The organism is Rhodanobacter ginsengisoli, from assembly GCF_042657065.1.
Lineage (GTDB): Bacteria > Pseudomonadota > Gammaproteobacteria > Xanthomonadales > Rhodanobacteraceae > Rhodanobacter > Rhodanobacter ginsengisoli.
Genome location: NZ_JBHSNF010000002.1, coordinates 313,853 through 369,230, shown reverse-complemented (window position 1 = coordinate 369,230; position 55,378 = coordinate 313,853). Strand labels below are relative to the sequence as shown.

General features: G+C 67.5%; 49 protein-coding genes and 1 pseudogene (1 of these 50 only partly in view). 23 read left to right on the top strand and 27 right to left on the bottom strand.

What is annotated here, in order from left to right; genetic code table 11:
- The 4 genes from ACFPPA_RS10850 to ACFPPA_RS10835 all read left to right on the top strand — a co-directional run.
- Positions 1-239: the final stretch of a DJ-1/PfpI family protein gene (locus ACFPPA_RS10850; protein ID WP_377319781.1), read on the top strand. The gene continues 742 nt to the left of window position 1, outside the view; the window shows 239 of its 981 coding nt (coding positions 743-981); the start codon falls outside the window, past its left edge; the stop codon is at positions 237-239.
- Positions 236-1,270: a GlxA family transcriptional regulator gene (locus ACFPPA_RS10845; protein WP_377319780.1), complete on the top strand. Its 1,035-nt coding sequence runs from the start codon at positions 236-238 to the stop codon at positions 1,268-1,270. Before ACFPPA_RS10850 ends, ACFPPA_RS10845 begins: the two co-directional genes overlap by 4 nt.
- A gap of 124 nt (positions 1,271-1,394) precedes the next feature.
- A complete protein-coding gene (locus ACFPPA_RS10840; protein WP_377319779.1) occupies positions 1,395-1,829 on the top strand; it encodes a response regulator transcription factor in 435 nt (144 codons plus the stop codon).
- Positions 1,830-1,937: 108 nt separating this feature from the next.
- Positions 1,938-2,474, top strand: a complete 537-nt coding sequence (locus tag ACFPPA_RS10835) for a DUF4199 domain-containing protein (protein ID WP_377319778.1) — start codon at positions 1,938-1,940, stop codon at positions 2,472-2,474.
- A 188-nt stretch (positions 2,475-2,662) separates the two neighbouring features.
- Here the strand turns inward: ACFPPA_RS10835 and ACFPPA_RS10830 are convergent, their stop codons facing one another.
- Positions 2,663-3,274, bottom strand: a complete 612-nt coding sequence (locus ACFPPA_RS10830) for a DUF998 domain-containing protein (protein ID WP_377319777.1) — start codon at positions 3,272-3,274, stop codon at positions 2,663-2,665.
- Positions 3,275-3,466: 192 nt separating this feature from the next.
- On the opposite strand from ACFPPA_RS10830, the gene ACFPPA_RS10825 reads away from it, so the two are divergent.
- From ACFPPA_RS10825 to ACFPPA_RS10815, 3 genes are all read left to right on the top strand, one after another.
- Positions 3,467-3,823: a hypothetical protein gene (locus ACFPPA_RS10825; protein ID WP_377319776.1), complete on the top strand. Its 357-nt coding sequence runs from the start codon at positions 3,467-3,469 to the stop codon at positions 3,821-3,823.
- 395 nt (positions 3,824-4,218) lie between these two features.
- Positions 4,219-5,265, top strand: a complete 1,047-nt coding sequence (locus ACFPPA_RS10820; protein ID WP_377319775.1) for a hypothetical protein — start codon at positions 4,219-4,221, stop codon at positions 5,263-5,265.
- 219 nt (positions 5,266-5,484) lie between these two features.
- Positions 5,485-6,678, top strand: coding sequence for a serine hydrolase domain-containing protein (locus tag ACFPPA_RS10815; protein ID WP_377319774.1), 1,194 nt, complete (start codon positions 5,485-5,487; stop codon positions 6,676-6,678).
- A gap of 172 nt (positions 6,679-6,850) precedes the next feature.
- Here ACFPPA_RS10815 and ACFPPA_RS10810 read toward each other — a convergent pair whose 3' ends face one another.
- Positions 6,851-7,354, bottom strand: a complete 504-nt coding sequence (locus tag ACFPPA_RS10810; protein ID WP_377319773.1) for a PepSY domain-containing protein — start codon at positions 7,352-7,354, stop codon at positions 6,851-6,853.
- A 258-nt stretch (positions 7,355-7,612) separates the two neighbouring features.
- Between ACFPPA_RS10810 and ACFPPA_RS10805 the strand changes: the two genes are divergently transcribed.
- Both ACFPPA_RS10805 and rox read left to right on the top strand, forming a co-directional pair.
- On the top strand, positions 7,613-8,278 hold the full coding sequence (locus ACFPPA_RS10805) for a glutathione S-transferase (protein WP_377319772.1): 666 nt from the start codon (positions 7,613-7,615) through the stop codon (positions 8,276-8,278).
- Positions 8,279-8,534: 256 nt separating this feature from the next.
- Positions 8,535-9,962: a rifampin monooxygenase gene (gene rox / locus ACFPPA_RS10800; protein WP_377319771.1), complete on the top strand. Its 1,428-nt coding sequence runs from the start codon at positions 8,535-8,537 to the stop codon at positions 9,960-9,962.
- Between the two features lie 72 nt (positions 9,963-10,034).
- On the opposite strand, the gene ACFPPA_RS10795 is transcribed toward rox, so the two are convergent.
- The gene (locus ACFPPA_RS10795; protein ID WP_377319770.1) at positions 10,035-10,757 is read right to left on the bottom strand and encodes a LysR substrate-binding domain-containing protein; all 723 of its coding nucleotides are present in this window, start codon (positions 10,755-10,757) and stop codon (positions 10,035-10,037) included.
- Here ACFPPA_RS10795 and ACFPPA_RS10790 point away from each other — a divergent pair.
- A pseudogene (locus tag ACFPPA_RS10790) lies at positions 10,692-11,303 on the top strand (aldo/keto reductase); the annotation flags it as partial. The gene ACFPPA_RS10795 and the pseudogene ACFPPA_RS10790 overlap by 66 nt on opposite strands.
- Before the next feature lie 42 nt (positions 11,304-11,345).
- Here ACFPPA_RS10790 and ACFPPA_RS10785 read toward each other — a convergent pair.
- Both ACFPPA_RS10785 and ACFPPA_RS10780 read right to left on the bottom strand, forming a co-directional pair.
- Positions 11,346-11,798: a hypothetical protein gene (locus ACFPPA_RS10785; RefSeq protein ID WP_377319769.1), complete on the bottom strand. Its 453-nt coding sequence runs from the start codon at positions 11,796-11,798 to the stop codon at positions 11,346-11,348.
- Positions 11,799-11,834: 36 nt separating this feature from the next.
- Positions 11,835-12,314, bottom strand: a complete 480-nt coding sequence (locus ACFPPA_RS10780; protein ID WP_377319768.1) for a hypothetical protein — start codon at positions 12,312-12,314, stop codon at positions 11,835-11,837.
- Between the two features lie 437 nt (positions 12,315-12,751).
- Here ACFPPA_RS10780 and ACFPPA_RS10775 point away from each other — a divergent pair, with 437 nt between their 5' ends.
- Together ACFPPA_RS10775 and ACFPPA_RS10770 are read left to right on the top strand one after the other, a co-directional pair.
- Complete coding sequence (locus ACFPPA_RS10775; RefSeq protein ID WP_377319767.1) at positions 12,752-13,447, top strand: PEP-CTERM sorting domain-containing protein; 696 nt, start codon at positions 12,752-12,754, stop codon at positions 13,445-13,447.
- A gap of 92 nt (positions 13,448-13,539) precedes the next feature.
- Positions 13,540-13,740: a hypothetical protein gene (locus tag ACFPPA_RS10770; RefSeq protein ID WP_377319766.1), complete on the top strand. Its 201-nt coding sequence runs from the start codon at positions 13,540-13,542 to the stop codon at positions 13,738-13,740.
- 144 nt (positions 13,741-13,884) lie between these two features.
- On the opposite strand, the gene ACFPPA_RS10765 is transcribed toward ACFPPA_RS10770, so the two are convergent.
- Positions 13,885-14,769, bottom strand: coding sequence for an EamA family transporter (locus ACFPPA_RS10765; protein WP_377319765.1), 885 nt, complete (start codon positions 14,767-14,769; stop codon positions 13,885-13,887).
- A 433-nt stretch (positions 14,770-15,202) separates the two neighbouring features.
- Between ACFPPA_RS10765 and ACFPPA_RS10760 the strand changes: the two genes are divergently transcribed.
- The 4 genes from ACFPPA_RS10760 to ACFPPA_RS10745 are packed head-to-tail and all read left to right on the top strand — an operon-like array spanning position 15,203 to position 17,822.
- The gene (locus tag ACFPPA_RS10760) at positions 15,203-16,066 is read left to right on the top strand and encodes a metallophosphoesterase family protein (protein WP_377319764.1); all 864 of its coding nucleotides are present in this window, start codon (positions 15,203-15,205) and stop codon (positions 16,064-16,066) included.
- Positions 16,067-16,100: 34 nt separating this feature from the next.
- A complete protein-coding gene (locus tag ACFPPA_RS10755; protein WP_377319763.1) occupies positions 16,101-16,463 on the top strand; it encodes a cupredoxin domain-containing protein in 363 nt (120 codons plus the stop codon).
- Between the two features lie 31 nt (positions 16,464-16,494).
- Positions 16,495-17,061 (top strand): sigma-70 family RNA polymerase sigma factor, encoded by a 567-nt coding sequence (locus ACFPPA_RS10750; protein ID WP_377319762.1) that lies wholly within the window; start codon positions 16,495-16,497, stop codon positions 17,059-17,061.
- Positions 17,058-17,822, top strand: a complete 765-nt coding sequence (locus ACFPPA_RS10745) for an anti-sigma factor family protein (protein ID WP_377319761.1) — start codon at positions 17,058-17,060, stop codon at positions 17,820-17,822. The genes ACFPPA_RS10750 and ACFPPA_RS10745 overlap by 4 nt, the downstream gene beginning before the upstream one ends.
- Positions 17,823-17,936: 114 nt before the next feature.
- On the opposite strand, the gene ACFPPA_RS10740 is transcribed toward ACFPPA_RS10745, so the two are convergent.
- The 5 genes from ACFPPA_RS10740 to ACFPPA_RS10720 all read right to left on the bottom strand — a co-directional run bounded on the left by ACFPPA_RS10740 (position 17,937) and on the right by ACFPPA_RS10720 (position 23,891).
- Positions 17,937-19,709 (bottom strand): ABC transporter transmembrane domain-containing protein, encoded by a 1,773-nt coding sequence (locus tag ACFPPA_RS10740; RefSeq protein ID WP_377319760.1) that lies wholly within the window; start codon positions 19,707-19,709, stop codon positions 17,937-17,939.
- Positions 19,710-19,821: 112 nt separating this feature from the next.
- Positions 19,822-20,418: an IMPACT family protein gene (locus tag ACFPPA_RS10735; RefSeq protein WP_377319759.1), complete on the bottom strand. Its 597-nt coding sequence runs from the start codon at positions 20,416-20,418 to the stop codon at positions 19,822-19,824.
- Positions 20,415-21,359 (bottom strand): hypothetical protein, encoded by a 945-nt coding sequence (locus tag ACFPPA_RS10730; RefSeq protein ID WP_377319758.1) that lies wholly within the window; start codon positions 21,357-21,359, stop codon positions 20,415-20,417. Before ACFPPA_RS10730 ends, ACFPPA_RS10735 begins: the two co-directional genes overlap by 4 nt.
- Positions 21,356-21,910: an RNA polymerase sigma factor gene (locus ACFPPA_RS10725; RefSeq protein ID WP_377319757.1), complete on the bottom strand. Its 555-nt coding sequence runs from the start codon at positions 21,908-21,910 to the stop codon at positions 21,356-21,358. The genes ACFPPA_RS10730 and ACFPPA_RS10725 overlap by 4 nt, the downstream gene beginning before the upstream one ends.
- A 199-nt stretch (positions 21,911-22,109) precedes the next feature.
- The gene (locus ACFPPA_RS10720; RefSeq protein WP_377319756.1) at positions 22,110-23,891 is read right to left on the bottom strand and encodes a vWA domain-containing protein; all 1,782 of its coding nucleotides are present in this window, start codon (positions 23,889-23,891) and stop codon (positions 22,110-22,112) included.
- 116 nt (positions 23,892-24,007) lie between these two features.
- Between ACFPPA_RS10720 and ACFPPA_RS10715 the strand changes: the two genes are divergently transcribed.
- A complete protein-coding gene (locus ACFPPA_RS10715) occupies positions 24,008-24,481 on the top strand; it encodes a YehS family protein (RefSeq protein ID WP_377319755.1) in 474 nt (157 codons plus the stop codon).
- A gap of 239 nt (positions 24,482-24,720) precedes the next feature.
- A complete protein-coding gene (locus ACFPPA_RS10710) occupies positions 24,721-28,173 on the top strand; it encodes an EAL domain-containing protein (protein ID WP_377319754.1) in 3,453 nt (1,150 codons plus the stop codon).
- A gap of 124 nt (positions 28,174-28,297) precedes the next feature.
- On the opposite strand, the gene ACFPPA_RS10705 is transcribed toward ACFPPA_RS10710, so the two are convergent.
- A complete protein-coding gene (locus ACFPPA_RS10705) occupies positions 28,298-31,714 on the bottom strand; it encodes a trifunctional glycoside hydrolase family 18/polysaccharide deacetylase/glycosyltransferase family 2 protein (RefSeq protein ID WP_377319753.1) in 3,417 nt (1,138 codons plus the stop codon).
- A gap of 106 nt (positions 31,715-31,820) precedes the next feature.
- Complete coding sequence (locus ACFPPA_RS10700; protein WP_377319752.1) at positions 31,821-33,260, bottom strand: lipase family protein; 1,440 nt, start codon at positions 33,258-33,260, stop codon at positions 31,821-31,823.
- 120 nt (positions 33,261-33,380) lie between these two features.
- Here ACFPPA_RS10700 and ACFPPA_RS10695 point away from each other — a divergent pair, with 120 nt between their 5' ends.
- Positions 33,381-34,142 (top strand): YdcF family protein, encoded by a 762-nt coding sequence (locus ACFPPA_RS10695; RefSeq protein WP_377319751.1) that lies wholly within the window; start codon positions 33,381-33,383, stop codon positions 34,140-34,142.
- A 36-nt stretch (positions 34,143-34,178) separates the two neighbouring features.
- Here ACFPPA_RS10695 and ACFPPA_RS10690 read toward each other — a convergent pair whose 3' ends face one another.
- A complete protein-coding gene (locus tag ACFPPA_RS10690) occupies positions 34,179-35,240 on the bottom strand; it encodes an NAD(P)-dependent alcohol dehydrogenase (protein ID WP_377319750.1) in 1,062 nt (353 codons plus the stop codon).
- 177 nt (positions 35,241-35,417) lie between these two features.
- Here ACFPPA_RS10690 and ACFPPA_RS10685 point away from each other — a divergent pair, with 177 nt between their 5' ends.
- Entirely contained in the window at positions 35,418-36,359 is a 942-nt protein-coding gene (locus ACFPPA_RS10685; protein ID WP_377319749.1) for an AraC family transcriptional regulator, read from the top strand.
- A gap of 22 nt (positions 36,360-36,381) precedes the next feature.
- On the opposite strand, the gene ACFPPA_RS10680 is transcribed toward ACFPPA_RS10685, so the two are convergent.
- Positions 36,382-37,812, bottom strand: a complete 1,431-nt coding sequence (locus ACFPPA_RS10680; RefSeq protein WP_377319748.1) for an aldehyde dehydrogenase family protein — start codon at positions 37,810-37,812, stop codon at positions 36,382-36,384.
- Between the two features lie 188 nt (positions 37,813-38,000).
- On the bottom strand, positions 38,001-38,609 hold the full coding sequence (locus ACFPPA_RS10675; RefSeq protein WP_377319747.1) for a TetR/AcrR family transcriptional regulator: 609 nt from the start codon (positions 38,607-38,609) through the stop codon (positions 38,001-38,003).
- A gap of 59 nt (positions 38,610-38,668) precedes the next feature.
- On the opposite strand from ACFPPA_RS10675, the gene ACFPPA_RS10670 reads away from it, so the two are divergent.
- A complete protein-coding gene (locus ACFPPA_RS10670; protein ID WP_377319746.1) occupies positions 38,669-39,880 on the top strand; it encodes a glycosyltransferase in 1,212 nt (403 codons plus the stop codon).
- A gap of 29 nt (positions 39,881-39,909) precedes the next feature.
- On the opposite strand, the gene xseA is transcribed toward ACFPPA_RS10670, so the two are convergent.
- Complete coding sequence (gene xseA / locus ACFPPA_RS10665) at positions 39,910-41,274, bottom strand: exodeoxyribonuclease VII large subunit (protein ID WP_377319745.1); 1,365 nt, start codon at positions 41,272-41,274, stop codon at positions 39,910-39,912.
- Positions 41,275-41,372: 98 nt separating this feature from the next.
- Positions 41,373-42,827, bottom strand: a complete 1,455-nt coding sequence (locus tag ACFPPA_RS10660; RefSeq protein WP_377319744.1) for a phospholipase D-like domain-containing protein — start codon at positions 42,825-42,827, stop codon at positions 41,373-41,375.
- 54 nt (positions 42,828-42,881) lie between these two features.
- Here ACFPPA_RS10660 and ACFPPA_RS10655 point away from each other — a divergent pair, with 54 nt between their 5' ends.
- Positions 42,882-44,846 (top strand): acetyl-CoA hydrolase/transferase C-terminal domain-containing protein, encoded by a 1,965-nt coding sequence (locus ACFPPA_RS10655; RefSeq protein WP_377319743.1) that lies wholly within the window; start codon positions 42,882-42,884, stop codon positions 44,844-44,846.
- Here the strand turns inward: ACFPPA_RS10655 and ccoS are convergent.
- From ccoS to ccoN, 7 genes are read right to left on the bottom strand one after another with little or no spacing between them, the layout of a single operon-like run.
- Complete coding sequence (ccoS, locus tag ACFPPA_RS10650) at positions 44,843-45,049, bottom strand: cbb3-type cytochrome oxidase assembly protein CcoS (RefSeq protein ID WP_377319742.1); 207 nt, start codon at positions 45,047-45,049, stop codon at positions 44,843-44,845. The two genes, ACFPPA_RS10655 and ccoS, sit on opposite strands and share 4 nt — an antisense overlap.
- Positions 45,046-47,307 (bottom strand): heavy metal translocating P-type ATPase, encoded by a 2,262-nt coding sequence (locus ACFPPA_RS10645; RefSeq protein WP_377319741.1) that lies wholly within the window; start codon positions 47,305-47,307, stop codon positions 45,046-45,048. Before ACFPPA_RS10645 ends, ccoS begins: the two co-directional genes overlap by 4 nt.
- Positions 47,304-47,528: a hypothetical protein gene (locus tag ACFPPA_RS10640; RefSeq protein WP_377319740.1), complete on the bottom strand. Its 225-nt coding sequence runs from the start codon at positions 47,526-47,528 to the stop codon at positions 47,304-47,306. Before ACFPPA_RS10640 ends, ACFPPA_RS10645 begins: the two co-directional genes overlap by 4 nt.
- Positions 47,512-48,420 carry a cytochrome-c oxidase, cbb3-type subunit III gene (gene ccoP, locus ACFPPA_RS10635; RefSeq protein WP_377319739.1) on the bottom strand — a complete coding sequence of 303 codons (909 nt, stop codon included), beginning with the start codon at positions 48,418-48,420 and terminating at the stop codon, positions 47,512-47,514. The genes ACFPPA_RS10640 and ccoP overlap by 17 nt, the downstream gene beginning before the upstream one ends.
- On the bottom strand, positions 48,417-48,590 hold the full coding sequence (locus ACFPPA_RS10630; RefSeq protein WP_377319738.1) for a cbb3-type cytochrome oxidase subunit 3: 174 nt from the start codon (positions 48,588-48,590) through the stop codon (positions 48,417-48,419). The genes ccoP and ACFPPA_RS10630 overlap by 4 nt, the downstream gene beginning before the upstream one ends.
- On the bottom strand, positions 48,587-49,249 hold the full coding sequence (gene ccoO / locus ACFPPA_RS10625) for a cytochrome-c oxidase, cbb3-type subunit II (RefSeq protein ID WP_377320683.1): 663 nt from the start codon (positions 49,247-49,249) through the stop codon (positions 48,587-48,589). The genes ACFPPA_RS10630 and ccoO overlap by 4 nt, the downstream gene beginning before the upstream one ends.
- A gap of 16 nt (positions 49,250-49,265) precedes the next feature.
- Positions 49,266-50,732 carry a cytochrome-c oxidase, cbb3-type subunit I gene (gene ccoN, locus ACFPPA_RS10620; RefSeq protein WP_377319737.1) on the bottom strand — a complete coding sequence of 489 codons (1,467 nt, stop codon included), beginning with the start codon at positions 50,730-50,732 and terminating at the stop codon, positions 49,266-49,268.
- Between the two features lie 201 nt (positions 50,733-50,933).
- Between ccoN and ispG the strand changes: the two genes are divergently transcribed.
- Positions 50,934-52,193, top strand: a complete 1,260-nt coding sequence (gene ispG / locus ACFPPA_RS10615; protein ID WP_377319736.1) for a flavodoxin-dependent (E)-4-hydroxy-3-methylbut-2-enyl-diphosphate synthase — start codon at positions 50,934-50,936, stop codon at positions 52,191-52,193.
- 16 nt (positions 52,194-52,209) lie between these two features.
- Here the strand turns inward: ispG and aat are convergent, their stop codons facing one another.
- On the bottom strand, positions 52,210-52,950 hold the full coding sequence (gene aat / locus ACFPPA_RS10610; RefSeq protein ID WP_377319735.1) for a leucyl/phenylalanyl-tRNA--protein transferase: 741 nt from the start codon (positions 52,948-52,950) through the stop codon (positions 52,210-52,212).
- Positions 52,951-53,180: 230 nt separating this feature from the next.
- A partial coding sequence (locus ACFPPA_RS10605) for an autotransporter outer membrane beta-barrel domain-containing protein (RefSeq protein ID WP_377319734.1) occupies positions 53,181-55,378 on the bottom strand: 2,198 nt, incomplete at its 5' end.

The window sequence follows — 55,378 nt, the reverse complement described above, 5'->3', positions numbered from 1 at the left end:
GCCATGCCTATGCGTTGTCCGCCTCGGACGCGCCGCTGCCCACGCGGCACGGACTGATGCTGTTGCCGGACCGCATCGTCGGCGGCGCGGATCCGGTCGATCGGGTGCTGCCCCCGTTCGACGCCACGCCCTCGGCGCGCATGCTCGACAAGGCGCTGGCCGGCATCGCGGAACGCTATGGTCGCTCGACCGCCTATGGCGTCACGCTGGATTTCGAATACCCGGGTTTCAGGAAATGACCCCGGTCGCCACCCGTAAAACGCGCCGGGTCGTGCTGCTGGCGCATGAGCAGATGAACCTGCTCGACCTGGCCGGCCCGCTGCAGGCGTTGTCCACCGCGAGCAAGCTCTTTTCCCGCCACGAGCCGGCCTTGTACGAAACGATCGTCGCCTCCGTCGATGGCGGGCTGGTCGGCACCAGCGCGGGACTGCCGATCATGACGGTACCGCTGTCCGCGCTGCACGACATGCCGATCGACACGCTCATCGCGCCGGGCGGCTGCAAGGGCGACGAGATGTGCGCGCCGCCGCGGCTGGTGGCGTGGATCGCGCTTCGCGCACCGCACGTGCGCCGGCTGTGCTCGGTGTGTACCGGTGCGTTTCTGCTCGCCGCGGCCGGCATGCTGGACGGGCGACGCGTGGCCACGCATTGGGACTGGGTCGCGCGACTGGAAAAGCTGCATCCCGCCATCCAGGTCGATGGCGACCGGATCTTCATCCAGGACGGCCCGGTGTGGACGTCGGCGGGCGTCAGTGCGGGCATCGACCTCACGCTGGCGCTGATCGAGGAAGACTACGGTCACCGCGTCGCCATCGAAACCGCGCGGCAACTCGTGATGTTCATCAAACGCTCGGGCGGGCAGTCGCAATTCAGCGTTCCGCTGGCGGCGCAGTCGGACGCGACCGGCAAGTTCGCCGACCTGCATGTGTGGATCGCCGCGCACCTCGCCGACGACCTCAGCATCGGACGCCTTGCCGAACAGGCCGGCATGTCGCCGCGCACGTTCGCCCGCGCCTACGCCGACGCGCACGGCCGCACTCCGGCCCGGACGGTGGAAGCGATGCGCATGGAAGTCGCCTGCCGCGCACTGGAGGAGACCGCGCTACCGCTGAAGACCCTCGCTACCCGCGCCGGCTACGCGAACGAGCAGAGCCTGCGCCGCGCGTTTCAACGCCGGCTCGGCATCGGTCCGATGCAGTACCGGGAGCGCTTCTCGGCGCAGGGCCATGCACCGAGCGATGGATCAAAGACGACGATCGGCAGCCGGTGATGGCTCCTCTCGGGTGAAAAGAAGAAAGGGTGTCGGGAACAAATTCCGGCCCCTGTTCTCGCGGCCTCCGGGATGAGCAAACTGTTCCCGTTGCCGCCCTCGGAGCAGCGCTAAGATGACGCGCATGGGACGAGCGGAGGCGGCGATGTGGAAGCGGGTGGTCGGCTACGGGGCGCTGCTGGCGGCGGGCACGCTGGCGCTGCAGTGGCTCGACTACCAGCGCCTGGCGCGGACGCATTCGGGCGACATCTACCTGTTCCTGGTGGCGGCTGCCTTCCTGGTGCTGGGCATCGTGCTGGGCGTGCGGGTCTTCGCCGCGCCGCCACCGGTCGCGTTCGACGGCAACCCGAAGGCGCAGGCGGCACTGGGCCTGAGCAAGCGGGAGCTGCAGGTACTGCACGAGCTGGTCGCCGGCCGCTCCAACAAGGAGATCGCCGCGCACCTCCACGTTTCGCCGAACACGGTCAAGACGCACGTGGCGCGGCTGTTCGAGAAGCTGGGCGCGAAGCGGCGCACCGAGGCGATCCGGCGGGCGCGCGAGCTGGGGATCGTGCCCTGAGGCGGCCGTATTCGGGGTGAAAGCAGCAGAATCACCCGTTCGGGCGATTGCCGGACGGAACCGGATCGCGGTCAATGGCGACCCTGCCTTCCATTGAGGAGTCACACCATGTTGCGGACCATCCTGAAGTACGGCGTGATCGCGGGCCTGGTCGTCGGCGGCTTCGAGCTCGTCACCTTCGTCGCCTTCTCCGGCATGCCTCCGTTGAAGTACGGCATGCTGATCGGCTACACGACCATGCTGATCGCGCTGAGCGCGGTGTTCGTGGGAATCAAGCGGCACCGGGACGTCGACCGGGGCGGGGTGATCGGCTTCTGGCCGGCGCTCGGCGTCGGGCTGGGCGTGAGCTTCATCGCCGGGATCTTCTATGTGGCCGCATGGGAAGCGGTGCAGGCGATGACCCACATGGATTTCGCCAGCTCCTATGCGCAGGCGATCATCGCGAGCGAGAAGGCGAAGGGCGCCAGCGCCGAGGCGCTGGCGAAGCTGAGCGCCGACATGGATGCATTCAAGGTCCAGTACGCGAACCCGATGTACCGCCTGCCGATGACGTTCGTGGAGATCTTCCCGGTCGGCGTGCTGGTGTCGCTGATCTCGGCGGGACTGCTGCGCAACAGCCGCTTCCTGCCCGCGCGGCGGGGGTGAAGGGTTTGTGACCACAGGTGCGTCGGGCGGCCGGTGGCGTGGGTTTCAGATTGACTGGCCTGAGATGAACCTGTGGGTGACGCGGCAACCCTGACCGCGGAAGCCAAGACGAAGGGACGTGAGCCGAAGGGGCTGTCTCCTCTCTCCCCTGCGTGGGAATCACGCTGCTGCGGGGCGCTGCGAGACGGTCAGCCGAGCCGCCGTATCCGCATCAGCAGCACGGCATATCCCGCGCACCAGCAGAACCAGGCCGCGAACAGCAGCCGCTGCACCACGCCGTAGACGGGCTGGATGTGAAGCCAGAGATCGCCGTGCCGGTGCAGGGTCGTCATGTTGGCGGCGAGGGCGAGCAGGACGAGCGCGTACATGACGAACGAAAACGTCCGTATCGGCCGGGTGCGTGGCACGGATCGGCCGACCAGCGCGGCCGCCAGCGGCGCCTGGTAGCCCACCAGTTCGGACAGGCCGAAGACGTTGTGCAGCGGCTGCGGGAACGCAAAAACGCCCACCCCCGCGGCGGAAATCGCCATGGCCCCCACGAGGCCGGCGGGCAGGGTGGAACAGCCGGCCGCCCGCAGCGTGGCGGCGGCGCCGGTGGCGAACACGATCAGGCAGGCCGCGACGAGCAGAAGCAGGACGCTGAAGGCGAGCCTTCCCGGGGAACCGACTTCTCCCAGTTCGCTGACCGTCTGGCGGACGTGGCTGTAGCCGGGAATCATCAGGCCGACCGCGAACATCCCCGTGAAAAGCAGCACCGCGGCGAGCGGACCGAGCCAGAGGCGGACTTGCGCGTCAGTCATGTGTGGTTCCCCCTGTGTCGGCCCATGGTAATCGAGGTCGTCGGAAAAGAGCCTTCCCCAAGCGTAAGCATGCCGCCGGATCGGCGCCGTTCCGCTACGCTTCGGATCGGGTCCGCCGCCCCGAGCGGCCATGGTTCACTTTTCCATGGCATGGCGGCATCTGCCAAGCCGTACAGCGGCGGGATGAAGACGATGGCCGACATATCGCCGCAGGATTTCGTATCGCAGCTGCACGCCGCCGTCGTGGAGGTGAGCACGGCGACCTACCGTGACCTGCTTTTCAATACGCGCGCCGACCAGGCGTCGGATCCCTACTGGAAGCGCGTGCTGACACTTTTCGGCGAGCTGACCCCGGAGCAGCGGGAAGTGTTGCTGGAGCTGACCCGTCAGGTGGCCATCGATGCCACCGCCAACGTACTGGGCATCATCGACGGCGCCTGTTCCATGAATGACGCGAACTCCCGTTTTCGCCTGACTTACGGTGGCCGGGATCTTGCCGGCGAGCTGCAGAGCCTGTTTCTCGAGCAGGCCGAGCAATCCTCGCCCTGAGATCTGCCCGGGCGTGGCCGACCGGTAGCTGAACGTGCATCTGCCGCTGTTGCCTGGCTGGTGGCGGCGCACGTTCGGCGGCGTTGTCGCCCGGCGGGTATGCCCACCCCCGGATCAGCCGGGGCCGGCGCGAGCCGGAGCCGCAAATTCGTTGTGCCGCCGTGGAGCTGGTCGCACTGCCACGTGAAATCGGCGCCCGCCGCCGGCGGAAACGCCCGATGGCGACCGCCCACGCTCACGCCACCGTCGCGCGAGTAATTGATGATGATCAAGTCGGCCGCTCCGGCGGCGGTTCACGCTGGCTGTGCCCTGTCCCTGCCGAAACGGCAGCCACAGGCAAATGCGGTGGTTGTGAGGTGACGGCGGCAACGACTGATCCAATGGGAGTTAAGACGATGCGTTACTTGATTCTTTTCATGGTGATACTCATCGGTCCGGCGATCTCCAGCCAGGCTCAGGCCCAGTCCCAGCTGAGCATCAGCATCGGAAACCGCGGCGTCAGCCTCGGGTTCGTGATGTCGACATATCCGACGCTGGTGCGCATTCCGGGCTATCCGGTTTATTACGACCCGCGAGTGGATGCGAACTACTTCTTCTACGATGGCCTGTACTGGGTCTTCTGGGACGACAACTGGTATTCGAGCACCTGGTACGACGGTCCGTGGGATCTGGTTCCGCCCGCCTATGTACCGTTGTTCGTGCTGCGCGTACCGGTGCGCTACTACCGCCGCCCACCGGTCTACTTCCGCGGCTGGCGTTACGATGCCGCCCCGCGCTGGGGCGATCACTGGGGTCGCGACTGGGAACGGCAGCGCAGCGGATGGGATCGCTGGGACCGTCGCTCCGTGCCCAGGGCCGCGCCGTTGCCCGCCTATCAACGGCATTACAGCGGCAACCGTTATCCCCGCCAGCTCGACCAGCAGCGCTCGATCGAGTCCCGCAGCTATCGCTACCGGCCACGCGAATCGGTGAGCCGGCAGATTCTCGATCAGCGTCGCCGTGGCGCGGAATCGCATGGCCGGCAGCAGCAGCGGCAACAACAGGACGATCGGCAGCAGCGGCAACAACAGGACGATCGGCAGCAGCAACAGCAACTGCGAGGCCGGCAGCAGCAGGATGTTCAGCAGCGGCAAGAGCGGAATGCCCGGCAGCAGCAGGATGTTCGGCAGCAACAGCAACTGCGAGGCCGGCAGCAGCAGGATGTCCAGCTGCAACAGCAGCAGAAGGCTCGGCAGCAGCAGAGTGTCGAGCAGCAACAGCAGCTGCGAGGCCGCCAGCAGCAGGATGTTCAGCGGCAACAGCAGCGGAGAGCCCAGCAGCAACGTTCGCAGCCCGCACGGAACGCCCGCGGTGCCGACAACAAGGACAGGAAGGGCCGGACTGACAAGGACAAGGACAAGGGCCAGAAAGACGACCATCGGGACGGCAGCGGGCATCCCTAGCCCGTGACCTGTCGCACGGGCTCCGGGCACCGATGCTGAAACGATCGATGCTCCACTGACAGGCGCGGCCTCGTCCACTCGACGAGGCCGCGTTTTCTTTGTGCGCGTCCGGCGGCCGCCAGTGGCGTTCGGGATCGACCCATCCGGCTCGGCGCCGAAGGCATCGGGGCCTCCCGGACGGTACCATCGGGATCCCGCCACTACCCGACGCGCAACGCCATGTATCCAGGAATCCGCAGCCGCCTGCTGGTCGCCGTACTGTGCCTCGCGGTCGCGCTGCCATCGACAGCCCGCGAGCCGCATGCGCCGACCATCGGCCAGCAACGCGAGGCGGTGCTGTTCTGGCCGCAGGCGCAGCGCGAGGCGCAGTTCCGGCGGATGTACCGGCGGTTCCCCAGTGACCGTGCCGCGCACGGCACACATGTCCATGCATTGCCGCCGGGCCGGCCGCTGACGCTGGGTGAGGGTGTGCTGGCCCGCTACATGGGCCCGCGCCACATCGCCGGGGTGATGGTGCTGCAGCACGGTCGTGTCCGCCTGCAGCGTTATGCGCTGGGCTTCGGGCCGGCGCAGCGCTGGGAGTCGTTCTCGGTGGCCAAGTCGGTCACCTCCACCTTGCTGGGGATCGCGCTGCAGCGGGGCGACATCCACGGCATGGACGACACGCTGGGTACCTACATCCCGGAATTGCGCGACAGCGCCTATGCCGACGTCACGGTGCAGCAGCTGCTGACGATGACGTCGGGCGTGCACTGGAACGAGGACTATGCCGACGCGAAGTCGGATGTGGCGCAGATGTATCTCGGCGCCTGCGTCGATGGCCAGGCGCACGTGCTGTCGTACCTGGCGAAACAGCCGCGGCAATGGCCGGCCGGCACGCACTGGAACTACAACACCGCGGAAACCGATCTGCTCGGCATCCTGGTGCAACGGGCCACGCACCGCTCATTGGTGGCCTACCTGTCGCAGACGATCTGGAAGCCGTACGGCATGGCGTCCGATGCGTACTGGATCAAGGACGAATGCGATGGCAGCGACACCGGCGGCAGCGGCCTGTCGGCCACGCTGGGCGACTACGCGCGGCTGGGGCAATTCATGCTCGATGGCGGTCGCATCGCGGGCAGGCCGGTGGTCGCCAGGGCGTGGCTCGACGGTGCACTGCGCCGCCAGGAAAATGTCGATGAGCCCGGCCGTGGCTACGGCTATCTGTGGTGGACTGACAGCGACGGCAGCTATGCCGCGATCGGCATCTTCGGCCAGCTGGTCTACGTCGATCCTTCGCGCCAGCTGGTGATCGCCCAGGTGGGTGCGTGGCCGCATGCGACGTCCGATGCGTTGATGGCCGCGCGGCGCGAGTTCGTGGCCGCGGTGAAGCACGCGGTGGATGCGCAGCCGGAGAAGTCGACGCGCTGACCCGGGTGGCGTGGCGGAGAAAAAGCGCGAGCAATGGAAGCCACCCGGATCGCTTTGCGTCCATCCCGAAAGCGCGACCGGCTCCGTCGCCCTTCCGCGCGTGGCCCAACGAAGAAGCCCGACGCGATGGACGCGCCGGGCTTCTTCGTAACCTCATCGCCCATCCGATGGGTCAATCGTGCGATTTGGCCACGACGCTGCCATCGTCCGGATCGACCAACAGCTCGACGTCGGTTCCCTGCGCCGTCTTGGCCTCGGCGGCCCACAGGCCCTCTTTGAACTCCACGTCATCGACGTTCAGGTAGCCGGCGGCGGCGAGCTTGGCGCTGACCTCGTCCTTGTTGAGCCTGGATGGCGCATCGGCGGGATAGACCTTGCCGTTGACCGGTCCGACCGAGAGCTTCACCCAGTTCTTGTTGCCGCCGCGGGCCTTGCTGCGCCATACGCCGTCCTCGAACTCCAGGCCTTTGACTTCCTTGTAGCCGGCACTGGCGATCGCTCCCTTGATGGTTTCCTCGCTCAACGCGCCCGTGGGTGGCTGGGTCTTCCACGAGGTCACCGTGGTGGTGGTCTGGGTGGTGCTGGTCGCCGACTGCGTGGTAGCCGGCATTTCCTGCGCGAGGGCGACGCCGCCAATCGACAGGCCAATCAACAGGGGAAGAATGCGCTTGATCATGTGAACTCCATTTGGCACGAGTGATGTCGCCTGCTTGCGCTGGCGTCGTTCAAACCGGTGTGAACCTGCAGTGGACGCTCAACGCCGAGTTCTGCAGTACGCATGGAACCACGGTGTCCCGGACGCTGGCGTGAAGGCGCTCGTTTTCGATCAAGGGACGCAGACGATCGATGCGTCCCCCTTGCCGGATAATGGCTTGCGTCCGCTTTACCCTGGCCGGGCGCATCGGTCCCGCAACGCAAGAGTCACTTCCATTTCATGCGCGTCGCCAATCTCCCTCCCATGCCGTTGCTCTACAGCTACCGCCGCTGTCCTTATGCGATGCGCGCTCGCATGGCCCTGCTTCGGGCGGGGCGGGCGTTCCATGCGTTCGAGGTCGACCTGCGCGACAAGCCCGCCGCGATGCTCGCGCTGTCGCCCAAGGGCACGGTGCCGGTACTGCAGTTGCCCGATGGACGGGTGCTGCAGGAGAGCTGGGACATCATGCAATGGGCATGGGCCGGGAACGATCGCGACGGCTGGTGGAGCAGGGCGCAATCCGCGCGGAACCTCGAGCTGCTGCAGTGTAACGACGGCGACTTCAAGCATCAGCTGGACCGCTACAAGTATCCCGGGCGCTACCCGGACGAAACGCGTTCGCGCGAGACGCACCGCGCGCATGCCGTGGCGACCTTGCTGGTGCCGCTGGAGGATCGGTTGCAACAGCAGCCGTATCTCGGTGGCGTTGCGCCCTGCGCGACGGACCTGGCGATCTTTCCGTTCGTGCGCCAGTTCGCCGCGGTGGAACCGCCGTGGTTTGCCGGGCAGGCGTTGCCCGCGCTGCGAGCGTGGCTGGCGGTGTGGTTGGGCAGTCGCCTGTTCGAGGTCTGCATGAGCAAGTTGCCGGCGCAGAGCGTGGTGGTTTTCCCCGGGCTTCCCGACTGAATTGCGCGCCGGGGTGGAACCCGATCGCTCCGTCGTCGGCAGGGAACAAGGCGGACTCACTCATCCCGTTTTCAATATATAGCCCGCCACGGGGCTTGCGGCAAGACCCGGATCCTGCGGCAGGATCGCCGGCCGAGGCTGGAACCAGCGGACACGGGAGCGGGGAGATGCGTGTGATGTATTCAACGGGCGGCGCGTGCGGTGAGCTCGAATGGGTGGTGGAACGGTCGGGGCTTTCGACGCACCGGGGGTGGCGATGATCGATGTGATCATTGCCGGTGGCGGACCGACCGGCTTGATGCTGGCCTGCGAGCTACGACTGCATGGTGTGCACGCGCTGGTGCTGGAGAAAGCGGCGCAGCCGACCAGGGTGGTCCGCGCGCTTGGCCTGCACGCACGCAGCATCGAGTTGATGGACCAGCGCGGCCTGCTGGAGCGATTCCTCGCGCTCGGTACGAAGTACCCCGTCGGTGGTTTCTTCGCCGGCATTGCAAAGCCGCCGCCCGAGCGGCTCGACACCGCACATCCGTACGTCCTGGGCATCCCGCAGACCCTCACCGAGCGCCTGCTGACCGAGCATGCCGCCGAACTCGGCGTCGAGATGCGGCGTGGCTGCGAACTGGTCGGGCTGCGCCAGGACGAGCAAGGGGTCACTGCCGAGCTGGCCGACCGCACGCGGCTGCGCGCGCGCTACCTGGTTGGCTGCGACGGCGGCCGCAGCACGGTGCGCAAGCTCCTCGGCGTCGCCTTTCCCGGCGAGCCCACCCGGGTCGACACGCTGTTGGGCGAGGTGGAGCTGACCGCGTCGACGGAGACGATCAACGCCGTGAATGCCGAAGTCCGCAAGACCCAGAAGCGGTTCGGCGCCATGCCGCTCGGGGACGGGGTCTACCGCGTCGTCGTGCCCGCCGCCGGGGTGGCCAGGGACCGCAGGGTCCCGCCGACCCTGGACGAGCTGAAGCAGCAGCTGCGGGAGATCGCCGGCAGCGACTTCGGCGCCCACTCGCCGCGCTGGCTTTCCCGCTTCGGCGACGCCACCCGGCAGGCCGAGTGCTACCGGATCGGCCGGGTGCTGCTGGCCGGCGACGCGGCGCACATCCACCCGCCGATCGGTGGGCAGGGACTGAATCTCGGCATCCAGGACGCGTTCAACCTGGGCTGGAAACTGGCCGCCGAGGTCAACGGCTGGGCGCCGGAGGGGTTGCTGGACAGCTACCACAGCGAACGGCACCCGGTAGCCGCCGACGTGCTGGACAACACCCGCGCGCAGATGGCGTTGACGTCCCTCGACCCCGGTTCCCGGGCAGTACGGCGGCTGGTCTCGGACCTGATGGATTTCGAGGAGGTGAACCGCTTCCTGATCGAGAAGATCACCGCGATCGGCATCCGCTACGACTTCGGCGAGGGCCATGAACTGCTCGGTCGGCGGCTGCGGGACGTGACGTTGAAGCGGGGTCGGCTCTACGCGCTGATGCATGGTGGCCGCGGGCTGCTGCTCGATCCGACCGGCCGGCTTGCGGTGGACGGCTGGTCGGATCGGGTCGACCACGTCGTCGACGCCAGCGCGGAACTGGATGTCCCCGCCGTGCTGTTGCGGCCGGACGGTCACGTGGCGTGGGTCGGCGAAGATCGGCAGGATCTGCTCGGGCAGTTGCCACGGTGGTTCGGCGCGGCCATCGGCTGAGCGTGGTCATGGCTCGAACAGGCCCGAGTCGGCCGTCGATCCGCAATGCGAGGGTTTGCGTGATCGGCGGCCTCAGCCTCCGCGACGCAGTGCCTCCACCAGCAGCGAGAACGCGGGTGACGGCTGGCGTCGGCTGGGGTAGTAGAGGTGGTAGCCGGGGAAGGGCGGGCACCAGTTCGCCAGCAGGCGTTTCAAGCGGCCCTCGGCGATGTACGAGAGCACCCGGTCCTCGGGCAGGTAGGCCAGGCCGAAGCCGTCGAGCGCGGCGGTGAGGATCTGGCGCACGTCGTTGAAGGCCAGCCGCCCTTCCACGCGCACGTTGAGCGCGTGGCCGTTCTTTTCGAACTCCCACGAATACAGGCCGCCGTGGGTGAGGAAGCGGATGTTGATGCAGTCGTGGCCGGTGAGGTCGCGCGGCGTCTTCACCGCGGGGCGCGAGGCCAGGTAGTCCGGCGCGCCGACCACCGCCATGCGCATCGGCGGACCGATCGGCACGGCGATCATGTCCTGCGCCACCTGCTCGCCCAGGCGGATGCCCGCGTCGAAACGGCCCGCCACGATATCGGTCAGGGTGGAGTCGCTGATCACCTCGACCCGGATGTCCGGATACTCCGGCAGCAGTTTGCGCAACGCCGGCCACAGGATCGTGGTGGCGGCATGTTCGCCGGTGTTGATGCGGATGGTGCCGCCGGGTTTGTCGCGTAGGTCGCCGAGGCTGGCGAGCGCGGCATCGATGTCCTCGAAGTTCGGCGTCAGCGAGTCGAACAGGCGTTCGCCCGCCTCGGTGGGCGCCACGTTGCGCGTGGTGCGGGTCAGCTTGCCAACGAGGAGCTGGTGGGCGAGGCGCTGGCGCCGGTGCGCGAGCGGACCGTGATCGCGACCAAGTTCGGCTTCGACATCGACCTGCAGACCGGTGAACGGCGCGGCGGCGTCAACAGCCGTTCCGAGTACATCAAGGCGGTGGCCGAGGCAGCGCTGAACCGGCTCAGGACCGAACGCATCGATCTGTTCTATCAGCATCGCGTCGACCCCGGCGTGCCGACGGAGGACGTGGCCGGCGCGGTCAGGGACCTGATCGCCGCGGGCAAGGTCGGCCACTTCGGTCTCTCCGAGGCGGGCGTCGGCAGCATCCGCCGGGCTCATGCGGTGCAGCCGGTGGCCGCGGTGCAGAGTGAGTACTCGTTGTGGTGGCGCAGACCGGAGCAGGAGATCCTGCCGACGCTGGAAGAACTCGGCATCGGCTTCGTCTGCTTCAGCCCGCTGGGCGCCGGCTTCCTCACCGGCAAGATCGACCAGAACACCACGTTCGACAGCACGGACTTCCGCACCGCGGTGCCGCGTTAGTCGCCTCCGCCGAGGCACGATGGTCAGGCCTGGTTCTCCTCAACTCCCGCCGCCAAGATAGGGCTTGATGAAATCGTTGGCTTTGTCGAACAGCTTTTCGCCGACCGCCTTGGCGCCACGTTTCAGGGACTCCATGCTCCACCAGCGCTTTTTATCCTCGCGCTTCATTCGCTCGAGGGCAGCGCGTACCTCCTCGGCGGAACTTGCCCTTTCGATCTCTTCCTCCGCTTCGCGAAGGAAGGCGGAAACATGGATTTCCGAAGCAAAGAACTCGACCAGCGCTTCTCGACCCCTCGGGCTCTCGATCAGGCGGTCATTGGCGCGCGTCTGTGCTTCCAGTCGACCGATGCGCGCCCGGTCGGAGGGGCGGAGCGCGTGGTTCAAGTCGCGTCTCATCGCAGCGAGCAGCACCACACCGGTCAGCGCGCTCGCCGCGACGACAATGGCACAGATGAAAATAATCAGCTGGACGGAACTGGCTGTCAGGTTCATTCGATGTCTCCTTGATCGGGGGGCGCGCGTGCCGCGTCAGAGTTTCGCGAGGGCTTCCTTCGCCAGGGTCAGCTCCATCGCTTCCTTCTGCTCGAGCGGAATCGTCGCGTACACCGTGACCTTGAACGAGGCGCTGCCTTTCTTGACCAGCAGTCCGACCTGGTTCCCCGCAACGAAGTAGTACGCGTCGTCGCCGCCGGAGGCAGGCTTCACCCCCGCGCCCGCGACGGCCATCTCGGCGGCCATCCGCTTGCCGCCGTCGTACGCCGCGGCAGTCTGCAGGTAGAGCGTCACGAATTTCACGCTCGAGCTGCCGGATGCATTCCAGGTGCAGGTCCTCACGAAGGTCGGTGTGACGTGCGTTCCGGCGGTAACGGAACCGCCAATGGCCGAGCCGACCTGGGCCGCCGTCAACACCGTGCAGGCGTCGGTATCGGCGCGAGCGGCCGAAGGCATGACCGTGGCATACAACAGCAACGAGGCAATACACAGCGTGCCTGGGTAGCGGGTGCTCATATCCGGATCCTCCTCTGACGGGTGTGAGTCAACTCACGATCAGGTCGGCTTGGTCCGAGGCAGCAAGTCTGACGTTTGCCGACATGCCGGCGCGAGTATAGATCCGGGTGATGACAGGTGATCCAAACGCAATAGCGACGGATCGACCGGTCGTAAGTCGCGTGGTATCGCCGTGTTGCCGGTAGATGTCTTCGAAAGGGCGCGTTTTGCGATATCAGGAAAGTGTCGGGAAATTTTACACTCCTCACGGTTTTAGCCAAATTTCAACCAAATCGAAAATTAATTATTTAATAAAAACATAGTCTTGGTGAGTTGGCGCAATATTTGCTTTCTTTAAAGGGTACCGAGTTGAGTTACGGATCAAGACCAAAGACGCGGGGCAAAACACGGATGTCCGCCTCCACCCGCATGAAGCAAACGGCACAAGAGTAATCCTCATGAAAAGATTACTGGTTCTGAGTGGTTTGGCGCTGGCGGCCATCGTGTCGATGCCCGCGCTCGCCGTTCCTTCGATAAGCGCCACCATAGACCTCGACACGGTTTTTGCTGGCAACATTCCAGACGGTGCGGCCCCATGGCTGACAGCCACGTTCACGTCGGAGCAGGGTTCTCATTCGGGAACGCTGACATTGATTTCGAACACGTATGGCTCGGATTTTCTGCAGGGTTTGAACAGCAAGAAATCCACCATTGGTTGGACCTTCTATCTCAGCCAGACGATCACCGGAATCGATTGCACGTCGGGGACCTGTGCGGATAACGGTGCAGCTTGGAACGCGGGCGGTTTCAACTCCGGTCCTGTACCCGGCGTATTCAATCTTGCCTTCGGCTGGTCATCGGGCAACCGGTTCGAGAGCGGCGATTCGGTGGTCTATGACCTTACGTTCGCGAGTGCTTTGACCGGGGACCCGTTTGTACTCAACGAAAGCGACTGGCTATCGGCAGCGCACGTACAGGGGATTATCGGTGGCTGCAGTGGCTGGATCGTGTCGGGTACGGGAAGGGCACAAGGTGGCACGCCCTGTACTACCACGTTTACGGAGGTCGTGCCGGAACCGGCCGAGTTGGGCATGTTCGGACTCGGCCTGTTGCTGACGGGATTGTTCGTGGGTCTGCGCCGGCGCTACAGCTGAGTGATCTCTCCGGTTCAGCATGGCGATCCCCTCGCAAGGGGATCGCCTTTTCATGGCGCGCCCGACAGGCGTACCCGGTTTCCTGCACCTCGATGATCCATATCGCCATGCAGGAAGCGCTCAACGGCAGGATCGTCGACTGGCTGGTCGACTGGCTGGAGAAAGCCACCGACGGGGCATGCCTCGTTGCGCCGATCTCCCGAGCTTTGCCGAAAAGCAGGCTGTGGACGGTCTGCGTCAGTGAGTTGGCGCGTCGGTCGGTCGTGTTGTTCTCATCAGAAAATCGACTCTGACCCTGAGGTTTCCCTGATTCCCGCGGCTGGATCCAATGAGGGTCTCCTGCTGAGAACGCCTGGGTCAGAGGCGGGAACGAGGGAAGTCAATCCGAATTGACTTCCTTCATCCTCTTTCCAGGGGCATCGCTTTGATGGCTTCGCTCAGTTTGCCAGCGGTTCGGTCAGCGCGGGACGGTTCACGCTCAAGGCGGTACCGGCTGCTGCCACGATGATCGCCGCGATGGCCGTCCACTGCAGCGGGCTCAGCCGCTCACCCAGCAACGCCATGCCGGCCAGCGCCGCGATGGCCGGCTCCAGGCTCAACAGGGTGCCGAATGTGCGCGCAGGTAGCCGCGTCAGTGCGACCATTTCCAGCGAATACGGCAGCGCCGAGCTGAGCACGGCTACACCCACCGCATACGGCAGCAGTGCCGGCGACAGCAGCGCACTACCCGCATGCGCGACGCCGAACGGGATCGCCAGCAAGGCACCGATCGACGTGCCCAGCGTGACCGCATCCCCGCCGTACGCCATCCCCGCCTTCTTCCCCAGCACGATGTACAGCGCCCAGCCCACGCCGGCGGCCAGCGCATACATCACCCCGACCGGATCGAGCGCATGCACCTGCTCGCGCAGCGGCAGCAGCAGGCATAGCCCGGCCACCACCAGCGCAATCCAGACGAAGTCGACCGGCCGGCGTGAACCGCACAGCGCGAGCGCCAGCGGGCCGGTGAATTCCAGCGCCACCGCGATGCCCAGGGGAATCGTGCGCAACGACAGGTAGAACACCATGTTCATTGCCCCCATCGACAGGCCGTATCCCCACAGCGCGCGCCGGTCGCGTCCGCTGCCCGAGCGGCGCCACGGCCGGCGCCACAGCAGCAGGATCAGCGCGCTGATCCCCAGCCGATAGGCGGTTGCGCCCTGGGCGCCGACCTGCGGGAACAGGTGCACGGCCAGCGATGCGCCGCATTGATACGAGACCATGCTGATCAACAGCACGCCGACCGCGAGCGCGACCGGAGCAACGGTGGGACGTGATGACATGAGCGCAGTCGTGGCGGGGGTGGGGAAGCCAATGATGCCCGCAGCCCGGACGAAGTCCACTATGCGGTCCCTCTCTCTGCGACCACTGCTGACAGGGGATGACAGCAATGAACGGCGCGGCTCGCGGCGCGATGCATGGCGGCCTGTATTCCGCCGGGGGACCGGCGATCGGGCCCGCGCCTGGCCGGCTTGCCAGGTCCTCTTTCGACTCGCAGCGGTCGGTCGCAGCGGGTTGGATCCGCCGCCCGATCCGGCGGAGGTCCGGACACGTTGTCGGGAATAAAAGCCTGCCCCGGGTGATTAAGTACCTGAGTCCATCATCAGGAAGGCAGTCATGAGCGAGTTCAATCCCGACGATCCCGGGCACGATGGGAGTCGCCGAAAGGCGCTGGGCTGTCTGGCCGCCTGGACGGGAGCCGCGATTCTGTGGAACGTGGCGGGCGGCGTCCCCCGTGCCTTGGGGATGACATCCAACGGCACCCTCCAGTCCGCGCCTGCCCATTCCCTGACCTTTGTCCAGATCAGCGATACGCACCTGGGCTTCAACAAGCAAGCCAACCCCGACGTCATCGGCAGCTTGCGACGCGCGATAGCGGACATCAATGCCCTGCCGCAACGCCCCGCCTTCGTCGTGCATACCGGTGACATCAGTCATCTGTCGCGTGCGCAGCAATTTGGCCAGGCGCGCGAGATATTCAAGGAAATCAACGTTGACCGCACGCACACCGTTCCCGGAGAACATGATGCGATCGATGACGGAGTGAATGGCTATCTGAAATTCTTCGATACGGACGGACACGGTCGCGCCTGGTACAGCTACAACCAGGGCGGCGTGCACTTCATCGGCCTGAACAACGTCCAGAATTTCAAGATGGGCACGATGGCCGCGCTGGGTGACGAGCAGCTGGCGTGGCTGAAGGCCGATCTCGCCAACGTTTCGCATTCCACCCCGATCGTGGTCTTTGCGCACATTCCGATGTGGACCATCTGGGCCCCCTGGGGCTGGGGCACATCCGATGCCGGTACGGCGCTCGCCCTGCTGCGTCCATTCGGTTCGGTGACCGTGCTCAACGGCCACATTCACCAGGTGATGCAGAAAGTGGAAGGCCATGTCGCGCTGCATACCGCGGCGTCGCTGGCCTATCCGCTACCCACCCCGGGGCAGGCCGGATTTGGCGAGCCGAGTCCGCTGATCGTACCCCCCGGGGAGCTGGGCAAACTGCTGGGCACGCGTCAGGTCTCGGTCATTCGTGGGCAACAACGTCTCGCGCTCATCGACACCCCGATCGACCACTGACCGCATCCGGCTTCACCCATTCAACGAGACAGACATGACCAAGAACAGCATCCTGGCGAACGCAAAGCGATACGGCATCTGGTGGGTGACTGCCTGGTTGCTGTCATTCACCATCGTGTGTCCGACCGAGGCGTCGACGCCCCCGCAGGTGGTCGAGATCATCCGGATGGCTTTCAGTCCCGGCGACATGACGGTGAGGCTGGGCACCAGGGTGACATGGATCAACCGCGACCAGATTCCTCATACTGTGACGAGCAGAGACAAGGGCGGCGTACTCTCGTCCCAGGGCCTCGATACCGGGGACAGCTATTCCTACACATTTACCCGTCCGGGGGACTACGCCTACTTCTGTGCCGTTCATCCCTTCATGAAGGGGGTGGTACATGTCCGCAAGTAGTCATCTGGTGCCGCGCGAAAGACCGTGATCCATGGCCACCTCGAACCAACAAAGCGTCATTGGCGACCTGGCGGTGAGTCATCTTGACGCCGCCTACAATCTTGCGCGCTGGCTTCTCGGCAATGAATCCGATGCCACCGACGCCGTGCAAGATGCTTTTGTGCGCGCGTTGCGCTTCGCGGACACGTTTGTGGACGGCAACGCCAAGGCTTGGTGGCTCACCATCGTCCGCAATTGTTGCCTCGCTCGCCTCAAAGTTCGACGCCGCGACATCCGCCTTGTGGACATCGATCGAATGACAGCGGATCACGGAGACGGTGCCGAACTACGCCGGTTGCAGCAAACCGACAGCGACGATGTCGAGAGTCGGGCATCTTTCGCGCAGGAGAGCCTGAATCTCCGGAAGCATTTGCGGAGGCTGCCGAGCGAATTTCGTGAAGTCCTGATATTGCGGGAAATCGAAGAGCTTTCCTATCGTGAGATTTCCGACACGCTGCATATACCCATTGGCACGGTCATGTCCCGACTGGCAAGGGGGCGCGAGAAGCTCGTGAAGGCCATCACCCTGAGCCAGGGACGTAACGGAGGTCGAGCATGAGCTGCGAGATGACCCATGGTCTTCTTCCGCTGTACTTCGACGGGGAATTGGACCCGGACACGAGTCGTGAATTCGAACTGCACCTCGATACTTGTCGGGAATGCCAGGAAGCCATGTCCCGACTGGATGCAGTGAGAGCGCAGTTGCGTGACGGCGCGATTCGGCTCAAGGCACCCGATGCGCTGCGCGAGAAAATACGCGACGGCCTGGTGTCTGCTTCCCGGCCGGTGCGCCGGGGAGCGGCCATGCGTACGTGGCTGGCGGTGGCCGCATCGTGGCTGATCGTCTTTCTCATCGGCGGGGGAATGAGTAGCCTGTGGTATCGGCACGAGGGGAAAATGCAGGCACAGGACCAGTTCGCCCGGGATCTGTTCGCCAGCCATTGGCGCGCCCTGGCGGCCACTTCGCCGGTGGATGTCATCTCCACGGACAGCCACACGGTCAAACCCTGGTTCGAGGGAAAGATCTCGGAGTCGCCCACCGTCAACGACTATGCGTCACAAGGCTTTCCCCTGGTCGGCGGGCGCATCGACTACGTCGGCGATACACGGATACCGACCCTGGTCTATCGACACGGCAAGCATCTCATCGATGTCTTTGTTTTTCCGCAACCGTTGCCGGTGGGCATGCGAAGCGAGATGCGGATGCGAGGCTATGAGATCCGGACCGCAAGACTCGATGGCGAGTACGCCGCGGTAGTAACGGATATGGACGACGCGGAATTCGGGAAATTCATGCAATTGCTTGCAAGCAAGCCCTAGCCATCGCGATCAGTCCCGCCGGACCGGGTTCGTCGATGCGCTGACGATGAGCGGCTGGACTCGCCCGGCTTCCTGCCGCGCGAGTGACCGGCAACTGACGCCTCGCACCAGCCCTCACGCCACGAACTGCAACCGTGCCAGCTCCGCGTACAGGCCACCTTCGGCCAGCAGGCTTTCGTGCGTGCCTTGCGCCACGATGCGACCGCCGTCCAGCACGACGATGCGGTCGGCGCGTTGCACGGTGGCGAGGCGGTGGGCGATGACGAGGGTGGTGCGGCCTTTTTCGAGGCGTTCCAGCGCCTGCTGGATCGCCGCTTCGGATTGCGCGTCGAGCGCCGAGGTGGCTTCGTCGAGCAGCAGCAGCGGGGCGTCGCGCAGGATCGCGCGAGCGATCGCGATGCGCTGGCGCTGGCCGCCGGAGAGGCGCACGCCACGCTCGCCCATCTCGGCGTCGTAGCCGTTGTCCAGCGCGCTGATGAAGTCGTGGGCTTCGGCGGCACGGGCTGCTTCGCGCACTTCCTCGTCGCTGGCGCCTTCGCGGCCGAAGCGGATGTTGTCGGCGGCGCTGCCGCTGAAGATCACCGTCTCCTGCGGCACCAGCGCGATCGCGCCGCGCAGGTCGGCCAGGGTCACCGCGCGCAGGTCGATGCCGTCGAGGCTGATGCTGCCGCTTTGCGGATCGTAGAAGCGCAGCAGCAGCGAGAACACCGTGCTCTTGCCCGCACCCGAGGGGCCGACCAGGGCCACGGTTTCGCCCGGGCGCACTTCCAGCGTGAAGTCGTGCAGCGCGGCGGTGTTGGGTCGGGTCGGATAGTGGAAGCTGACCCCGTCGAAGCGCAGCGCGCCGCTGACCGGCCGGGGCAGGGCCAGCGGCCGGGCCGGGTCGACGATCTCGGCGCGCTCGTCCAGCAGTTCGCCCAGGCGCTCCATCGCGCCGGCCGCGCGCAACACGTCGCCCCACACTTCGGACAGGCCGGCCACCGAGCCGGCGGCGAACACCGCGTACAGCACGAACTGGCCCAGCACGCCGGCGTCCAGCGTGCCGGCCAGCACGTGGCGGGCGCCGGCCCACAGCACCAGGGTGATCGCGCCGAACACCAGCACGATCACCGCCATGGTCAGCAGCGCGCGCATGCCGATGCGCCGGCGCGCGGTGGCCAGGGCGCGCAGGATCGCGCTGCCGTAGCGGGTGCTCTCGATGTCCTCGCGCGCATACGCCTTCACCGCGGTGGAGGCGTTGAGCGTCTCGTTGGCGATTGCCGCGGCGTCGGCCAGGCGGTCCTGGCTGGCACGCGAGAGTTTCTGCACGCGCCGGCCGAATACCAGGATCGGCAACATCACCGCGGGAATCACCAGTGCGGTGAGGGCGGCCAGCGACGGTGCGGTCCACACCATCGCCACCGCCGCGCCGATCAGCATCACGGCGCTGCGCAGCGCGACCGACACGCCCGAGCCGATCAGCGCCTGCACCACTTCGGTATCGGCGCTCAGGCGCGACAGCAGTTCGCCGACGCGGCTGCGTTCGAAGAAGCCCACGTCGAGCCGGATCACCTGCGCGTAAAGCGTCTGTCGCAGCGAGGCGAGCGCGCGCTCGCTGAGCAGGGTGATGCAGAAGTAGCGTGCCGCCGTAGCCACCGCCAGCACCAGGGCCACGCCGAACAGCGCGATGAACGTGCTGTTGATCACCGTCTGGCTGGAATGCCCGAAGCCCTGGTCGATGATGTGGCGGAACGCCAGCGGCAGCACCAGCGACGCGCCCGAGGACAGGCCCAGGAACACCAGCCAGCCGATGGCCAGTGCACGATGCGGTTTCAGGAAGGGCCACAGTCCGCGCAGGGCGCCGATGCGACGGGAAGGGCGGGGCGTGTCGGTGCTGGCAGCGCTCATGGGCTCTCGCAGGCGGATCGGGAAGGGCGCGGGTCCGCGCGGGCGCGGGCAATCCCATGCAAGGTGGGGCGTGCGCCGGCCGATTCAATCCTTGCCGTTGCCGAGTGTGGCTTCAGTCGAGGCGTCGGGCCACGCTGCGGCCGCGGCTGATGTCGGCGATCAGCGCGTGGACCTCGTCGACCCGGTGGTCCGGCAGGCGCAGCTGCAGCTCGACGCCGTCGGCAGCGAAGTCCTCCTGCTCGACCTCGGCCTGCAACTCTTTCAGCCGTGCCTTGAGCAACGCCAGCTCGGCGAATTCGCAGTGCAGGCCAAGCCGTGCCATCGCCACGATCGGGACGCGGTCCGCCTGGCGCAGGCATTCCGCCGCGGTGCCGCCGTAGGCGCGCACCAGTCCGCCGGCACCGAGCTTGATGCCGCCGTACCAGCGCGTCACCACGACCACCACGCCATCCATCTGCTGCCCTTCGATCGCCTGCAGGATCGGCCGTCCGGCGGTGCCGCCGGGTTCGCCGTCGTCGTTGAAGCGGTAGTCCTGGCCGATGCAGTAGGCCCAGCAATTGTGCGTGGCGGCGGGGTCGCTCACCTCGCGCAGGAACGCCAGCGCCTGTTCGCCGGAGCTCACCGGCGCGGCCTGGGCGAGGAAGCGGCTCTTCTTTATTTCTTCCTGATGGCGGCAGCGCTGGACCAGCGTGAACAGCGTCCCGCTCATGGCTGGCGCAGTTGCGCTTGCAGCTCCGGCGGCAGCGTCCAGCGCGGATGGGCCTGCCGGAACGCGCGCAGTCGCTGGCGCGCCTCGTCGTCGTGGCCTTGCGCGAACAGCTGCCGGATCTTGTCCAGCTCCTGCGCCGGCGTGTCGCCGGGGCGGGCCGCGGTGACGACACCGGTATCCGCTTCGGCCGCGGGTGGCGCCGGTGCCGCCTGCATCGTCATCGGCGCGGCGGCCCCGGCGCTGGCCCGGTCCGCGGTGGCCATGGCATCGCGCGGCGCCCGCGACGCGACCTGCGCGGGCGGCGGCGGCGCGGGGGCCTCGGCGACGACCGGCGGAGCCACGACCTTCATTGCGTTGCCGGCCACGGGTTTGTTCTCGCCGCCCCGCGATTTCGCCATCGGTGCGGCAGCGGGGGCATAGGCCATACGCTCGGCCGGCGGCGGCGTGCGCTGGCGCATCGGCGCTGGTGGCGGCATCGGTTCGTTGCGAGTCGCCGAGGGCGCGGGGGGCATCGCGGTCGTCGGGGCGCCCGCGGTCTGCTCGACCGGCGCGGGGCTCGACGGCGGCACCTGACGCATGCGCCAGGCCAGTCCGGCCACCAGCACCAGGCTGGCCGCACTGCCCAGGCCGATCAGCCAGCGCGGTGCGCCCCGGCGTCCGGCAGCTGCGGGTTCGCGCGGCCGGATCGGGGTGACCGTGGCGACGGCTTCCGCTTTCGGATGTACCCAGTCGCCGCGTTCGCGCGGCGCCTTGCGACGCTCGAGCGCGGCTGCGGCGTCCTGTGCGGCCAGTGCCTGCGCCGCGGCGCGCAGCACGGCGGCATCCAGCGCGGGACCGGGTTCGTGCTGCGGCAGCTGCCGATACAGCGCGGCCAGTTCGGCTTCGCCGGGCAGCTTCCCGTCCGGGGTCGGCGGATCCGTCGGTGGCATTGGGGTGGTCATTCGGACAGCACTTCGCGTAGTCGGTTCATGGCATAGCGCAGGCGCGACTTCACCGTCTCGCGGCCGGCGCCGGTGATCGCGGCAATCTCCTCCAGGCTGAGTTCCTGTTCCAGCCGCAGCAGCACCGCGGTGCGCTGCTTGTGCGGCAGTTGTTCGATCGCCCGCTGCAGGCTGCGCCGGCGCTCGAATTCGGACAGCGCATGATCGGGCTGCTCGCGTTCCGGGGTGGCGACGTTCGCCAGCGCGACCTCGGCTTCCTCGCCACCGGTCATCGGGCGCTGGCGGCGGACGTTGTCGATCATCAGGTTGTGCGCGATCTGCAGCAGCCAGGTGCTGAACTTCGCCTGTGGCTGGTAGCGTGCCCGCGCGCTGATCACCCGGCTCCAGGTTTCCTGGAACAGCTCGTCGGTGCGATGCGGGTCGCGCACGCTGCGCAGCAGGAAGCGGTACAGCATGCCGCGGTGCCGCGCGTACAGCGTCTCGAACGCAGCCAGGTCGCCCCGCGCATAGGCCAGCATCAGCATCGCATCGGGATCGACCGCAGCATCCATGGGGAGCGAGGGTAAGCGAAATCGAGCATGGCCGGGTAGGACTCCATGTGGCGGAGGGATGGCGGCGGCGATCGCCGCATCCGTCCGCTCGCATGGGCTGCCCGGGTCCGACCCGGTCGGACGGCAGCGGCGGGGGAAGACGGCAGCGGGGATGCTGGCTGCCGTCATCGCTGCTGCCCGTCCGGCCGGGCCGGAAAACTCAACGCGCGGCGGTGTCTTCAGTGCCATGAGTCGGTGTGGCCAGCCCTCCGGCCAGTTTCACCAGCTGCACGAAGCCGGCGCGGTAGCCGTCGGCATCGTCGCCGCGTGCGCCCTGGGCGAGCTGGGCGATCTGCGGGTAACCGAAACCCTCCAGGTACTTGCCGCCGCGCAGGGCGTCGGCGAACGCGGCCACCGCGGCGGCGTAGCGCAGGCGCTCGCCGGGTCGCGCCTCGGCCTGCGCCGCGATCGGCCGTTCGATCAGCTTGCTGGCGGAGTGTCCCGGCAACTTGTAGCGCAGACGCAGGAAGGCCAGTTCGCGACCGCCTTGGGAAGGCGCGGCATGTGCACCGTAGCGCAGCGGATCGATGCGCGCGCCGGCGGATCCCTTCGGAGTGATCTCGTAGATCGCGGTGACGTTGGCGCCGGCACCGATCTCGCCGGCATCGACCTTGTCGTTGTTGAAATCCTCGCGCTTCAGCATGCGCTTCTCATAGCCGATCAGGCGGTATTCCTGCACCTGGGCCGGGTTGAACTCGATCTGGATCTTCACGTCCTTCGCGATCGTCAGCAGGGTGGCGGACATCTCGTCGACCAGCACGCGGCGCCCCTCCTGCAGGCTGTCGATGTAGTGGTGGCTGCCGTTGCCGACATCGGCCAGCATCACCGCCATCGCATCGTTGTAGTTGCCTTCGCCGAAGCCCAGCGTGGTCAGCGCCACGCCGCTCTTGCGGTGATCCTCGACCAGCGTCTTCAGCGCTTCCTGGTTCACCGTGCCGACGTTGAAGTCGCCGTCGGTGGCCAGGATCACCCGGTTCACGCCACCCTTGATGAAGCCCTGTTCGGCCTGCGCGTAGGCCAGCTCGATGCCCGCGCCGCCGTTGGTGGAACCGCCCGCGCCGAGGCCGTCGATCGCCGCGTCGATGGCGGCCTGCCGGTCGCCGGCGGTGGACGGCAGGGCGACCCCGGCATCACCCGCGTAGGTGACGATCGCCACGTGATCCTGCGGGCGCAACTCGCGCACAAGCTGTTTCAGCGAGGCCTGCAGCAACGGCAGCTTGTCCGGTTCGTTCATCGAGCCGGAGGTGTCGATCAGGAACACCAGGTTCGAGGCGGGAATCTCCGCCTTCGGCACGCGATAGCCCTGGATGCCGACCAGCAGCAGCTGGCGCTGTGCATTCCATGGCGCCGGGGCCAGCTCGGTGGTGACGCTGAACGGCTGCGTGCGGTCGGCCGGCGGGGTGTAGCCGTAGTCGAAATAGTTGATGAACTCCTCCGCGCGCACCGCATCGGCCGGTGGCAGCTGGCCTTCGTTCAACATGCGCCGCACGTTGGTGTACGAGCCGGTGTCCACGTCGATGCTGAAGGTGGATACCGGCTGCTCGCTGACCAGCTGCACCGGGTTGCTGTCGCGGTGGATGTAGTGCTCGCGGTCGATCTCGCCCGGCATCGGCTGGAATGCCCGCAGCATCGGCGGCGCGGCTAGCGGGGCGCGCGACGGCATGCCCTGGCTCATCGCCAGGCGCTGCATCACGGCCGGTGGTGGCGGTGGCGGCAGTCCGGCCGGCATCGCCGCGACCTCGTTCACGGCCTTGTCGGCGACGGCACCGGGCCGGGGCACCCCGGTCTGGCGCGATACGACGGTGGCCACCGGCGGCGCTTTGCCAGTCGCTTTCGCGCGCTGTGCCGGCGCGGCGTCGGAGGAGGGTTTCGAGGTGCTGCAGCCCGTCAGGATCACCAGCAGGGCAAGCAGCAGGGTGCGCAACAGCGCGATGAGGTTCATGGGGCGGTTCTCCTGCGGGTAGTGCAAGGTGAAACGCCGGCATCACGTCGATGGGGTTAATCGGGAAGGGCGCGGCGCGGTAGCATGGCGTCCTCGGCAAGACTCATCGGAACGACATGATCAACAACGACGTACTGCGCGCGATCCGCTACATGCTCGATCTCAGCGACGGCAAGGTGGTGGAGCTGATCCATCTGGCCGACGCGGCCTATCCGATCGAAAAGGAGGACGTGCAGGCGTTCCTGAAGAAGGACGAGGAGCCCGGCTACGCCGAGTGCAGCAACAAGGTGCTGGCGCTGTTCCTCGACGGCCTGGTGTTCTACCGGCGCGGCAAGGACGAAAGCCGCCCGCCGCGCCCGCCGGAGAAGCGCGTCACCAACAACGTGGTGCTGAAGAAGCTGCGCGTGGCGTTCGAGCTGAAGGACGTCGACATGCACGAGATCCTGGAGGCGGCCAACTTCCCTGCCACCAAGCCCGAACTCAGCGCGCTGTTCCGCCAGCCCGACCACAAGAATTTCCGTCTGTGCGGCGACCAGCTGCTGCGGAATTTCCTGAAGGGCCTGACGATGCGGGTGCGCGGGAACGGCTGAGCGCGGAGCGGGCGGGCACGCCGCGCCGCCCCCTACGGGGCCGGCAGTCGATACCCGCCACCCGAGACCGGCAGGCGGGCATTCGAGCTTGCAGCGGCGCGAGGACGCCTCGTCACGCGATCTTCAAGTCGGTCTCGCCATCGTGCCACGCACGATGGCGAGACCATCGGCGTGCCATCGGTTCAGGTTGGGCGTAGAGTGGTTTCGGTAGGGAAGCCCCATGCACAGAGCAACGAGACTTGGACAAGCACTCGCCCGTTCATCCGCAACCCCATCTCGGCGAATCGCACTTCCGGCAGCTGTGGGAGGCCGCCGCCGATGCCGTGATCGTCATCGATGGGCAGAGCAGGATCCGCTACGCCAATCCGTCATTTCTTGAAGTCTTCGGTTATCCGCTGGACCAGGCCCTCGGGCAGCCGCTGGCCATGCTGCAGCCGGAGCGCTTCGGCGAGGGGCACCCGGGCGTACTGGACCCTCAGCCGTCCCGTGGCGACGAACGCCACGATTGGCGGGTCGTGCAGACCATCGGACTGCATCGGGACGGCCGCGAGTTTCCACTGGAGATTTCCGGCGGCGAGATCGAGATCGACGGCAGCCGGATGTTCGCGGCCTTCCTTCGCGACATCAGCGATCGCGTCCGTGCCGAAAGGGTGCAGACGGCGCTGCATCGGATATCGGAGGCCGCCCATTCGGCGATCGACCTGCAGGGGTTGTTCCAGGCCATCCACGGCATCATCAGCGAGCTGCTGCCCGCCCGGAATTTTTATGTGGCGCTGTACGACAGCGTCTCCGATGTCCTGAGTTTTCCGTATTGGATCGATGAGTCGAATCCGCGGCCGGAGCCGCGCAGGCTGAAGGATTTTCGCGGGCTCACCGGCCTGGTGCTGCAGTCGGGCGAGCCCCTGATGCTGTCGCCGGAAACGATCGGTGCGATGGCGGCGTACCCCGATGTGGCGATCATCGGCGGCGAAGACATCAACTGGCTGGGCATTCCACTCAGGACCAGCCACGGCAACATCGGCGTGCTGACCGTGCAGAGCTACTCGGGGAGCGGGCGCTATACCGAGAAGGACAAGGAATTGTTGCGGTTCGTCTCCGACCAGATCGCCTCGGCGATCGAGCTGAAGCAGGTTCAGCAAGACGTTCGGGAAAGCGAGGAGCAATTCAAGAGCGCGTTCGAGCATTCCGCCATCGGCATGGCCCTGATCGGCCTGGACCGGGGCCATTACCTCAAGGTCAACGCCAGTCACTGCGCGATCGTCGGGTACACGGAAGCCGAGCTGTTGCAGATGACGTTCCAGGACATCACCCATCCCGACGACATCGAGCCCGACCTCAGCCAGTTGCGCCGGCTGGTCGCCGGCGACATCACCAGTTACAAGATGGAGAAGCGCTACTTCCACAAGAACGGCAGCATCGTGCAGGTCCGTCTCGTGGTGTCCCTGGTCAGGGACAACCTTGGCCGGCCGAAGCACCACATCGCGCAAATCGAGGACATCACCGAGCACAAGCGCGCCGAGCGGTGGCAGCGGCACTACATCGATACGCTCGGCCTGATCACGGCGGAGGCGGCGATCGAGGTCATCCTGTCGTCGCTGGCTGCGTTCGCCGAGCAGCAAGCCGATGGCCTGCTGTGTTCGATCCTGATCTTGTCTGCCGACGGCAAGCGCCTGCGGCTCGCTGCGGCGCCCAGCCTGCCGGCCTGGTTCAACGAGGCCATCGACGGTGCCGCCATCGGCCCGGGCGAGGGCTCCTGCGGGGTGGCAGCATTCACCGGGCGCATGGTGGTCACCGAAGACGTGATGACCAGTCCGGACTGGCTGCCGTGGCGCGAGCTGGCGGCAAGGGCCGGCATCCGGGCGTGCTGGTCGCATCCGATCCTTTCGGCGGACAACAAGGTATTGGGGACATTCGCGATCTACCGGCGCGAGCCCCTGGCGCCGACCCCGGAGGAGATCCAGCTGATCCGGCAGTCGGCAGGGCTGGCAGCGATCGCGATCGAACGCGCCCGCCACCACGAAGACCAGCGCCTGGCCAAGGTGGTGTTCGAGCAGGGCATCGAAGGCATCATGGTCACCGACCTCGACAATCGCGTGCTCATGGTCAACGAGAGCTTCGAAACCCTGACCGGTTTTTCGGCAGAGGAAATCGTCGGTCGCGAGCCGGACTTCCTCTATCCGGATCGTACCGGCCCGGGACATCCCGGGGGGAGGCAGGGCAGCGTGGTCGGCGACGGCCGCTGGCGCGGCGAAGTGCTGGGGATGAAGAAATCCGGCGAGTCGTATCCGATGGCCATGTCGGTGGCGACGGTGCATGACGCACTGGGCGTTCCCAGTCACTTCGTGATGACCATCGCCGACGTCAGCGGCCAGAAAGTCCAGGCGGCGCGGATCGAGCAACTGGCGTTCTACGATGTGCTCACCGGACTGCCGAATCGCGCGCTGTTCATCGATCGGCTCGAGCAGACGCTGGTGGCCTCGAAACGCCATGAAAGCCACGGCGCGATCCTGTTCCTCGACCTGGACCGCTTCAAGGAGATCAACGACAGCCAGGGGCACGCCGTGGGCGACATGGCACTGGCCGAAGTCGCGCGGCGTTTGCGCAGCGTATCCCGACAGGAAGGAACCCTCGCGCGGATGGGCGGCGACGAATTCGTCCTGATCGCCGAGAACATCGATGCCGAGGCGGCCGTTCTCATCGCGGCGCAGTTTTGCCAGGCGCTGGTCGAGCCGCTGGATCTGCACGGGCATGCCTATGTGGTCGGCGCCAGCATCGGCATCGCGCTCTATCCCGCCGATGGCGAGACCTCGGAGGATCTGATCAAGCACGCGGACATCGCCATGTACCAGGCCAAGTCCGCCGGCGGTGGCTATCGCCTGTATCAGGCGGCGATGGGTACCGATCTGGCGAAGCGATTGACGCTTGCCAAGCGATTGCGGCAGGCACTGGACGGCGGCAAGCTGCAGCTTTACTACCAGCCGCAGTTCGACCTGGGCCGCGGCTGCGTGATCGGGGCGGAAGCTCTGTTGCGCTGGAACGATCCCGAGCTCGGCTGGGTCAGCCCGGCCGAGTTCATTCCCGTCGCCGAAGAGCGCGGCATGATGAACGAGCTCGGCGACTGGGTGTTGCGCGAAGCCTGTCGTCAGTTGAACGCCTGGGAGGCCGCTGGCATGCGCTTCGAGGGCAGGCTCGCGATCAACGTTTCGGCCATCCAGATGGAAGATCCGGGTGTCGTCGATCGCCTGCTCGGGATCGTGCAGCAGGCGCGGCTCAGTCCCGCTCGATTCGACCTGGAGCTGACCGAAAGCAGCATGATGCGCGACCCGGAGCGCGCCGTGCAGGTGCTGGAGTCGCTCGGCGCCGCCGGCTTCGGCCTGTCCATCGACGATTTCGGCACCGGCTACTCATCGTTGTCCTACCTGAAACGATTCGCCGCGGACCAGATCAAGATAGATATCTCGTTCGTGCAGAACATGCTCGTCGACGTCAATGACCATACGATCGTCACCACCATCATCGTCATGGCGCGCAGCCTCGGCCTGAAGACGACGGCCGAAGGCGTCGAGCACGAAGACCAGGCCGCGGCGCTGCGTGCGCTGGGGTGCGACAACGCCCAGGGCTATCACTTCGGCCGACCGGTGGCGGCGCAGGTGTTCGGGGAACATTGGCTCACGCCATCGCCCACGGCTTGAACGGCGCGCGCCGGAATGCCCGGGGCGGAACGGCGGTCCGGACCATGCGAAGTGCCAGGGACCCAGCCGCGGTGAAGCGCCCGGGCATGGCGCATTCCTGAAAGGTCGGTCCAGCCGGCGCCGTCTACAGCTTGACTTCCTCGGCGGTGTTCACGGTCGCCTTGCGCTCCTGCTTGCCCCAGCCCACCGAGGGGCCACGGATGGCCGTCCATACCGAGCGCACCACCACGTAGTACATCAGCTGGCGGTAGCCGAAGCGCTGCAGCACCAGCCACCACATCAGGCTCCACTTCTCCTTCTTCTCCATCGCGAAGGCGAGCGCGGCCGCGGCGAGGTCGACCGCCATGAACGCGGCGTAGAAGACCAGCATCTTCAGCAGGTTCTCGTCGTTGAACTGGCCGCGGTGCTGCAGGTAGTCGAGGCCGGTGGCGACGATCTGCCAGACCAGCACCAGGTCGACCAGCGGCGACACCACCGAGAACAGGATCTGGAACAGCCACACCTGCGGCAGCGCGATCATGCCGAGCGCGCCATAGCGCGGCCGGAAGGTGGCGTCGCGGTGCTTCCACAGGCATTGCAGGGTGCCATAGGCCCAGCGGAAGCGTTGGCGGGCGAGTCCCCTTGCCGTATCCGGCGCTTCGGTCCAGGCGATCGCCTCGCTGTCGAACAGGGTGTGGTAACCGGCTTTCTGCACGGCGAGGGTGAGGTCCTGATCCTCGGCCAGGGTATCGGCGGGGAAGCCGCCGAGCCGTTCCAGCGCCTCGCGCCGCCAGGCGCCGACGGCGCCGGGCACCACGGTGATGGCGCCGAGTGCGGCCAGCGCGCGCCGCTCCAGGTTCTGCGCGGTGATGTATTCCAGCGCCTGCCACACGGTGATCAGGTTGATCCGGTTGCCGACCTTGGCGTTGCCGGCCACCGCACCGACCTTCGGGTCGGTGAACCAGCGCACCAGCCGCGGAATCGTGTTCGGTTCGAACTGGGTGTCGGCGTCCAGCGCCACCACCACCTCGCCGTGTGACTGGTGCAGTGCCGTGTTGACGGCGTGGGCCTTGCCGCCATTGGGGATGGTGATCAGCCGCACGCGCGGTTCGTTCGCGTAGTGCTGGCGGACCACCGCGGAGGTGGCATCGGCCGAGCCGTCGTCGACGACGATGACCTCGAGGTTCGCGTAGCGGCTCCTGAGGATCTGGCGGATCGAGCTGGCGATCACCTTCTCCTCGTTGTAGGCGGGGATCAGCACCGACACCAGCGGCGGGTTGTCGCCCAGCACGGGCAGGGTGCGGCGCCGCTCGCGCACGCGGTTGAGCAGGGCCAGCCCGCCGAGCAGCAGCAGGCGGGCCACGCCCAGGGTGATCGCGGTGACCAGCAGCCAGCGCAGGAAATGGCCGAACAGGCCCACGGTCAGGAAAACCGAGCGATCCGCCCAGCGCGCCAGCGAACCGGGCGGCAGCGGTGGCATGGTCTGGTCGCGGGTCAGCCCGGCCAGAGTCGACACGGTGACGAACTCGTAGCCTTCCGCGCGCAGGCCGTCGATGATGCGCGGCAGCGCGGCCACCGTCTGCGAGCGGTCGCCACCGCCATCGTGCAGCAGCACCACCTGACCCTTGCGATCCGGGTTGGCGGTGGCAATCTCGGTCAGCACGCTGTTGACGATCTGGTCGGTACCGGGGCGCTGCCAGTCATCCGGGTCGATGTGCAGGCCGACCGAGATGTAGCCCATCTTCTGCGCGATCTCGATCGGCACCAGTTCGTCGGCGGTGGTCGGTTCGGCGTCGCCGAAGTAGGGTGCGCGGAACAGTCGCATCGAGCGGCCGGTGAGCGCCTCGAACAGCCGCTGGGTGGCGTTGAGTTCCAGCGACACGATGCCCGGCGGGCTCTCGCCCAGGTTGGGGTGGGTGAAGGTGTGGTTGCCCACGTCATCGCCTTCGTCGACCTCGCGCTGGACCAGTCGCGGCGACATCTCGGCGCTCGAGCCGATGATGAAGAAGGTCGCCGGCACATGCTTCGCCTTGAGGATGTCGAGGATCTGCGGGGTCCATTCCGCATCGGGGCCGTCGTCGAAGGTCAGCGCGATCTTGTGCGGCAGGGTGCCGGCGCGCTGGATCACATACGAGGTGGGCAGGCTGCCGTAGCTCTCGTCGTCGATGCTGCCGTCGTCCTTGTCCAGCGTGACGGTGCGCGCGCCCGGCGACGGCGAGGAGGCGATCTCGAGCACTTCGCCCTGGCCTTCGATGTCGATGTCCTCGCCCTTGCCGATGGTGTCCAGCTGGGCGGACGCCGGGGTGCCGTAGCGCTGGCCCAGTACCGACCAGATCGACGGGTCCTCCGAACCCAGCCGCCACAGTGCATAGCCGTAGGGCTTGTAGTCGTCGGCGGCGTGGACCTGGTTGTACGCGGTGACGCCATCGAGAAACCACACCTGGTGCGCGGTGCCGTCGTCCTCGCTGTAGGAGAAATGCGGATTCTGGCTGTCCGGGTCGAAGCTGATGTCGGCCTGGGCATCGGCGGCGCGATCCATCGCGTCCTGGAAGGTCAGCGTCTCGGCATTCTTCCCTTGCGCCCAGTCATAGCCGTAGCTTCCGATCGCGACGATGGTCTGGTCCGGGTCGAGTACCTTCATGCGCTGCTCGAGCGTGCGCTCGAACCAGTCTTCGCCGGCGATGCTGCCCGGATCCTTGCCGGCCCAGTGCTGGTCGTAGGCCATCAGCAGCTCGAAGTCGACGATGTCGGCGTAGCCGGCGTAATCCCATGCGGCGTCGTCGAACGGCACCGACAGCACGATGCCCCAGCCGTGCGGGTCGAACGCATCGTTGAGTTCGGTCAGGAAGGCCTTGAGATCCTTCTGCGAGGCCTCCGGCACTTCCTCGAAGTCGATCGTCACACCCTGGAAGTGGTTGGCGGCGATGAAGCCCACGATCTGCGTGATGCGTGCCTGGCGCACGGCCGGATCGGCCAGCATGCGGGCCAGGCCCTTGCCGTCCCAACTGCCGTTGGCCGCGTTCTGCAGCAGCGGCAGGATCGGGGTGGACGGCTTCTGCGTGCGGATCAGGTTCAGCGCCCGGGCGTCGATGCTGGTGCGCAGCGCCATGTCGGGGCCGCTCATGCTCATCCAGGTGGGAATCACCCAGTCCAGCCGGGGCAGCGCACGTTTCAGCGACGGATAGCTGCTGTCATCCCAGTTGACGTAGAAGCCGATCGCCAGCGGCCGGTCGGCGGGCTTGTTCAACGACGGCGGCGGGACATGCAGGGCCGCCGGTTTCGTGGCATGAGTGCGCGAGGAATGCAGCAGCTTCTGCCGGGCGCGCACTTCGGCGGCCAGCCTGGCGGCCGGTTTCAGCAGTTCCGGCGCAGCCGCCTTCACCCCGGCCAGCGGATGCCGGGTCTTGCCCAGGTGCAGTGCACTCATGCTGGGCCCGACGAACAGGCTGACGGCGCAGGCCACCACGAACAGCGTGCTGACCACGCCGGCGATCAACGCCAGTCGCGAGACATGCGTGGCGCGTCGGCCGGTGGGGTCGAAGAAGATCGGTTTTTTCTGCATGCCTTGGAGAGATCGGCGAGCGCGGTGAGTCGCCAGTGTGCAGCGGCAGTTTAATCGGGTCCGGGGCAGCCGGTGAGGGTCGTGCGTGGCGGGTATGGCCGACCGTTCAGCTGATCACGGCACCGGGCACCGGCTTGCGAAAATCCTGCGGGTCCAGATTCCCGGTCAGCCGGAACACGCCCTCGTGGATCTTGCGCGGCAGCACCACGTCGAGCACGGTGGTCTGGTGCGGACCGAGCAGGTTGAACAGGTCGTCGCTGCCGGCGCTTCCGGCCAGCGCATGGTGGACCAGGCCGGCCAGGTCGATCGGTTGCACGCTGGCGCCGTAGGGCCGGTGGCTGCTCACGGCGGGGCGCAGGGTCTTGCGCGTATTTCGCGGGTCGGCCACGCGGTCGTCGCCGGCCAGCAGGGCGTGGTCGAGGAACAGCGAGATCGTGGTGCGCTGCTTCGAGTTGGCCTGGCGGTCGAGCATGAAGCCCTCCGGCATCAGGTCGGCACTGGCCTGCGCACCGGCGGTGAGCAGGAAGCCGGCGCCGGTCAGCGGTTCGCCGGCCTCGTCGGCCAGCCGCACGATCAGCAGGCTGCGCGGATCGTGGATGTGCACGCGCGGGGCGAACGGGCCGGCCGGTTCCAGCTCCACCTTGTCCGCGTCGCGGGCGGCATTCTCCTGCTCGAACGCGTCGCACAGCGCGGCATAGTCGGTGGCGCTGCGGACCTGCAGGCAACGCAGCACGCCCTGCACGGTGGCGGGTGCGGCGCTCGCCATGATGCCGTGGGTATCGCCGGAATGGGCCGCGCCGGCGATCAGCTTGAACGCGCTGCGCGGGCCGCGGCTGAGGGTGAGCGCCAGCGTGTCGGTGGTGCCCGGGCTGCTGGCCTGCGGCGTCAGCACGGCGTGCTGTGCATTGAGGTTGGCGGCGGCGAGGCGCACCACGCCGTCGGAGCCGTCCTCGCCGGTATAGCTGTTGAGGTGGTCGTACAGCGAGCGGTCCGGGCGGTCGCCGATCAGCACGAACTGGAATTGTCCGCGGCTGACGGGATCGTCGCTGTGGATATGGTCCAGGTTCAGCGACAGCGATTCGGCACTGCCCAGTTCCAGCCAGTCCAGGATCCGCTGGCCCGGCTCCACCCCGGCAAACCAGGACTTCAGCCGACCCAGCATGCCCTTGCCGAGCTGCGCCAGGGCGGAACCGAAGTTCGCCGGCGCCAGCATCACCAGGTGACTGAGCCGGATCGTGCTGTGGATCGCGGGCTTGTCCCGCTGCGCGCGCGCCCATTCGCGCACCACCGGGCCGCCGGTGGAGTGGGTGATGCAGGCGAAGCTGGCGTCGAGCAGGTGCAGGTCGCGCAGCGCATGGTCGAACGCGCGCACCAGATCGCGCATGGTCACCGCGTCGTCGAAACTCACGTATTCGGACAGCCAGATGTCCGCCAGCGTCAGCGGCAGACCCGCGGCGGCCGCCTGCTGCTGCAGTTGCCGGGGCAGCTGACCGTAGGTCGAGGTATTGCTGACGCTCCAGCCGTGGACGAACACGAGGGTAGTCATGGCGCGCCTCCCGGTGACGACCGAAGCCTACCCAAAGTTCGCCCGCCTGCCCACCGTCGCGGCGGCCGCATCGGCATAATCGGGGGCAGCATTCCTGCTGCCTTCGCACCGGTCGTCCCGATGATCCTCGATGTATTGCTTGGTCTGGTCCTGCTCGCCGTGCTGCTGGCGTGGCTGCGCTGGCGCCGCTGCAGCGGCGGGGTGCTGGCGCTGGCGCTGATCCTGCTGCTGGCGGCAGGTTGCGGCCCGCTGCCGATCGGCCTGCTGGGCGCACTGCAGGCGGAGCATGCGGTGAATGCACCGGTCAGCTGGGGGCAACGCAATGCGATCGTGCTGCTGGGGGCGGGCACGGTGCGGGTGGCCGGCAGCGGCCGGGTGGAGCCGAGCCTGTTCGCGTACGGGCGCATCGGCGAGGCCGCCGCCCTGTATCGCGCCTGCCGCCAGGCCGGGCGACAGTGCAGGCTCGAGGTCAGCGGCGGCGATGCGCGTGGCCTGGGCCAGTCCGAGGCGGCGATCTATGCCGCGGACCTGCAGCGGCTGGGCGTGGATGCCGGCGACCTGCTGCTGGAGCCGCACAGCATGAATACCTGGCAGAACGCGCAGTTCAGCGCGCCGCTGCTGAAGGCCTGGGGAGCCGACCGGGTGCTGCTGGTGTCGTCGGGTTTCCACCTGCGCCGGGGCATGCTGTATTTCGCGCATTTCGGCATACGCGCCGTGCCGGTGCGGGCGGACTATGTGAGCGGCGTGCTGTCGTGGTTGCCGCTGTCGTACAACCTCGCCATGACCGACCTGGCCCTGCACGAATACGCCGGCATCGCCCGTTATCACCTGTACAACGCGATGGGCTGGAACGTGCGGGCGACGCGCGCCGGGGCGTTGTAGCCACCGGCCACCGCGCGGGGCAGTGGCCGGTGCCGGTTACGCCGCCTTGTCGATCGAGGCCAGGTCGATCACGAAGCGATAGCGCACGTCGCTCTTGAGCATCCGCTCGTAGGCGTCGTTGATGTCCTGGATGTCGATCATCTCGACGTCGGCGCTGATTCCGTGCTCGGCGCAGAAATCCAGCATCTCCTGCGTTTCGGCGATACCGCCGATCAGCGAGCCGGCGAGCGAGCGGCGACCGAAGATGAGGTTGCCCGCATGCACCGGCGGATCGATCGGCTCGACTAGGCCGACCAACACGTGCACGCCGTCGATTTTCAGCGTGGCCAGGTACGGATTCAGGTCATGCTGTTGCGGCACCGTGTCGAGGATGAAGTCGAAGCGGCCGGCCACGGCTTTCATCTGCGCCTCGTCGGTGGACAGCACCACGTGGTCGGCACCGAGCCGGCGGGCTTCGTCCTCCTTGGACGGCGAGCGGGTGAACAGGGTCACGTCGGCCCCGAGCGCCTTGGCGAACTTCAGGCCCATGTGGCCGAGCCCGCCCAGCCCCACCACGGCGACCTTGCTGCCGGGGCCGACCTTCCAGTGCTTCAGCGGCGACCAGGTGGTGATGCCGGCGCACAGCAGCGGCGCGGCGGACTTCGGATCGAGCTTGTCCGACAGGCGCAGCACGAACTTGTCCGACGCCACGATGCGCTCGGAGTAGCCGCCGTAGGTCATGCGGCCGTCCTGGCGGTCCTTGCTGTTGTAGGTGAATGTGGGCACCTCGGCACAGTACTGCTCCAGGCCCTGGTCGCAGGCGGCGCAGTGCTGGCAGGAGTCGACCATGCAGCCGACGCCGACCATGTCGCCCACCTTGAACCGGCTGACCTCGGCGCCCACGGCGCTGACCCTGCCGATGATCTCGTGGCCCGGCACGACCGGATAGCGGGTGCCCTGCCATTCGTTGCGTGCGGTGTGCAGGTCGGAGTGGCAGACGCCGCAGTACAGGATGTCGACCACCACATCGTCCGGGCGCGGGTCGCGCCGCTCGAAGCTGTACGGTGCCAGCGGGGTGGCGGCGGATTGGGCAGCGTAGCCACGGATGTTCTGGGGCATGTGTTTCTCCAGCGGGAGTGGATGGGACAGGGCGGGAAGTATGCGTGGTGGGGCTTTGCACCCGATAGCCGGATCCTGTCGGATCCTTGCCCGATCCTGCAAAACGGCTGATTTGCTCTCGCCGGCTGGCGCAGGATCAGGCAATCTTGCAATCGTCTTCCCGCGCACGGTACCTGCATGACCCACGAGCTTCCGCCAGACGTTTCCATCGCTCGCATGCAGCGCGACCGGGCGGAACTGGCGACCATCATCGACCGGCTGGCCCGCGTCGACGGCACGCACGAGACCGCCTTGCCCGCGCTGACCCTGTTCCGCGCCGAGGATCCCGGCGCCAGGATGTGCTGCATGTACCAGCCCGGCCTGGTGCTGGTGGCGCAGGGAACGAAACAGTTGCTGGTCGGCGGAGAAACGTATCGCTACGACACGTCGAGTTACCTGGTGACTTCGATCGACCTGCCGGTGGCCTCGCAGATCGTGGACGCGTCGCCGCAGCGGCCCTTCCTGAGCGCGATGCTGCGCTTCGACGCACGGCAGATCGGCGACCTGCTGGCCGAAGTCGAATTGCCCGAGCTGGGCGGCGAAGTGCGGCGTGGCATCGCCGTGGGTCCGCTCGACGCAGGCCTGCTGGAGTCGATGCTGCGCCTGGCGCGGTTGCTGGAAACCCCGCGCGATCTGCCGGTACTGGCGCCGTTGATCGAACGCGAGCTGCTGTACCGGCTGCTGGTGAGCGAGCAGGGACCGCGCCTGCGCCACGTGATGACGGCGGGCAGTCGCAGCCACCAGGTCTCCGGTGCGATCGAATGGCTGAAGAACCATTACCACCAGCCCTTGCGCATCGAGGAGCTGGCCGGAACGGTGAACATGAGTTCCTCATCGCTGCATCATCACTTCCGCGCGATCACTGCGATGAGTCCGCTGCAATACCAGAAGCAGCTGCGTCTGCAGGAAGCGCGACGGCTGCTGCTGACCGAGCGCTGCGACGTGGCTTCGGCCGCTCATCGGGTGGGCTACGAAAGCCCCTCGCAGTTCAGCCGCGAATACAGTCGCCAGTACGGCGCGCCGCCGCTGCGCGATGTGGAGCAATTGCGCCGCGCGGCGGGTGGGCCTGCGCGCGGATGAGCACTGCGGGCCCGCCGTCGCCTCACGACTCGCGCATCACCATCAGGCGGACTTCGGTCATGTCCTCGATCGCGTAGCGGACGCCTTCGCGACCCAGGCCCGACAGCTTGATGCCGCCGTACGGCATGTTGTCGACGCGGAAACTGGGCACGTCGTTGACGATCACGCCGCCTTGCTCCAGCTCGTTCCAGGCGCGCATCGCGTGCTCGAGGCTGTCGGTGAAGATGCCCGCCTGCAGGCCGTAGTCGGAGTCGTTGACCAGCGCGATGGCTTCGTCGAAATGTGTGAAGGGGGCGAGCAGGGCGAACGGCCCGAACGCTTCCCTTCGGTTCGCCTTCGCCTCGGCCGGCACGTCCTCCATCAGGGTGGCCTCGAGCATGTTGCCCTCGCGCCGTCCGCCGCAGAGGATCCTGCCGCCGGCTTTCCTCGCTTCGACGATCCAGCCGTGCAGGCGTTCGGCGGCGGCCTCGTCGATCATCGGGCCGAGGAACACGTCCTTCCTTTTCGGATCGCCGGACTTGAGCTTGCGCGTGGCGGCGACCAGCTTGCGCTTCAGCGCTTCGTAGACGTCGGCATGCGCATAGATGCGCTGCACCCCGATGCAGCTCTGGCCGGACTGGTAGAACGCGCCGAACACCAGCCGCTCGACCACGCGGTCCAGATGCGGGCCCTGATCCGCATCGACGATGCAGGCGGCGTTGCCGCCCAGTTCCAGCACCACCTTCTTGCGCCCGGCGCGGGTCTTCAGCTCCCAGCCGATCTGGCCGCCGGTGAACGAAAGCAGCTTGAAGCGCTCGTCCTCGACCAGCGGCGCGGCATGCTGGCCGTCCAGGGTGAGGATCGAAAAGGCACCCCTGGGCAGGTCGGTCTCGGCCAGCACCTCGCCGATGATCAGCGCGCCGATCGGGGTCTTCTCCGCCGGCTTCAGCACGAACGGGCAGCCGGCGGCGATCGCCGGCGCCACCTTGTGGGCGACCAGGTTCAGCGGGAAATTGAATGGCGTGATGAACGCGAGCGGTCCCAGCGGCACGCGTTTCGTGTAGCCGTGATAGCCGTCCAGACGCGAAGCCAGTTCCAGGTTCAGCGTTTCGCCGTTGATGCGCACCGCTTCCTCGGCGGCGATCCGGAACGTCTCGATCAGGCGGGTGACCTCGCCGGCGGCATCCTTGATCGGCTTGCCCGCTTCGATGCACAGCGCTTCGGCCAGCTCGTCGCGGCGCTCGGCGAAACGCGTCGCGCAATGCTGCAGCACGGCCTGGCGGGCCCACGGTTTGAACTGGCGCATCGGCGTGGTGGCGTTCACCGCGGCGGCGATCGCCTTTTCGACGGCTTTCGCATCCGGCACCGCGACCCGCGTGGCGACCTTGCCGCTGTACTTGTCGCGCACGTCCAGCATTTCCTTCGACATCCGCGGCTGGTTTGCGAGGTAGTAGGGGTAGGACTTGTTCAGCATGGTGCTTGCCTGCGGATGCGATCCGGCAAGCATAGGGCGCCGTGGCGTTCAGGGGTCGTGAGCTGCGGCCGTTTGCCAGTGCGCGAAGCCGGTTTTCGCGCCGGCTGCGTACGGCCGCACGGGCATGATGTCGAGGCTCTCCACGGGGCGATGCAAGGCTGCATGGCCATGCGCCACCTTGCCGAACGTCAATTCACGCCGGCCGCCGCCCCGTCCATGAACAGCTCGATCACCATGTCGAACTCTTGCCGCAGGTCGAGGCCCGGCTTGCTGAGCCAGCGCATCAGGGCACCCAGGTAGAGGTAGTGGAAATAGATGCCCAGCTGTTCGGAGCGATGCTGCGGCGCCACCTCGCCGCGATCCTGGGCGGCGTCGATCAGCATCACCCAGAGTGGAAGCAGGCCGCGATCTTCCTTCGGCTTCGCGCCCGGGTCGAAATTGGCGAACTTGTAGCGGATGTAAGGCAGCAGGATATCCGCGTGCTGTTCGCACCAGTGCGCGGACTCGTGCAGCATCGCCGTGGCGCCGGCGCGGAAGCCGGCGCGCTCGTGCTGGCTGAAGTCGCGTGCTGCGAGGTCTTTCGACAGGGAAGCTTCCAGCGTGTGTTCCAGCAAGGCCTCTTTGGCCGGAAAGTATTTGTACAGAGTGCGCTTGGATACGCCGGCCTGGGCGGCGACCTGCTCCATGGTCACCTGGGCATAGCCGCGCGATGCGAACAATTGGCGCGCAACGAGGCCCATGTGCTCGGGCAATTCGGCGCGGCTCGATGGCCGGGGACGCGGACGGGAAGAAGGCATGGCTCAGACACTCGACGGCGTGTAAAGTACACGTCGTTTACTTTACATGGGAGCGAGACATGAAGCTCGTACTTCTGACCTACGGCACCGAGGGCGATACGCGCCCGCTGGCCGCCCTGGGTCATGCCTTGCGCGAAGCGGGCCATGAGGTGGTTCTGCTTGGTGACGCGCGAACCTTGGGCACGGCGCATGCGCTCGGGATTCCAGCCACGCCGCTTTCCGGCGACATCCGCGAGCTGTTTGCCGAGTGGGGACGACAAGGACCGCGCGGCACGGCCAAGGCCATGGTGGCGTTGACCAACAGGCATACGGCCGCGTGGATGCGGGAGACGCTGGCCGCGGCGGAAGGTTGCGACGCCATCGTGACGTCGGGCCTGGCCGGCTTTGTCGGGCTTTCGGTAGCCGAGTACCTCAAGGTCCCAGCCGTCATCGCGGGGATGATCCCGCTTACGCCGTCGCGCGAGTTTCCTTCGCCCTTTCTGCCGCCGGCCTGGGTTCCCGCCTGGTTGAACCGGGCCAGCCTCGCGTTCACCAACAAGCTGTTCTGGCTGGCCTTCAAGAAGGCACTCAACCGTGCACGGGCGGAGGTGCTGGCCTTGCCGCCGCGAAAAACCGTGTGGAAGGATCTGCCCGTGCTCTACGGCATCTCGCCGACGCTGCTGCCATCGCCAGCGGACTGGCCGGCAAATGCCAGGCTGTGTGGCCAGTGGTTGCCGCCGACGGGTGAAAGCTATGCGCCGCCCCCGGTCTTGGCGGCGTTCCTTGCCGCTGGCACTGCGCCGGTCTACGTGGGCTTTGGCAGCATGACCGGCATCGACATGCCTGCCATGCTCGATGCGGTGATCGCGGCGCTGGACGGGCGGCGCGCCGTGTTCTGGCCGGGGTGGAACGGGATGGGCGGCGTGAGCCTTCCGGACAATGTCCTGTGCATCGACGCCACCCCGCACGATTGGCTGTTTCCACGGATGATCGCGGTGATCCACCACGGAGGGTCGGGAACTACCCACTCGGCCCTGCAGGCAGGCAAGCCCTCCATCGTCATGCCGTTCGCCGGTGATCAGGCGTTCTGGGCAGATCGCCTTCGTCGGCTGGGCGTGGCGCCGGTGGCGCTCTCGGCAGCAAGCCCGGATGCTGCGGCGCTTGCTGCAGCCCTCGATTTTGTCGCGCGGGAAACCGTCGTTACGCGTGCGGCCGAGCTTGGTCGGCGTATTGCCCGCGAAGACGGCCTTGCCACGGCGGTCGCCGCCATCGAGGGAATACTGGCAGGCTAGGGGCGGCACGGGTGTCAGTTGCTGCGCGACTACCCGCGAGGCTTCGCAGCCTCCTCCACCCGCAACCCCAGTTCGCCGTCGGCCAGGCGCGCGCGCAGCGGGGTGCCGACGGCCACGTTCCTGGCCGAGCGCAACACCTGGCCGTTGGCGTCGAACAGGATCGCGTAGCCGCGCTCCAGCGTGGCCAGCGGACTGACCGCGTGCAGCGCGTGGCCGGCATGGCGCAAGCGGGTCTGCCGGCGTTCCAGCACGAGGGTGATGGCGCGGCGCAGGCGCTGGTCCTGCTCGGCCAGCCGTCGCGCCAGCAGCTCCAGGCGGGTGCTGGGATGCTGCGCCAGCAGGCGCGCGTGCAGCCGTTCCAGGCGGGTGTGGCGACGCTGGCTCTGCTCGCGCAGCACGCTGGCCAGCCGGCGCTGCAGATGCAGCAGTCGTTCGTGGTCGCGCGCCAGCCGCGCCTGCGGTCGCTGCGCCTGCAGGCGGGCCTGCAGATGATCGAGTCGTTGCGCGCAGGCCTGCAGCCGCCGCTGCTGCAGGGTGATCATGCGCTGCTGCAGCTGCTGCAGGTGGCGCTCGATCGCGACTGCGTCGGGCACCAGCAATTCGGCCGCCGCCGACGGCGTAGGGGCGCGCAGGTCGGCGACGAAATCGGCGATGCTGAAGTCGATCTCGTGACCGACCGCGGAGACCACCGGCACCGCGCTGGCATGGATCGCTCGCGCCACCGCTTCCTCGTTGAACGCCCACAGGTCTTCCAGCGAGCCGCCGCCGCGGGTCAGCAGCAGCACGTCGTAGCGACCGCTGGCGGAGGCCTTGCGCAGCATCGACACGATCGCCGGCGGCGCCTCGCGACCCTGCACCGGCACCGGCAACACCTCGACATCGGCCAGCGGCCAGCGCCGCGTCAGCACGCTCAGCACGTCGCGCACCGCCGCGCCGGTGGCCGAGGTGATCACGCCGATGCGTCGCGCGAAACGGGGCAGGGCGCGCTTGCGGCCGGGCTCGAACAGGCCTTCCGCATCCAGCCGTGCCTTCAGCTGTTCGAACTCGCGCTGCAACGCGCCTTCGCCGGCCAGCTCCATGTATTCGGCGACCAGCTGGAACTCGCCGCGCGGCTCGTACAGGCCGACCTTGGCGCGCAGCAGCACCTGCAGCCCGTCGACCGGACGGAAGCGCAGCGCGGCCGCCTTCGGCTTGAACATCGCGCAGCGTACCTGCGCCCCGCTGTCCTTCAGGGTGAAGTACAGATGCCCGGAGGCGGGCCTGGCCACGTTCGACAGTTCGCCCTCGATCCACACCTGCGGCAGGGCATCGCCCAGCAGGTCGCGCACCAGCCGGTTGAGCGAGCTGGGGGTCAGGACGTGACGCGGCGTGGAGTCGTCGAATGGCGCATGCATAAGGGCGTGAGCCTAACATGCTGAAGGGATCAAGTTGTTGGAAAACATCCGCTTGAGACATCAAGCGAACAGACAGCTTCAAGCGACACCGGCTGCGCTCAGGTGTCGTCGGCGTCGCCTGAGCGCAGGTGCCGGCGGCGCACCCGCCAGCCGCGGATGCCCAGGTTGAGGGAGAGCCAGCCGGCCAGCAAGGCAAACGGCCAGCCGATCCAGGCCGGCCACAGGATGGCGACCACGGCCAGCGCGAGCAATACCGCGGTGGCGATGAACAGCGGGCCGCTGGAAGCGTGGCCCAGCACGCGGCGATTGCTCAGCACGGCACCCATGCTGTTGGCGAAACGCAGGGCGCCGGCGGCGGCTCGCCCGGAACTGCCGCCGCCACGCCGCACCCGCGGCGGCCGCGCTTCGCTGGTTCGCACGCGCTCGCTGCGGCCGGGGCGGCGGCGCGGCGCCAGCACGATCTCGGTGGCGTTGGCGAGGTCGCGCTCGTACTGGGCAGCGAGCTGGCCGGCAAAGCCGGCATCCTCGATCGCCACGTCGAGCTCCTGGTTGCCCAGCCAGCTGGCGATATTGAGGTTGGACGAACCGACCCGGGCCCATTGCCCGTCGGCCACCGCGGTCTTGGCGTGCAGCATCGAGCCGTTCCACTCGAACACCCGGATGCCGGCCTTCAGCAGCGGCCGGTAGCCCGAGCGCGACATCCCCGCCACCGCCGGAATATCGCTGCTGCCGGGCACCAGCAGGCGCACGTCCACGCCATCGCGTGCCGCCGCCACCAGCGCCTGCACGTATGGCGCGATGCCGACGAAATAGGCATCGGTGAGCCACAGGGTCTTGCGCGCCATCGAGGCGATCAGCTGATCGAGCCGGTACATGCCGGCGGTGGCCGGCTGGGTGGCGATCAAGCGCAGCGATACGTCGCCCGCCGCGGCGGCGGAGTCCGCCGCCGGCAGGAACCCGCGCAGGGCAGGGCCGGTCTCGCCCCAGCTCTGCGCGAACGCAGTCTCCAGTTCGGCCACCACCGGGCCCCGCAGGGCCACGCCGGTATCGCGCCAGGGCGGAACATGACGGGCGGGGTTGCCCAGCCATTTCGCGCTGATGCATACGCCGGACAGGAAACCCTGCACGCCGTCGACCACCAGCAGCTTGCGATGGTCGCGGCTGACCCAGCCGAAGGGCTGGCCCAGCTGCGGCGGGTTGAACACCCGCACTTCGCCGCCGGCCGCACGCAGCGGGGTCCAGAAGCGTCCGCGCGACTGGCCGAGACAGCCGACCCAGTCGACGATCACCGCCACGAAGACCCCGGCCTGTGCCCGTTCCACCAGCGCATCGCGGAACGCGCGGCCCACTTCGTCATCGCGGATGATGTAGTTCTCCAGCAGCACGCGCTGCTGCGCGCCGCGGATCGCCGCAAGCCATGCCGCGTAGTGGGCGGCGGCATCGATCAGCAGTTCCACCGCGTTGCCGTTGAGCAGGGGCGCCCCGGCGGCGCGGCTGAACGCCTGTTCCGCCAGCAGGCGGCTCGGTGCGGAGGAAATGAGTGGGCTGGACATGTTTCGAGTGTAGGCGATGAGCAGGGGATCCGCCGTCATCGGCGGGGTTCTGGCATGATCGGACGCATGCCGACCGCGCACTGTTTCACCGACACCGACGCCTGTGCACAGTACCTCGCCAATGAGCTGGGGCCGGACCTGCGCATCGCCGCGCCGCTGGGCCTGGGCAAGCCGCACGGCCTGCTCAATGCGTTGTACCAGCTCACGGCGGCCACGCCGCCCCGCTCGATGCGGCTATATACCGCGCTGTCGCTGACCCTGCCGCAGCCAAAAGCGGGACTGGAACGACGTTTCCTGGGTCCGTTCCTGCAGCGTCACTTCGGTGCCGACCAGGTCGATCCGCAATACGCGCTGGATCAGGCGCGGGATGCGCTGCCGCCGAACGTCGCGGTGCACGAGTTCTACCTGAAATCCGGCGCACTGCTGCATTCGGGCAGTGCCCAGCGCAGCTACATCAGCCAGAACTACACCCATGTCGCCCGCGACCTGGCGGTGCAGGAGATCAACCTGCTGGTGCAACTGGTGGCCCGGCGCGAGGGGCCGGATGGCGTGCGCTACAGCCTGTCCTGCAATCCGGACCTGACCCTGGATTTCCTGCGTCAGGTGCAGGTCGCGGGCAGCCGCCGGCCGGTGTGCGTGGCCGTGGTGCATCCGGACCTGCCTTATCTGAGCGGCAATGCCGAGGTGGCGGAAAGCTATTTCGACGTCGAGCTGCGCCCGCCCAGCCTGCCGCGGCTGTTCGCGCTGCCGCGGCCGCCGATCGACCTGGCCGAGTACGCGCTGGGCCTGCATGCCAGCACCCTGGTCCGGGATGGCGGCTGCCTGCAGATCGGCATCGGGGCGTTGTCCGATGCGCTGGTCAAGGGGCTGCTGCTGCGCCAGCACGACAACACCGCGTGGCGCTGCATGCTGGTGGCGCTGGATCCGGCCGGCAGCACGCATGCACTGGCCGGGCGGGTGGGCGGCATGACGGCGTTGCAGACCGGCCTGTATGGCGCCAGCGAGATGGTCATGGACGGCTTCATGCACCTGCAGCGCGGCGGCATCCTGAAGCGGCGCAGCTGGGACAGCCTGGCGCTGGAACGTGCCTCGGTGGCGGGGCGGCTGAATCCGGCCACGCCGGGCGGCCACTATCTGCGCGGCGCGTTCTTCCTGGGTTCGCGCGAACTGTACCAGTGGCTCGATGCCACCGAGGCCGCCGATCCGGATGCGATCGACATGTGCGCGGTCTCCAACGTCAACCAGCTGTACGGCGACCACCAGGCGCTGGCGATACTGCAGCGGCGTGGCGCGCGATTCTTCAACACCTGCATGATGGCGACCCTGCTCGGTGCCGCGGTATCGGACACGCTGGAGGATGGTCGCGTGGTCAGCGGCGTCGGTGGCCAGTACAACTTCGTGGCGATGGCGCATGAACTGCCGGGCGGCCGTTCGGTGCTGTTGCTGCGCGCCACCCGGGTCAGCCGCGGCGGCATCGAGAGCAACATCCGCTGGAACTACGGGCAGACCACGATACCGCGTCACCTGCGCGATATCTTCGTCACCGAATACGGGGTCGCCGACCTGCGCGGCAAGAGCGACGGCGAATGTGTCGAGGCGATGCTGTCGATCTGCGACGCCCGCTTCCTCGATGCCCTGTGCGCGGAAGCGAAGGCACACGGCAAGCTGGCGGCGGACTTCGTGATACCCGAGGCATGGCGTCGTCATCATCCACAGCATCTGCGCGAGGCGCTGCTGCCGTTCCGCCAGAAAGGCCTGTTGCCCACGTTCCCGTTCGGCAGCGATTTCGACGAGGTCGAGCAGCGCCTGCTGCCGGCGTTGAACTGGCTGAAGGCCTGCGCCAGCCACTGGCGCGGCAAATGGCAGTTGCTGCGCGCGCTCTGCCGGCCCGGCGAGATGGTGGCGGGCGAGGACGAGGCGCTGGCGCGGATGGGATTGTCCTCGCCGCGAAAGATCGCCGATCGCGTGCAGCGCCGTTTGCTGCTGACCGCGCTGCGCCGGCCGGCGCGCGAGGACTAGCCGCCGGTCGGACCCTGATCGGTCGGTTCGGTTGGTTCGGCCGTCGCCGCTTCGGCTTCGGGCGCCGGGTCATCCATCAACGGCAACACGCCCGGGCTGTCGAGATCGTCGAACTGCTGGTGATTGACCGCCCAGAAGAACAGCGCCACCGCGATCGCGATCACCAGCAGGGTGACCGGAATCAGCACCAGCAGGATGTTCATGCCCGGACCTCGCGCCGGCCGGGGATCGGGCCGCCTGCTTCGGGTCGACCGGATGCCGCGTCGCTGCGCACGCGCAGCGCGTTGAGCACCACGACCAGCGAACTCAGCGACATGCCGATGGCGGCCAGCCACGGCGGCACGATACCGAGCGCCGCGAAGGGCACGGCGCACAGGTTGTAGAGCAGCGCCCAGCGGCGACTCTGGCGCATCACCTGCTGCACCTGCCGGGCGATGGCGCGGGCGCTGACCAGGCCGTCCAGACGTCCATCCAGCAGCAACAGGTCGGCATGCGACTGGGCCAGCTCGGTACCGCTGGCCAGCACCGCCGAGACGTCGGCGCCGGCCAGCAGCGGCGCGTCATTGCTGCCGTCGCCGACGGCGAGCACCACATGGCCACGGGCGCGGGCGGCCTGCAGCCGGGCGAGCTTGTCGGCCGGCGATTGACGCGCATGCCAGTCGTCGACGCCGAGGCTGCCGGCCAGGGCCGCCACCCGTGCTGGCGTATCGCCACTGGCGATCGTCGCCGCCACGCCGTCGGCGCGCAGGGCGTCGAGCGTGCGGCGTGCATCGGCGCGCGGCTGTTCGTCCAGATGGAAGGCCGCGAGCGCCCCCCGGGCGTCGGCCAGCACCAGCGCACCGGCGGCCGTGAGCGGGACCGGCTGGCCGCTGGCGGCCAGGGCGAATTCGGCGCGGCCCAGACGCAGCGCGCGGCCGTCCACCTCGCCGCTGATCCCGGCACCGGCGCTGACCTGCACCGCTTGCGCACGCGCGGGCAGGCTGTCTCGGCGGGCGGCGTCGGCCAGTGCCTGTGCCAGCGGATGCGAACTCTCATGCGCCAGCGCGGCGGCCAGCTGCAGCATCTGTTCCGGGCTGTCGCCGCGCAGCGGTTCAATCGCGCGGCGATCCAGCTGCGGCACGCCGAGCGTGCCGGTCTTGTCGAACATCGCCAGGTCGACCCGCGCCAGCCGGGCCAGCGCGGCGGCGTCGGTGACCAGCACGCCCCGGCCGGCCAGCACGCCGAACGCGCGGATCAGCGTGGCCGGGCCAGTCAGTGCGAACGCGCAGGGACAGGCCACCACCAGCACGGCGATCGCCGCGGCGAACGCGCGGGAAGGATCGACCAGCAGCCAGCCCGCGGCGGTGAGTGCGGTCAACAGCAGTACCCGCCCCACGAAGCGGCTGATCTCGCGATCGCTGTCGCTGGCCAGCGTGCGGGCCTGGCGTGCGCCGGTGGCCATCGCGCCCAGCTGCGCCAGCGTGGTGGCCGCGCCGCTGCGTTCGACGCGCATCCCGGCGGGTCCGGACAACAGCAGGCTGCCCGCGATCAGCCGCTCGCCCGGCTGGCGCATCACCGGCCGCGATTCACCCGACAACAGCGCCTCGTCCACCTGCACGCTGCCACTTTCCAGCACGCCATCGGCCGGTACCGTGCGGCCCTCGGCCACATGCACCAGGTCGCCGGGCAGCAGGGCCATCGCGGCGACGGTCTCCAGTTCGCCATCGGCGCGTCGGCGCTGGGCCAGCAGGGGCGCGGCGTCGATCGCCGCTTCGCCGAGTGCGCCGCTGCGGTGGCGCGAGCGCAGCTCCAGGTAGCGTGCAGCGAGCAGCAGGAAGACGAACATGCTGATCGAATCGAAATAGATCTCGCCGCTGCCGCGCAGCGTGTTCAGCGTGCTGGCGACGAACACCAGGGCCACCGCCAGCGCCACCGGCAGGTTGATGCCGGGCCGGTGCTCGCGCAGCTCGTGCACGGCATCGGTGAAGAACGGACGCGCCGAGTAGAACACCAGCGGCAGGCTGGTGATCAGGCCGAGCCAGCGAAACAGGTTGCGCGTGCTGAAGTCGACGAAATCGACCGCGCCGATGTAGATCACGAGCGCGTAGGCCATCACCTGCATCGCGCACATGCCGGCGACCAGCAGGCGCTTCAGCGCGTCGTGCATCTCGCCTTCGCGGGCATCGTCGATGCTGTCCTGGCGCAACGGCCGGGCCGGGCAGTTGGCGGCGGCGAAGCTCTCCAGCAGGTTCGGCAGCGGGGTGCATCGCGCATCCCACACGACCCGCACGCGCTGCGCGGCATGGTCGATCGCGACCCGTCGCACGCCGGGCAGGCCGCGAATCCGCTGCTCCAGCCACAGCACCTGGCGGGCGTCCTGCAGGGGGCCGACGCGCAGCGCGATTTCGCTGCAGCCGTCGCGACGACGGCGCAGCACCTGCGCCGCGAGTTGCGGGTGAAGCCAGGCCGCGTACGCGTTCATGGCGTCGAGCGCGACGCCGGGGGCGCGCGACTGCTGTGCGCGCTGACCGGCACGCCGAAGACGGCGCGCGAGGTCTTCAGCGGCGTGTCGGCGTAGCGCACGCTCATCACGATGATCCACACGCAACCGGCGATGGAGGCCAGGAAGACGATCACGCCCAGCCACAGCACCGGCTGGCGATACCAGCTCGATGCGGTGGCCGGCTTACTGGCGAGCGGCATCGTCCGGGTGCGACAGATGGTAGACATAGGCGGCAACCACGTGGATCTGTTCGTCGCTCAGTCGCGGGCTCCACACCGGCATATGGCCCTGGCGACCGTTGCGGATGGTCTCCTCGATGTCGGCCACGCTGCCGCCATGCAGCCAGATGTGGTCGGTGAGATTGGGTGCGCCCAACGCCTGGTTGCCCTTGCCCTCGGCACCGTGACAGGCCGCGCAGGTGGCGAACAACGGCTTGGCCGCGGCAGCCCTGGCCTGGTCGTGCGGCGAGCCGGACAGGCTCAGCACGTATTGCGCCAGATTCTTCACGTTGTCCTCGCCGAGGCTGGACCAGGGCGGCATCACGCCCGCGCGGCCATCATGGATGGATGTCGTGATCGCCTTGCCGTCACCGCCGTAGAGCCAGTCGTTGTCGGTGAGGTCGGGTGCACCGAGCAGCACGTTGCCCTTCGCCTCGCGGCCGTGACAGGCGGCGCAGTTGTCGCGGAACAGCACGGTACCCAACTGCTGCGCCTCCGGGTCGCCGGCGAGCTGCTCCACCGGATACAGGCTGAACCGCTTCATCAGCTCGTCCAGCTTGACGCCATTGGCCGCCACGTCCCGCGCGAGTTTTCCGTGCGAGGTCCAGCCAAGCAGGCCCTTGAAGCCGCCGAAGCCCGGAAACAGGGCCAGGTAGGCGACGCCGGCGATGAACATCGCGCCGGACAGGGCCAGCCACCAGCGCGGCAGCGGACGGATTCCTTCGCGCAGCGTGCCGTGCGCCCATACATGGCCGCTGGTGCCGTCGGGGAGGGTGGGGATCTTCACCCGGGGTCCCCACAGGTACAGGAAAAACGTGATGCCCAGGTTGAGCACCACCAGGAACATGACCCACAACGACCATCCCGAACTCATGAGCGATCCTCCCGTGTGCTGCTGCCGGGCTCGTCTTCCATCGGCAGCTGCGCCATGCGCCGGAACACGCGCTGGTGGCGGCTGCGCCAGGCCCAGATCCAGATGCCGATGAAGGTGAACATCATCAGCAGGATGAAAATGCCGGCCACGTGGCCCCAGACCGGGCTCATGGTGCTGCTCCGTCGTCGGCTGCACGGGGCGCGGCGGTGGCCACCGGGGTCGGCTCGTTCTTGATGCCCAGGCCCTGCAGATACGCAATCAGCGCGTCCAGCTCGGTCTTGCCTTCCACCGCGGTCGGCGCGCTGGCGATGTCCGCATCGCTGTACGGATCGCCCAGCTTGCGCAGTACCCGCATGCGCGCCTGGATATCGGCGCCGTCGACCCGGGCCTGCGCCAGCCACGGATAGCCGGGCATGTTGGACTGCGGCACGACCTGGCGCGGATTCATCAGGTGCATGCGTTGCCACTGGTCGGAGTACTTGCCGCCTACCCGGGCGAGGTCCGGTCCGGTGCGCTTGGAGCCCCACTGGAACGGGCGGTCGTAGACCGACTCCTCGGCCGTCGAGAAATGGCCGTAGCGCTGGGTCTCGAAACGCAGGGCGCGGATCATCTGCGAGTGGCACAGATAGCAGCCTTCGCGCACGTAGACGTCCCTGCCGGCCAGCCGCAGCGGGTCGTACGGGTGCACGTTGGGCGGTGCCTTGAGCGAATGCGCCTCGACGAACAGCGGGGTGATCTCCGCCAGGCCGCCGAGCGAGACCATGATCGCGATGCCGATGGCGAGCAGTCCGGCATGCTTCTCGATCACTTCGAAGTGTTTGTATTTCAGTGCCATCGCGTGATCCTCAGCCCATAGCCGGCAACGGGGCGGGAACCTGGTGCGGCTCCGGCTCGGGAATCGGCACCGGGATCGGCTTGATCAGCCGCGCCCGCGCATCGGCGGCGGTGTACCAGAGGTTCCAGGCCATCACCCACATGCCCGCGACGATGAACAGGCCGCCGGTCCAGCGGATCAGGTACATCGGCTTGATCGCGATCAGGCTGTCCAGGAACGCATAGGTAAGCGAACCGTCGGGCTGGGTGGCGCGCCACATCAGGCCCTCGGTGACGCCGGCCGTCCACATCGAGCCGACGTACAGCAGGGTGCCCATCATGTGCAGCCAGAAGTGCCACTCCATGCCCTTGCGCGAATACATCGCGGGCTGGCCGAGGGCGCGCGGCGCCATCGCGTAGAGCGAGCCGATGGTGATCATCGCGACCCAGCCGAGCGAGCCCGAGTGCACGTGGGCGATGGTCCAGTCGGTGTAGTGCGACAGCGAGTTCACCGTCTTGATCGCCATCATCGAGCCTTCGAAGGTGGCCGCGGCGTAGAACACCAGCGACATCACCATGAACTTCGCGGCGGGGTCGGTCTTCAGCCTGTGCCACGAGCCGTTGAAGGTGAGCAGGCCATTCGCCGCCGAACCCCAGCTGGGCATCAGCAGCACCAGCGAGAACGCCATGCCGACCGACTGCACCCAGTCCGGCAGCGCGGTGTACATCAGGTGGTGCGAGCCGGCCCACATGTAGACCGAGATCAGCGCCCAGAAATTGACGATCGAGAAGCGGTAGCTCCACAGCGGCTGCTGCGCCTGGCGCGGCACGAAGTAGTACATCATGCCGAGGAAGCCGGCGGTGAGGAAGAACGCCACCGCGTTGTGGCCGTACCACCACTGCACCATCGCATCGACCACGCCCGAATAGATCGGGTACGACTTCGTCATCGACACCGGCAGCGCGAGGTTGTTGACGATGTGCAGCAGTCCGACCGCGATGATGAAGGCACCGTAGTACCAGTTCGCCACGTAGATGTGCTTGATGCGGCGGCGCGTGAGGCTGGCGAAGAACACCACGCCGAAGCTCACCCAGACCACCGCGATCAGGATGTCGACGAACCATTCCGGTTCGGCGTATTCCTTGCTCTGGGTCATGCCCAGCGGCATCGTCACCATCGCCATCACGCAGATCAGTTGCCAGCCCCAGAACGTGAAGCCGGCCAGCCGGCCCAGCGCCAGCCGGGCGTGACCGGTGCGCTGCACCACGTAGTAGCAGGTGCCCATCAGGGCCGAGCCGCCGAAGGCGAAGATCACCCCGAAGGTATGGTCGGGACGGATCCGGCTGAAGGTCAGCCAGGGAATGTCGAAGTTCAGCACCGGCCACATCAGCTCGGCGGCGGCATACACGCCGACCGACATCCCGATGATGCCCCACACGGCAGCGGCCAGCAGAAACTGGCGCACGACCTTGTCGTTGTAGTACTCGGTATTTGGCATGCAGATTCCCCGATAGAGCCCGGCATTATTATGTGGCGTCCGAAGGCTCGCCTTGACTTCGATCAAGTGGCTGCGGCATTTCGTCAGTTCGGCCCAGTCTGCGCCCGTTCATCGCGGGGTGAAAGGCCCGATCGGGTATCCTAGACAGCGTTGCCGCGAGCCCTCGCGACCTGTTCCCATTGCCTTCATCCGGTTGATTCCATGAGCGAGCTTGCTACCCAGAAACCACGTCCGGCCGAGCCGTTTCCACGGCGATCCAGCGTGGCCGTGCAGATCGGCAAGGTGAAGGTCGGCGGCGGTGCGCCGATCGTGGTGCAGTCGATGACCAATACCGACACCGAGGATCCGGCCAGCACCGCGAAGCAGATCGCCGAACTGGCCCGCGCCGGTTCCGAGCTGGTGCGCATCACGGTCAATACGCCGGCCGCCGCCGCCGCGGTGCCGCGGATCGCCGAGCGGCTGGCGATGATGGGTGTCGACGTGCCGATCATCGGCGACTTCCACTACAACGGCCACCAGTTGCTGGAAGCGGAGCCGGCCTGCGCCGAGGCGCTGGCGAAGTACCGCATCAACCCCGGTAACGTGGGCTTCGGCAAGAAGAAGGACAGCCAGTTCGGTGCGATCATCGAGATGGCGCTGCGCTACGACAAGCCGGTGCGCATCGGGGCCAACTGGGGTTCGCTGGACCAGAGCATGGTCACCCTGCTGATGGACCAGAACCACACCCGCGCCGAGCCCTGGGATGCCTCGCACGTGGCGCGCGAGGCGCTGATCCGCTCGGCGCTGGATTCCGCCGCGAAGGCCGAGGAGATCGGCCTGCCGCGCGACCGCATCATCCTGTCGTGCAAGGTCTCGGGAGTGCAGGAGCTGATCGCGGTGTACCGCGACCTGGCGGCGCGCTGCGATTACGCCTTGCACCTGGGCCTGACCGAGGCCGGCATGGGCTCGAAGGGCATTACCGCCTCGGCCGCCGCGCTGGCGGTGCTGCTGCAGGAAGGCATCGGCGACACCATCCGCATCTCGTTGACTCCCGAGCCGGGCGGCGCGCGCACCGGCGAGGTGATCGTGGCGCAGGAGCTGCTGCAGACCATGGGCCTGCGCTCGTTCACGCCGCTGGTCACCGCCTGTCCCGGCTGCGGCCGCACCACCAGCGAGTTCTTCCAGGAACTGGCGCAGACCGTGCAGGCGCACGTGCGCGAACAGATGCCGCTGTGGCGGATCAAGTACGACGGCGTGGAAAACCTCACCCTGGCGGTGATGGGTTGCATCGTCAACGGTCCGGGCGAATCCAAGCACGCCAACATCGGCATCTCGCTGCCCGGCAACGGCGAGGCGCCGGCGGCGCCGGTGTTCATCGACGGGGTCAAGGCGATGACCTTGCGCGGCGACAATATCGCCAACGAGTTCGTTGGCATTCTCGACGACTATGTGTCACGCACCTATGCGGCGCGCGCCGGCTGAGGCGTGCGCCGTGCGGTCACGCTGACCGCTGCGCGAGATGTCCCGGCGGCAGCAGTCGTGTCGTGAGATCGGCCCAGCTGCCCACGCGACCGGGCTGGTTCGTCAGCGCCTCGAGCTTGCCCAGGAACTGCGCCCGCGGTATTTCCAGCGCCCCCAGGCCGAGCGTGTGCGGGTTGCTGACCTGGGCGTCGATCAACGGAAAGCCCAGCTCGTCCAGCAGCTGACCGAGCGCGACCAGGGCCACCTTCGAACCGCCGCTCTCGGCGCTGAACATCGACTCGCCACAGAACAGCCGGCCGATCGCCAGCCCGTAGATGCCGCCCACCAGCCGCGGGCCATCCCACACCTCCACGCTGTGCGCGTGACCTTGCTGGTGCAGCTGGATGTAGGAGTCGATCATCGGCGGCAGCAGCCAGGTGCCGGTCTCGTTCGTGCGCGGTGCGGCGCAGGCACGGATGACCGCGTCGAACGCATGGTCGACGGTAAGCCGCCAGCTCTTGCCCGCCAGTTGGCGACGCAGGCTGCGGTTCGGTTTCAGTTGGTCGGTGAGGAATACGCAGCGCGGGTCGGGCGACCACCACAGGATCGGTTCGCCCTCGCTGTACCAGGGAAAGATGCCGCGCCGGTAGGCCGCCAGCAGGCGTTCGGTCGACAGATCGCCGCCGAAGGCAAGCAGCCCGTTCGGTTCCTTCAGGGCGCTGCGCGGATCGGGAAAGCGCTCCGGTGCAGCATGGTCGAGCAGGGGCAGGCGGAACATCGTCAGGCTGGCTGTGATCGCGGCGGGGAAGGGCGGACGGTGCCATGTCGTCGTGTTCGAATCGACTGCCCGGGTATGGCGCCTCGAGGCAGCCCTCGTCACGGCGATTTTCCCCGGCATCGACTGGATAGTGGCATGAATACGCCGGCCGTGGCGATGGCGCAAACCCGGCACGGCGGGACGGCTCCCCATGCGCACCCACCCGGCCCATACCGGATGGGTGCGCGGACTCAGAAGCGGATGTTCAGCGCCATCCGTGCGCCCTGATCCGTGGCGTCGCTGGCGAACTGGCCGTGGTAGCCCGCATCGACCGTGACGTTGCTGGCCACGTTGAAGCGGATGCCCAGATCGACGATGCCGGCGTTCATCGCCACCGGCAGGCCATCGACGGTGAAGCTGCCGATGCCGCCCTGGGCGAACGTCTGCCGGTTGATTGCGGACAGATCGCCCCAGGCATGCTGGAAGCCCAGGTTGGCGTACAGCTGGGTGCCCGAGGTCGAGTCATGCACGCCGCGCAGTCCCACCGTGCCGTAGTTCACGTTGCTGGTGCTGGCCTGCACGTGCAGTGCCGCCGGGTTGCCGCTCTCGTTGATCGCATCCTGATGCAGGCGGACGCGGGCCAGGTCGAGGTAAGGCGTGAGGCTGCCCTGCGCGAACCGGATGCGGTAACCGCCATCCACATAGGCCTGGGTGACACCGTTGTGGTAGCTGGCGGAGGCCACGCCGGCGAGACCCGCCACCGCGATGGTGCGGTGGCTGTCCGTCCGGTACCCGCTGTGCGCCACGCCACCCTGCAACTGCCAGGCGCCCAGGTCGAGGCCGCTGTAGAGGCCCGCCACGGTGGAGGTGCTGTGGGCATCGGCGGTGCCGTCGGTACGGTTGGACAGCTGGCCGAGCCCGGCCACCGCGCCCACGCGCCAGGCACCCAGGTCGCGGTCGGCACCGAGCAGCAGGCCGCTGCCGTTGCCGTGCGTGGCGGCGGCATTGCCGTCGCTGTCGTGGTTGCCACCGTGACCCCAGGTACTGGCCCAGGCGCTGCCCTGGTCATCGTTCTTCGAAATCCCGCCGGCACCCTGCACGCCTCGCAGATGGTTGTTGATCGCATCGCGCACGTAGTGGCTGTCATCGACGATCGCGGTGCGCGTGCTGGCCAGGCTGTCGCCGGCGAGTTGGTTGAAAGCCGCCCGGGCCGGGCCGGCCGCCAGCGGCAGTACGGCGTCGTACACCGCGTTCGACGAACCCAGCGCTTCGACCGCGCCGGCGGTCTGCACCTGGTTGGCGGTGATGCCTACCGACGGGAACGCGACGGCATTGCGCGCCAGGATCAGGTACGCATGATTGGCGTCGTAACTCAGGGTCGGGGTCAGGAAGGCGAAGTTCGAACTGGCGGTGCCGAAGTTGCCGCTGACCCCGCCGTCGCCGGTCACGATGGTGTAGCGGGTCGAGGCTGCCCAGTTGCTTCCCGCGGCCAGCGCGACCACTGAACCGCCGCCCAGGGTCGCCGTGCCGGTGGCGTGGATCTGGTCGCTGCTGCCGCTGTCGCTCGCATCGACGTGATAGCTGGCGTCCGAGGCGAAATGTACGTTGCCGTTCACTGTCAATGTGCCGATGGCGCTGCCGCCCGGGGTCACGATGCTGCCACTGCCGACCGTCATGCCGCCGGTGCTGCCGGTGCCGGTCAACGTGGCGCCGCTGTCGACGCTGACGCTGCTGGCCAGGCTGCCGGCGACGTCGAGCGTGCCGGCGGCCACCGTGGTGCTGCCGGTATAGGTGTCGACGCCGGTCAGGACCAGCGTGCCGCTGCCGGTCTTGACCAGATCGCCGGGCTGGGTACCGTCACTGATGCCGCCGCTGAGCGTGGTGGTGAGCCCGCTGCCCACGTCGACCGTGGGATCGCCGGACAGGGTGATGTCATTGGCCAGGGTGAACGAGCTGGTGAAGCCGATGGAAGTGAATTCGGCCATGGCCAGCGTGCCCGTACCGATGGCCGAGGCGTTGCCCAGCTGCAGCATGCCCGTGGTGAGGGTGGTGCCGCCGGCGTAGCTGTTGGCGCCGGTGAGGGCCAGCGTGCCGCTGCCGGCCTTGGTCAGGCTGCCGCTGCCACTGATGACGCTGCCGAAGGTGACGGCATCGGAGCGGTCGAAGGCGAGGATGCCGTTGTCGCTGACATCGCCTGTGATCGAACCCGTCGTGCCGCCGTTGCCCAGCTGCAGCGTGCCTGCGCTGACCGTGGTGCCGCCGGTGTAGGTGTTGGCGCCGGACAGGATCTCGGTGCCGCCGCCGAGTGCCAGCCCACCACTGCCGCTGATCGTGCCGGCGAAGGTGCTGCTGCCGTTGCTCAGGGTGAGGTTGTTCGTGCCCAGGCTGACGTTGCCGTTGCCCGACAGCGAGACGATCGACGCACCGCCGGCCGCGGCACTGATGTCGA

What these genes read in the sequence shown, in the direction of transcription:
- ACFPPA_RS10820 (WP_377319775.1), top strand. Translation starts at nt 4,219, where the DNA reads ATGCGTTACTTGATTCTTTTCATGGTGATACTCATCGGTCCGGCGATC.
- ACFPPA_RS10640 (WP_377319740.1), bottom strand. Translation starts at nt 47,528, where the DNA reads ATGCCGCTCGCCAGTAAGCCGGCCACCGCATCGAGCTGGTATCGCCAG.
- ACFPPA_RS10630 (WP_377319738.1), bottom strand. Translation starts at nt 48,590, where the DNA reads ATGAGCCCGGTCTGGGGCCACGTGGCCGGCATTTTCATCCTGCTGATG.
- ACFPPA_RS10780 (WP_377319768.1), bottom strand. Translation starts at nt 12,314, where the DNA reads ATGAGCACCCGCTACCCAGGCACGCTGTGTATTGCCTCGTTGCTGTTG.
- ACFPPA_RS10785 (WP_377319769.1), bottom strand. Translation starts at nt 11,798, where the DNA reads ATGAACCTGACAGCCAGTTCCGTCCAGCTGATTATTTTCATCTGTGCC.
- ccoN (WP_377319737.1), bottom strand. Translation starts at nt 50,732, where the DNA reads ATGCCAAATACCGAGTACTACAACGACAAGGTCGTGCGCCAGTTTCTG.
- ACFPPA_RS10745 (WP_377319761.1), top strand. Translation starts at nt 17,058, where the DNA reads ATGAGCTGCGAGATGACCCATGGTCTTCTTCCGCTGTACTTCGACGGG.
- ACFPPA_RS10645 (WP_377319741.1), bottom strand. Translation starts at nt 47,307, where the DNA reads ATGAACGCGTACGCGGCCTGGCTTCACCCGCAACTCGCGGCGCAGGTG.
- ACFPPA_RS10675 (WP_377319747.1), bottom strand. Translation starts at nt 38,609, where the DNA reads ATGCCTTCTTCCCGTCCGCGTCCCCGGCCATCGAGCCGCGCCGAATTG.
- ACFPPA_RS10705 (WP_377319753.1), bottom strand. Translation starts at nt 31,714, where the DNA reads ATGCAGAAAAAACCGATCTTCTTCGACCCCACCGGCCGACGCGCCACG.
- ACFPPA_RS10815 (WP_377319774.1), top strand. Translation starts at nt 5,485, where the DNA reads ATGTATCCAGGAATCCGCAGCCGCCTGCTGGTCGCCGTACTGTGCCTC.
- ACFPPA_RS10670 (WP_377319746.1), top strand. Translation starts at nt 38,669, where the DNA reads ATGAAGCTCGTACTTCTGACCTACGGCACCGAGGGCGATACGCGCCCG.
- ACFPPA_RS10770 (WP_377319766.1), top strand. Translation starts at nt 13,540, where the DNA reads ATGATCCATATCGCCATGCAGGAAGCGCTCAACGGCAGGATCGTCGAC.
- ccoS (WP_377319742.1), bottom strand. Translation starts at nt 45,049, where the DNA reads ATGAACATCCTGCTGGTGCTGATTCCGGTCACCCTGCTGGTGATCGCG.
- ACFPPA_RS10755 (WP_377319763.1), top strand. Translation starts at nt 16,101, where the DNA reads ATGACCAAGAACAGCATCCTGGCGAACGCAAAGCGATACGGCATCTGG.
- aat (WP_377319735.1), bottom strand. Translation starts at nt 52,950, where the DNA reads ATGTTCCGCCTGCCCCTGCTCGACCATGCTGCACCGGAGCGCTTTCCC.
- ACFPPA_RS10720 (WP_377319756.1), bottom strand. Translation starts at nt 23,891, where the DNA reads ATGAACCTCATCGCGCTGTTGCGCACCCTGCTGCTTGCCCTGCTGGTG.
- ACFPPA_RS10655 (WP_377319743.1), top strand. Translation starts at nt 42,882, where the DNA reads ATGATCGGACGCATGCCGACCGCGCACTGTTTCACCGACACCGACGCC.
- ACFPPA_RS10765 (WP_377319765.1), bottom strand. Translation starts at nt 14,769, where the DNA reads ATGTCATCACGTCCCACCGTTGCTCCGGTCGCGCTCGCGGTCGGCGTG.
- rox (WP_377319771.1), top strand. Translation starts at nt 8,535, where the DNA reads ATGATCGATGTGATCATTGCCGGTGGCGGACCGACCGGCTTGATGCTG.
- ACFPPA_RS10695 (WP_377319751.1), top strand. Translation starts at nt 33,381, where the DNA reads ATGATCCTCGATGTATTGCTTGGTCTGGTCCTGCTCGCCGTGCTGCTG.
- ACFPPA_RS10750 (WP_377319762.1), top strand. Translation starts at nt 16,495, where the DNA reads ATGGCCACCTCGAACCAACAAAGCGTCATTGGCGACCTGGCGGTGAGT.
- ispG (WP_377319736.1), top strand. Translation starts at nt 50,934, where the DNA reads ATGAGCGAGCTTGCTACCCAGAAACCACGTCCGGCCGAGCCGTTTCCA.
- ACFPPA_RS10660 (WP_377319744.1), bottom strand. Translation starts at nt 42,827, where the DNA reads ATGTCCAGCCCACTCATTTCCTCCGCACCGAGCCGCCTGCTGGCGGAA.
- ACFPPA_RS10825 (WP_377319776.1), top strand. Translation starts at nt 3,467, where the DNA reads ATGGCCGACATATCGCCGCAGGATTTCGTATCGCAGCTGCACGCCGCC.
- ACFPPA_RS10740 (WP_377319760.1), bottom strand. Translation starts at nt 19,709, where the DNA reads ATGAGCGCTGCCAGCACCGACACGCCCCGCCCTTCCCGTCGCATCGGC.
- ACFPPA_RS10680 (WP_377319748.1), bottom strand. Translation starts at nt 37,812, where the DNA reads ATGCTGAACAAGTCCTACCCCTACTACCTCGCAAACCAGCCGCGGATG.
- ACFPPA_RS10735 (WP_377319759.1), bottom strand. Translation starts at nt 20,418, where the DNA reads ATGAGCGGGACGCTGTTCACGCTGGTCCAGCGCTGCCGCCATCAGGAA.
- ACFPPA_RS10775 (WP_377319767.1), top strand. Translation starts at nt 12,752, where the DNA reads ATGAAAAGATTACTGGTTCTGAGTGGTTTGGCGCTGGCGGCCATCGTG.
- ACFPPA_RS10835 (WP_377319778.1), top strand. Translation starts at nt 1,938, where the DNA reads ATGTTGCGGACCATCCTGAAGTACGGCGTGATCGCGGGCCTGGTCGTC.
- ACFPPA_RS10840 (WP_377319779.1), top strand. Translation starts at nt 1,395, where the DNA reads ATGGGACGAGCGGAGGCGGCGATGTGGAAGCGGGTGGTCGGCTACGGG.
- ACFPPA_RS10685 (WP_377319749.1), top strand. Translation starts at nt 35,418, where the DNA reads ATGACCCACGAGCTTCCGCCAGACGTTTCCATCGCTCGCATGCAGCGC.
- ccoP (WP_377319739.1), bottom strand. Translation starts at nt 48,420, where the DNA reads ATGAGTTCGGGATGGTCGTTGTGGGTCATGTTCCTGGTGGTGCTCAAC.
- ACFPPA_RS10805 (WP_377319772.1), top strand. Translation starts at nt 7,613, where the DNA reads ATGCGCGTCGCCAATCTCCCTCCCATGCCGTTGCTCTACAGCTACCGC.
- ACFPPA_RS10845 (WP_377319780.1), top strand. Translation starts at nt 236, where the DNA reads ATGACCCCGGTCGCCACCCGTAAAACGCGCCGGGTCGTGCTGCTGGCG.
- ACFPPA_RS10700 (WP_377319752.1), bottom strand. Translation starts at nt 33,260, where the DNA reads ATGACTACCCTCGTGTTCGTCCACGGCTGGAGCGTCAGCAATACCTCG.
- ACFPPA_RS10690 (WP_377319750.1), bottom strand. Translation starts at nt 35,240, where the DNA reads ATGCCCCAGAACATCCGTGGCTACGCTGCCCAATCCGCCGCCACCCCG.
- xseA (WP_377319745.1), bottom strand. Translation starts at nt 41,274, where the DNA reads ATGCATGCGCCATTCGACGACTCCACGCCGCGTCACGTCCTGACCCCC.
- ACFPPA_RS10730 (WP_377319758.1), bottom strand. Translation starts at nt 21,359, where the DNA reads ATGACCACCCCAATGCCACCGACGGATCCGCCGACCCCGGACGGGAAG.
- ACFPPA_RS10715 (WP_377319755.1), top strand. Translation starts at nt 24,008, where the DNA reads ATGATCAACAACGACGTACTGCGCGCGATCCGCTACATGCTCGATCTC.
- ACFPPA_RS10830 (WP_377319777.1), bottom strand. Translation starts at nt 3,274, where the DNA reads ATGACTGACGCGCAAGTCCGCCTCTGGCTCGGTCCGCTCGCCGCGGTG.
- ACFPPA_RS10725 (WP_377319757.1), bottom strand. Translation starts at nt 21,910, where the DNA reads ATGGATGCTGCGGTCGATCCCGATGCGATGCTGATGCTGGCCTATGCG.
- ACFPPA_RS10810 (WP_377319773.1), bottom strand. Translation starts at nt 7,354, where the DNA reads ATGATCAAGCGCATTCTTCCCCTGTTGATTGGCCTGTCGATTGGCGGC.